Origin of the sequence: Streptomyces sp. NRRL S-37 (assembly GCF_000721605.1) — a bacterium.
Lineage (GTDB): Bacteria > Actinomycetota > Actinomycetes > Streptomycetales > Streptomycetaceae > Streptomyces.
This window is the reverse complement of sequence record NZ_JOIZ01000014.1, coordinates 1-54520: the sequence shown is the minus strand read 5'-3', so window position 1 is coordinate 54520 and position 54520 is coordinate 1. Positions and strand designations below refer to the sequence as shown.

Genomic DNA, 54520 nt, shown 5'->3' with positions numbered 1-54520 from the left:
CTGCTGATCCGGCCGCTCAGCGCGGTCAGGAGCTGCTCCTCCGAGTCGAAACACCGCCGGTCGAACCAGAGCAGACCGGCGCGCGGCTCCCGGCACTTCCATCGTGCCGGCGAGGGCGCCCCCGCCTCGTCGCCCAGGGGGAACACATAGGTCTCGTGGTGATAGCCCTGGAGCGGTCCCTCGACCGCGCCCGGATTCCCGCACGCCTCGATCGCGTACCGCCGGGCAAGGGAAGGTGTGTCGGGTGACATGGGCCCGTTTCTCGCGTGCTGGACCCTCCCGCGGGTCACAGAAGTGGCAGTACGTTACCCCCGCCACCGCCGTGCTTCCCGCCGGACTCGTCCGTCCACCGCACGCGTTCCCTCCGAAGGCGCCCCGGCTCACGGGCGTACGGCGCCACGGCCCGGGACGCGCCCCCCGGGCAGGTCCTCACCGGCGGAGCACCCGGAGGACCGGTTCCAACGAGTCCACGACCGCCGTGGCGCCCGCGTCGCGCAGGAGCCGGCCCTTGCCCTCGTCACGCGCGTAGCCGAGGAAGGGGACGCCGGCCGCCCGGGCGGCGAGGAAGTCCGTCGGGGCGTCACCGATCAGCAGGGCGGTCGCGGGGGCGGCGCCCATGGCGTTCAGGGCCCGGTTGACGCAGTGGGGGTCGGGTTTGAGGAGGCTCAGGTCCTGGGTGCGGCCGTATATGTGGGGGGCGAAGCAGGCGCCGAGGCCGCGGGAGGCGAGGTACTCGCGCACCACGCGCGGGGAGTTGTTGGTGGTGACGGCCAGCCGGGAGCCCACCGCGGTCCAGGTGCGGATCAGCGGATCGGCGTACGGGGTGGGCATCGCCGAGCCGGATGCCCGGAGTTCCTCCTGGGTGAGCCGTTCCTCCAGTTCTGCGACCAGGTCGCTGCCGGGGTGCCGGCGGTCGACGGCGTGCAGGAGCACCTGCGGGTCCAGGGACGTGCGTTCGGTCTCGGTGAACAGGCCGTGCAGCCCCCGGCTCTCCAGCCAGGACGCCAGGTCGTTCGCCACCCGTTCCGCCGAGTGGCCCGCGAACAGGCGGCAGACGGGGCCGTCGAAGTCCCACAGCACCACCCGGGCGCCTTTGACCAGGTGCCGCAGCGCGTTCGGTTCGTCGTCGTTCCGGGTCTCGTTCCGCTTCTCGGCCGTCACCGCGTCGGTCTGCTGCGTCTCAGAAGTCACTAGGAGAGTGTCAGGTCCGTCGTGATGGTTTCCCAGAGGGCGTCGAACCACTTCTGGGATTCCTCCACGAACGCCCGCTCCCGCTGCCCGTCCCGCTTGACGAAGGGGAAGAGGAGGGACTGGGAGCCCAGGGCGTCGTACATCTCCAGGGTGTGGCTCTCCCACTCCTCCTCGCGCCGGGTCAGCATGTAGTAGCCGATCAGTGCCTCCTCCCCGTTGAGCAGGTACAGCTTCACCGGCGGGGTGAAGGGCAGGGCCCGGAAGGAGACGCGCACGTCGACGCCGTGGGTGGCGCGCAGCGCGAGGAGGTTGTGCTGGAGCACGCGGGCCTGGGCGTTGCGCTGGGCCAGCCACCGTTCGTGCACCGGGTCGTCGTTGCCGTCGCGGCCCTCGACCGGGACGGGGAAGGCCAGGTTGATCCGCCGGGAGGGCAGCAGGATGCGGACGTCGACCGACTCGGGGCGGGTGCGGCCCTCGTGGATGTGCCGGACCGGTTCGCTCAGCGCCAGCATCAGGCTCTCGGCGGTCAGGGACACCGCGTCGATCCGTACGTGGGCCGTCGAGAACGCGGCCGTCAGGCGCGGTGCCAGCCCCACCGTCGTCGGCTGGGGCTCCTCCAGGGCGGAGGCGGGTTCGGCGATCCGCGGCGGGCTGCCCTTGCCCTGGTTGGTGAGCAGGCCGTCCTCCCGGAGGGTGTGCAGGGCCTGGCGAACGGTGCCGCGCTCCACGCCGAACTCCTCGGCCAGCTCCGCCTGGGTGGGCAGGCGGTCGCCCGTCCTGAGCTCGCCGGACCGGATGCGTTCCCGCAGGATGTCGGCGATCTCCTGCGGCGAGACTCTGCTGCTGCCGTTCACTGCCACGTTCTCCTGGGCCACGACCAAACGCTACAACTTTGATCCATCTGAAGGGACTTGTTTGAAAGTTGTTTGTGAGTAGGGGCCAAGTGGGGACAACCTCTACAGAGTTGGCAACCAACTTCTTCAAGTTGGCAGCTTCCTGGTTCCGCAGTCCCGGCCCGCACCCCGAAGGAGGAACACGCCATGCCCGTCCTCGCCCTCGTCTCCGCCGTCCTGGTCGTCACCGTCGAGCAGCTCGTCCAGTGGCAGTACGGCGCGGCCGGCATCCTCGGCCTGCTGCTGCTCACCATAGGCATCAGGGCCAACCGGCCGGGGGTCAGCTCCGCCGGAGCGGTCCTGCTCGCGCTGCTGGTGGCGAGGCCGGCCCTGTGAGGGGCCGCGGTGAGGAGCCACCGCCGCCGCATCCGGCCCGTGGGAGACGTCAGCCCGTGAGCACCAGCTCCGAGCTGATCGTCTCCCACAGTGCGTCGAACCACAGGTGCGACTGCTCCACGAACGCGGTGTCCCTCAGGCCGGGCCCCTGCTCGAAGCCGAACAGCAGGGACCGGACGCCCTGCGCGTCGTACGTCTCCAGGTACTCCTGGTCGATCTGCGCCTTGCCGCGCGCCAGCGTGTAGTAGGCGAACAGCGCCTCCTCCCTGTTGAGCAGGTACAGCTTCACCGGCGGGGTGAACGGCAGCGCGCGGAAGGAGACGCGCACGTCGACGCCGTGGGTGGCGCGCAGCGCGAGCAGATTGTGGCGCAGCACCTGACCCTGGGCGTTGCGCTGCGCCAGCCACCGCTCGTGCACCGGGCCCCCGCCGCCGTCGCGCCCCTCGACCGGCACCGGGAAGGCGAGGTCGATGTTCCGGCCGGGCAGCAGCACCCGCAGATCGACCTTGGCCGGTTTCAGCCGTCCGGAGTGGATCCGGCGCAGCGGCTCCCCGAGGGCCAGGGTGAGGGAGACCGAGGTCAGGCAGACGGCGTCGATCTCGACGTGCTCGGCCTCGAAGGCGGCGGCGATCCTGGGCGCGAGGCCCACGGTGGTGGGCAGCGGGGGCACCGAGGGGCCGGTCGGCGGCCTGCCGGGGCCCGCGGCGACGGTCGCCGGGGCACCCTTGGAGACGTTGGTGAGCAGCTGCTCGGACTGCAGGATGCGCAGCGCCTGGCGCACCGCGGGGCGCTCCACGCCGAACTCGGCGGCGAGCTGGGCCTGGGTGGGCATGCGCTGACCCCGCTGCAGCGCCCCGGACCTGATCCGCGCGCGCAGTTCGTCGGCCACCTCGCGGTGTGTCCTCTGTGACCGCTGTGGCTTCTTCCGTCCATTGACGGAGGCGTGTTCCGGGTCCACGACAGAACACTACAACTTCCCGCCATCTTCGGGCAGTTCAGAGAAGGGTGGTTATAAGACTCTTCCAAGTGGCTATAACTAAGACCAAGTTGGCAACCAACTCCTGCAACCTGGTCGACGGCCCTCAAGGGTTGGTCGGCAGGGAGAGGGTCGGGAGCCACGGACACCAAGGGGGACCGCCATGCCGCTCATCGCCATCGCCCTCGCGGCCCTGGCCATCGGGTTCGAGCAACTCGTCCAGTGGAAGTACGGGCCGATGGGAATCATCGCCTTCGTCGCCCTCACCGTGGGCATCAAGGCACGCAACACCACGATCAGCGGTATCGGCGCGGTCATCCTCGTGATGCTGCTCGCCCAGTCCGGCTGACAGCACACCGTACGGACCGCCGGCCGGGCTCCCTTCCGGAGGGGAGCCGGGAGTCCCGCCGACGGGCACCACCCGCACAACAACCACAACCACAACCGAACAGCTCGCTACGGATGAGAACCCACCCGTCGTCGGCGGAAGGAGACAGGCAACGGGAGCGCGACGGCGACAGCGCTCAGCACACGTCCGGGCACCACGGTCGCCCGGACCCACGCAGCAGGGCGTCGGCCTGACGGGCGGCGCCCGCTCGTTCTTCCCGGCCCCGGCCGCCCCGGCGCGGCACGGCGCACCGCGGACCCGTCCCCCGGCCACAGCGTCGAAGAGGTCTCCCCCGGCGAGGTCTCCCCCGCCCCGCTCACACCAGCAGGTCGTCCACCTGCGCCTCCCCGTCCCGGTACCGGCGCGCGATCTCCGCGCTGCACTCGTCGGCCGTGCGCTGCAGCCGCTGCCGCCGCCGGGACACCTGCTGCTCGCAGAGCACGAGCCGTCCCATCGCGGTGTTCAGCTCCCCGTCCGTGCGGGCGCCCAGGTCGGAGAGCTCCACCTCGGCGAGCGTCTCGGCCGCCAGCCGCCGGTACTCCTCCCCCTGCGGCGTCCCCAGCGTCACGTGCCGGGCGGAGGAACGGTGCCGGGCCGGGGTGTCCCGCAGGATTTCCCCCAGCCGCTCGACGACGGACGCCTCCTCCGGCGCGACGACCGAGGGCGCCCCCTCCGGGAGGCGCCGGGCCAGCTCCGCCCGCAGGATGTCGATCCGCCCCTGCAGCAGCCGCCGTACGTAGCTGAGGTCGGCCTCGTCACGCTGCGCGTCGCGCCGCACCGTCCGCAGCTCGGCCAGGCTGAGCACGATCAGATCGCGCACCGCCCGGTCCTCGGGCAGCACCGGGCTGTCCGTGCGCTGTGTGGGCGGCCGGCAGAACTCCCGTTCCCCGATTCCCCCGTGGGCCGACGAGACAGCCCCGAGCGGCTGTCCGATCCCTGGTGTGCTCATATGCCTCAACCGTCCCCTCGACCGGCATGTGCCAGCATCGTGCCACCCCGAGCGGCCACATTGTGAGCGAGTGCCCCCGATCCGCCCCAGATGGGCGTTAAGGAGTAAAAATAGCCCGGCCGGGGTCTCCCGCGGGCCGCCGTCGGCCGCCTGTTCGCCGACCGGCATGATGGTCGTATGCGAGCAGTGGTGCAGAGGGTCGACGGCGCGAGCGTGGTCGTGGACGGCGAGACGGTGGGGGCGATCGAGGGCGAGGGGCTGTGCGTCCTCGTCGGCGTCACCCACGAGGACACCAAGGAGAAGGCGGCGCAACTCGCCCGCAAACTCTGGTCGGTGCGGATGCTCCAGGACGAGAAGTCGTGCAGCGACCTCGGCGCCCCGCTGCTGGTGATCAGCCAGTTCACCCTCTACGGCGACGCCCGCAAGGGCCGCCGCCCCACCTGGAACGCCGCCGCCCCCGGCGACGTCGCCGAGCCGCTGGTCGACGAGGTGGTCGCGCAACTGCGGGCGCTGGGCGCGACGGTGGCGACGGGCCGCTTCGGCGCGAAGATGAGCGTCTCGCTGACCAACGACGGCCCGTTCACCGTCCTGCTGGAGATCTGAGCCGTACGGCTGGGGATCCGAGCCGTACCGGCTGAAGGTCCGAGTCGTACGGCTCGGGGCCGAGCCGTACGGTTCAGGGCTCGACGACGGTCTCCTGCGCGGCGGCCGTGTCCCCCGCGAGCAGCCGCGCGTCCACCGGCACGTTCCGCTTCACCAGCGCCAGCGCGACCGGCCCCAGCTCGTAGTGGCGTACGGACGTGGTGACGAACCCGATCTTCCGCCCGTCGGGGCCGTCGTCCGCGACCCTGATCTCGGTCCCCGCCACCGGCAGGTGCACCTCGCTGCCGTCCAGGTGCAGAAAGACCAGCCGGCGCGGCGGCTTCCCCAGGTTCTGCACCCGGGCGACCGTCTCCTGCCCCCGGTAGCAGCCCTTCTGCAGGTGCACGGCGCTGCCGATCCAGCCCAGCTCGTGCGGGATGGTGCGGTGGTCGGTCTCGAAACCGAGCCGCGGCCGGTGCCGCTCGACCCGCAGCGCCTCGTACGCGAGGATCCCGGCGGCCGGCCCCGCCTTCCGCGCGTACGACTCCAGATCACCGCGCGGCAGGAACAGGTCCCGCCCGTACGGCGTCTCGCGGACGGCGACCCCCTCGGGCACCTCCGCGATGGACCCGGCCGGCAGGTGCACCACCGCGATGTCGGCGGTGCGGTCGGCGACCTCGACCCGGTAGAAGAACTTCATCGACTCCAGGTACGCGATCAGCGCCTCCCGGGTGCCGGGCTCGACGTGCGCCCAGACCGTCTCCCCGTCGTCGACCAGGTAGAGCGCGTGCTCGATGTGGCCGTTGGCGGAAAGTATCAGCGCCTCGGTGGCCTGGTGCGGCGGCAGGTCGCTGACGTGCTGGGTGAGCAGCAGATGCAGCCAGGCCAGCCGCTCCGGACCGGAGACGGTGACGACCCCGCGGTGGGACAGGTCGACGAAACCGGTGCCGTCGGCGAGGGCGCGCTGCTCGCGGAACAGGTCGCCGTAGTGGGCGGCCACGCCTTCGTCCACGCCCTCGGCGGGAACGGCGCCGGGCAGGGTCAGCAGGGGGCTCTTCATGCGCCTAGCCTACGACTCGGTGGCCGGGGCCTTCCGGGAGCAGTCCTCGCACCGGCCGAAGATCGCGAAGTGCTTCATGTCGGTGTCGAAACCGAACTGCTCGCGCAGCTTGGCGGTGAACTCGGCGGCCACCGACAGGTCGGCCTCGATCACGTTCGTGCAGTCCCGGCAGACCAGGTGGATGTGGTGGTGCCGGTCGGCGAGGTGATAGGTCGGCGCCCCGTGCCCGAGGTGGGCATGGCTGACCAGGCCCAGCTCCTCGAGGAGCTCCAGCGTGCGGTACACGGTGGAAATGTTGACCCCCGACGCCGTCTTCCTCACTTCGCCGAGGATGTCGTCGGGGGTCGCGTGTTCCAGGGTGTCCACGGCTTCGAGCACGAGCTGCCGCTGCGGGGTCAGCCGGTAGCCGCGCTGCCTGAGGTCGCTCTTCCAGTCGGTGCTCACCACACCCACGAGTCTAGGACCTCCCGGACGGAGGCCTACTTGAAGAAGGCGATCCCGTCGTCGGGCATGTCGTCGGGCAGGGCCTTGGCCCAGCGCTCGACCTCCTCCGGGGTGACGACCTTCTTCAGGTGCGCCGACATGTAGGGGCGCAGCTCGACCTCGGGGGTCTGCTTCTCGCCGACCCACATCAGGTCGCTCTTGACGTAGCCGTACAGCCGCTTGCCGCCGTTGTAGGGCCCCGAGGCGGCGGTGCGCGCGACCGCGTCCGTCACCAGGTCGATCTGCGGCTTCTGGTGGGCGAGCTCGCCGTACCAGATCTCGATGACGCCGTCGTCGCGGGTCATCGTCACCTCGACCTTGCGGTCCGCGTCGATCCGCCAGAAGCCGTGCTCCGACTCCAGCGGGCGGACCTTGTTGCCGTCGCCGTCCAGCACCCAGGTGTGGGAGCTGTACTCCAGGAAGTTCCGGCCGTCGTGGGTGAACGTGGCCTCCTGGCCGAAGTTGCACTTCTCGGCGCCGGGGAAGTCGTGCACGCCCGCGCCGGCCCAGTTGCCGAGCAGGAAGGCGAGCGGGACGAGGTCCTTGTGCAGGTCGGACGGGATCTCGATCATGAGGGGAACTTCCTGGCGTCGGTGATCAGCGCTGGCCCTGGTACAGCTTCTTCACGGTCAGCCCGGCGAAGGCGAGAACGCCGACGGCGACGAGGACCAGCAGGATTTCGAAGAAGAGGATCACGGGGTGCTCCTTGAGCGGGGGTGCGATGGTGTGCACAGGACCGGACCCCAGCTTACGCGGCCGGGTCCGGCCCCTGTCGTGCGAGGTGGTGCCTGCCGTACCTCAGCCCGTCAGGCCGCGGCGGCGGTCATGATTACGATTCGGGCATGGCGAAGAAGCTTGTGATCAAGGTGACCGCGGGAACCGACGCGCCCGAGCGCTGCTCGCAGGCGTTCACGGTGGCGGCGGTGGCCGCGGCCAGTGGTGTCGAGGTCTCCCTGTGGCTCACCGGCGAGTCCGCGTGGTTCGCCCTGCCGGGCCGCGCGGCCGAGTTCGAGCTGCCGCACGCCGCCCCGCTGCCCGACCTGCTGGACTCGGTCCTGGCCACCGGCCGGGTCACCCTGTGCACCCAGTGCGCGGCCCGCCGCGACATCACCGAGAAGGACGTCGTCGAGGGCGTACGGATCGCCGGTGCGCAGGTCTTCGTGCAGGAGGCGATGGCGGACGGGACGCAGGCGCTCGTCTACTGAGCGGCCCGCCCTACCGGGGCCGCTTCCTGCCGTCCAGCTCGTCCCACCACTCGTCGGACTTCGGGTCGCCGGACGGATCGTCCCACCAGCGGTCCTCCGGCCCCCGCCGGTTGGCGACCATCGCGGCGACCGGCGGAATCACCATGGCCACCACGCACATGCCCACGGCCGCCGGCACCGACCACAGCCGCACCACGCCCCACGCCAGGACGAACAGCCCGACGCAGGTGCCCATCAGGGCGAAGTAGGCGTGCCGCCTGCGCGCGTACATAGGTCCAGCGTAGGTCCGGACACGCCGAAGGGGCCGCACCCCGGGCGTCCAACCCGTGGGGTGCGGCCCCTCGGCCGTCCCGTGTCCTCAGACCGCGATCGCGACCTCGGCCAGACCGCCCTGCTGGGCGACGACCGTGCGGTCGGCGGTGCCGCCGGGCACCAGGGCGCGGACGGTCCAGGTGCCCTCCGCCGCGTAGAAGCGGAACTGTCCGGTGGCGGAGGTCGGGACCTCCGCGGTGAACTCGCCGGTCGAGTCCAGCAGACGGACGTAGCCGGTCACCGGCTCTCCGTCGCGGGTCACCTGACCCTGGATGGTGGTCTCACCGGGCTTGATCGTCGAGGCGTCCGGGCCGCCGGCCTTCGCACCGCACATGTCTTACTCCTGAGGGGGTCTGGAGAGGTCGGTCGGGAGGGATTACTTGCCGGAGCCGAGCTCGATCGGCACGCCGACGAGGGAGCCGTACTCGGTCCAGGAGCCGTCGTAGTTCTTGACGTTCTCCACGCCGAGCAGCTCGTGCAGCACGAACCAGGTCAGCGCGGAGCGCTCACCGATGCGGCAGTAGGCGATGGTGTCCTTGGCCAGGTCGACCTGCTCGGCCTCGTAGAGCGCCTTGAGCTCGTCGTCGGACTTGAAGGTGCCGTCGTCGTTGGCGTTCTTCGACCACGGGATGTTGGCGGCCGACGGGACGTGGCCCGGGCGCTGCGACTGCTCCTGCGGCAGGTGGGCCGGGGCGAGCAGCTTGCCGGAGAACTCGTCGGGCGAGCGCACGTCGACCAGGTTCTGGTTGCCGATGGCGGCCACGACGTCGTCGCGGAAGGCGCGGATGGACGTGTCCTGCGGCTTGGCCTTGTACTCGGTCTTCGGGCGCTCCGGCACCTCGTCGCCGGGGACCAGCTCGCGGGCGTCGAGCTCCCACTTCTTGCGGCCGCCGTCGAGGAGCTTGACGTCCTGGTGGCCGTACAGCTTGAAGTACCAGTAGGCGTACGAGGCGAACCAGTTGTTGTTGCCGCCGTAGAGGACGACCGTGTGGTCGTTGCCGATGCCCTTGTCCGACAGGAGCTTCTCGAAGCCCTCCTGGTCGACGAAGTCACGGCGGACCGGGTCCTGCAGGTCCTTGGTCCAGTCGATCCGGATGGCGTTCTTGATGTGGTTCTTCTCGTAGGCGGACGTGTCCTCGTCCACCTCGACGATGGCGATGGTCGGGTCGTCCAGGTGCTCCTGGACCCAGTCGGCGTCGACCAGGACGTCGCTGCGGCTCATGTTCTTTCTCCTCCGGGGCAGTTGCGGCGGGACGTGCGGGTGAGCGGATGTGCGCGGCCTCACGGGGCCGGCGCACGGATGCCCTCAGCGGGGGCGGGGTGGGAAAGCGGACGTCGACGTCCGCTCAGAAGTCAGAAAGAACGACAGAGCATGGCGGCGACACGGCACAGGTCCACTGCCCGCCGCTTCGTGAGATCCGCCTGTCCCCTCGACCGGAGGACGCTCGTCTGATCCTGCATGGGTCCGATCGTAAGGAGGGACGGGCGGGCATGTCACCGGTGTGTCGCATACTGAGACACGATCGTCCGTCATGCGGGACGACTCATCGCGGGAGCGGGCCCTCCCGCCCCCCGGCTCCTCCCGTTCCCGCCCTCGCATCTGCCCTGCGGACGCCCCCGTCTCGCCTGTCGGACAACTCCCCCCGCCACACCCTTCCCTACCCGACCAGACGGACGTCGGAACCCTTCACCGTGATCTCCACGCCGTCCTCCGCCGCCTCGACCTTGTCCAGCCGGATGCCGCCGGGCAGTCCGTCGATCCTCTGCTCGAAGTCGGTGGTCTTCCGCACGCTGGACTCGACGATCTCCACCCCGCCGAGCTCCGGCACCGCGTCGGCCTTCACGCGCACGGTGTCGCCGTCCACGACCGTCGCGGAGCTGAGCACGGAGACCGGCTCGGGCAGCTCGGCGCCCAGCATGGTGACCTCCAGCGCGACCTTGATCTTCCCGTTGCCCCCGTCGGACAGGCCGACGATCCTGGCCGTGACACCGGGGGCCACCCGGCTGGGCTCGGACTTGCCGGCGGCCTTCAGCAGCTCGTCGTAGGCAATGGTGGCGGTGCCGGTGGCGCTGTCGGCGACGGCGGAGCTGAAGTCGGTGGAGAAGTCGACGCCGTGCATGTCCGCGCGCAGGCCGGCGATACGGATCCGCCGGGCGCCGTCGCCGGTGCCGGCCTCGTAGTCCTGGATCCCCACCTCCACCTCGTCGAGGGTGCCGCCGGCGAGCTGGGTGAGGAAGGGGAAGCCGTTGATCGACACGTCGGGGGTGCTCGCCAGGTTCTCGGTCGCCTTCAGGCGGTCCGCCGCCTCGCCCTCGGCGAAGTGGACGGCCACGCGGTCGACGACGACGAAGATCCCGCCGAGTATCACGATGACGATGAGCAGTATTCGCAGTGCGCGCATGCGGTGTCCCCCACCTGGCGGTTTCGACGAGGCCGTGCCGCGAGGGTAACCCTGGGGCGGGTGGGAGCCGGGGGATTGTCGATCACCTGTGACAAGGGACCGCGCCGCGGGCGTCCCACCCGCCGGCCGTCAGCCGGCCAGCCGCCCCAGGACGTACACCGCGGGGGCCGCCGCGGCCAGCGGCAGGGCCACGCCCGCCGTGAAGTGGACGAAACGGGACGGGTAGTCGTAGGAGGCCACCCGGTGGCCGATCAGCGCGCAGACCGCCGCGCCCGCGCCGAGCGCCGCCCCCGCGGAACCGTCGAGGGCATACCCCGCCCCGGCCGCCGCCAGCAGCGCGGCCACCACGGACACCGGCGTCGGCAACGGCAGTGCCCGTACCACCGCGCCCGCCGCCACGGCCACCGCGCCCGCGGTCACCGCGGACGCGTCCGCCGCCAGGTACCCGCCCGCCGCGATCGCCAGCGCCGCCGCCACGACCGTCGCCATCAGGCCGTACATCCGCTCGTCGGGATCCGCGTGCGACCGCAGTTGCAGCACCAGCGACAGCAGCACCCACACCCCCAGCGTCCCCAGGATCGCCGCGGGCGACCGGTCGGACACCAGCAGCGCCGCGTCCGCGGCCAGCGCGCCGAGGAACCCCAGCGCGATGCCCTGCCGGGCCGGCCACATCCCGTTCAGCCGGAACCAGCCCGCCGCCGTGAGCCCCTGCAGCACCACCAGCGGCACCAGCAGCGCGTACGTCCCCAGCGCCGCCCCGCCCGCCAGCAACAGCCCCAGCAGCGCGGTGAGCACCGCCGGCTGCATCCCGGGCTCGATGATCGGCGACCGCCCCTCGGCCCGCGCCCGCTGCGCGTCGGTGACGCGCGAGTTCCCGCCCAGCGTGGCCGGCCCGTACTCGGGCCCGGCCTCAGGAGCGGCCGGGGGCGCCGGAGCAGCCGGAGTCGGAGCCGGGGCCACCGGAGCCGGGTCCGGGGCCATCGGAGCCGCCGGGGCCGCAGCCGCCACCGGCTGCTGCATCTGCGTCTCCCACGTCTGCCCCTGCCACTGCTGCGTGTACTGCTGGTCCGCGTACGGATCCCCGTACGCCTGCTGCTGCCCCGGCCACACGCCCTGAGCCCGCTGCGGATCCTGGTACGGGTCGTACGCCTCGTACGGCTGGTTCGTCATCGCTCACCCTCCTGCGAACGGCGGAAGCACCTCGACCGTGCCGCCGTCGGCCAGCCGTACCGTCTCATGCGCGCGCTTCCCCACGGGATCACCGTCGACGAGGAACGAGCACCGCAGCAGCACGCGCGCGAGTTCACCGGGGTGCCGCCCGCGCACCGCGTCGAGCGCGCCGGCGAGCGTGGCCGCCTCGTACGCCTCCTCGGCCACCCCGGCCGCGGCCTTGGCTGCGGCCCAGTACCGCACCGTGACCTTTGCCATCTGCTGATCCTCAATCGGTCGACGACGAACACCTCAGGCTAGCCCGCCCTGTCCGCCGCCCAGTCCCCGATCCGCCCCAGCAGCGCCTGGGGTGCCGCGTTCTCCGCGTGCCCCATGCCGGGCTCGACCCACAGCTCCCCGTGCTCCCCGGCGGCGGCCGCCAGCATCCGCGGGTGGTCGAGCGGGAAGTACCCGTCCTGGTCCCCGTGGACGATCAGCAACGGCGTGGGCGCGATCCGCGGCACCGCCTCGACGGGCGACAGCGGCACCGGGTCCCACTGCCGGTGGTGGATCCGGGTCCGCAGCCCGTACCGCCCCACCAGGCGCCCGGACGGCCGGGTCACCAGCCAGTGCAGCCGCCGCATGGGGGCGGTCCCCCGGTAGAACCACCGCGCGGGCGCGCTCACGGAGACGACGGCGCCGACCCCGGCGTCCCGGCCGGCCGCGGCGTGCCGCAGCACCACCGAGCCGCCCATGGAGAACCCGACGGTGACCACCCGCGCGTACCCCAGGTCACGCGCCCACCCCACCGCCGCCGCGAGGTCGAGCACCTCCCGGTCCCCGACGGTCGACCGCCCGCCCGACGCCCCGTGTCCCCGGAAGGAGAACGTCACGACACCGCCGTACCGCGCGAGGGCCCGCGCCGCCCGCCGCACGTGCGGCCGGTCCGCGTGCCCGGTGAACCCGTGCGCGACCACGAACACGAGATCACCCGGAGAGGCGGTCCCCGGTTCGTATACGGAATCGATCGCCACCCCGTCCGCGGTGCGCAGGAATGTCCGCAAAGGCTTACCGCCCCGCGTTACGCCAGCCGTCTCGGAATATGGACGAATGGTGGATCGATCGGTGGATCGCGCCACATGACCTGCCGGACCGGTGTTCATGTCGGCTATTCTGCTGCGAAGAGGACTCGGGCAGCGAAGCCCCCGGGTCCTTTTGTGCTTTCGGGAGCGTTGTATACGAACGCGGGAAACCGCGGGTGTACGGCCGTCGAACGCACACGGCAATGCCGTAAACGTCCTCGCAGGTACCGAGGAGGAACCAGACGTTATGGGCGAGCGAACCGTGCACGAGCGAACGACGACGATGACCCGGGCCGGTGGGGTGCGATGAGCTCTCTGCTGCTCCTGACCAACGCGCTCCAGCCGTCGACGGAGGTGCTCCCCGCTCTCGGCCTGCTGCTGCACAACGTGCGGGTGGCGCCCGCGGAGGGCCCGGCGCTCGTCGACACCCCCGGCGCCGACGTGATCCTGGTCGACGGCCGGCGCGACCTCCCGCAGGTCCGCAGCCTGTGCCAGTTGCTGCGTTCCACCGGCCCCGGCTGTCCCCTCGTCCTGGTGGTGACCGAGGGCGGCCTGGCCGCCGTCACCGCGGACTGGGGCATCGACGACGTCCTCCTGGACACCGCGGGCCCGGCCGAGGTGGAGGCGCGTCTGCGCCTCGCCATGGGCCGCCAGCAGATCGTCAACGACGACTCCCCGATGGAGATCCGCAACGGCGACCTGTCGGTCGACGAGGCGACGTACTCCGCGAAACTCAAGGGCAGGGTCCTCGACCTGACGTTCAAGGAATTCGAACTGCTCAAATACCTCGCGCAGCACCCCGGCCGGGTCTTCACCCGCGCCCAGTTGCTCCAGGAGGTCTGGGGCTACGACTACTTCGGCGGCACCCGCACGGTCGACGTCCACGTACGGCGCCTGCGCGCCAAACTCGGCCCCGAGCACGAATCGCTGATCGGCACGGTCCGCAACGTCGGCTACCGGTTCGTCACCCCCGAGAAGACCGAGAAGCCGGCCCGCGGCTCGAAGGACACCGAGGCCGAGGAGCGGACGGAGACCGCGGAAGCGGCGGAAACCAAGGTGTGATACGCCCTGCCCGTACCGGGTATATCCGCGTAGACTCCGCGCGTGGCCAAGGTAACCAGGGATGATGTGGCGCGGCTGGCGGGGACGTCCACCGCCGTCGTCAGCTATGTCATCAACAACGGACCCCGGCCGGTCGCCCCGGCCACGCGCGAGCGCGTCCTCGCCGCGATCAAGGAGCTGGGGTACCGGCCGGACCGGGTCGCCCAGGCGATGGCCTCACGGCGCACGGACCTCATAGGCCTGATCATCCCCGACGCCCGTCAGCCGTTCTTCGGCGAGATGGCGCACGCGGTCGAGCAGGCCGCCTCCGAGCGCGGGAAGATGGTCCTGGTCGGCAACACGGACTACATCGCCGAGCGCGAGGTCCACTATCTGCGGGCCTTCCTCGGGATGCGGGTCTCCGGCCTGATCCTGGTCAGCCACGCGCTCAACGACCAGGCCGCCGCGGAGATCGACGCGTGGGACGCCCGGGTCGTGCTGCTGCACGAGCGCCCGGAGGCGATCGACGACGTCGCCGTCGTCACCGACGACCTCGGCGGCGCCCAGCTCGCCGTGCGCCACCTGCTGGAGCACGGCAACGAGTACGTGGCCTGCGTCGGCGGCACCGCGGAGACCCCCGCCGTCGGCGACCCGGTCTCCGACCACGTCGAGGGCTGGCGGCGCGCGATGGAGGAGGCCGGGATACCGACCGAGGGCCGCCTCTTCGAGGCCCCGTACAACCGCTACGACGCCTACCGCGTCGGCCTGGACATCCTGTCCGGTCCGGACCGTCCGCCGGCGGTCTTCTGCTCCACCGACGACCAGGCGATCGGCATCCTGCGCGCCGCGCGGGAGCTGCGCATCGACGTGCCGGGGGAGCTGGCGGTCGCCGGGTTCGACGACATCAAGGAGGCGGCGCTCGCGGACCCGCCGCTGACCACGGTCGCCTCCGACCGTTCGGCGATGGCCCGCTCGGCGGTCGACCTCGTCCTGGACGACGGCGTACGGGTGACGGGCTCGCGCCGCGAGCGGCTGAAGGTGTACCCGTCCCGGCTGGTGGTACGCCACTCCTGCGGCTGCAAGTAGGACGCCGCTCCCGCGGCTGCGAGTGAGCGGGTCCCGCCGGCGCGGACCCTGCGGTCGCCACGGCGGACCCGGCGGCCTCCACCGCGGACCCGGCGGCCTTTATATCGGGCATACGAGGTTCTGCCGGGCTTCTCAGCACACGCTCAGCTCGCTCTCATGGTCGGGCGCGAGGCTCGGAGCCATGACCGAGAGCCTCCGCCCCAGCGGCGAGTACGCAAACCCCGCCCCGGTGAACCCCGAGTGGCCGCCCCCGCCGGCGTACGCGCCGCCCCGGCAGCCCGCGTCTCAGCCCGCGACGGCCTTCGCGCAGGAACCCGCGCCTCAGCCCGCGCCGGAGTTCACGCAGGAGTTCGCGCAGGAACCCGCGCCTCAGCCCGCGCCGGAGTTCACGCAGGAGTTCGCGCAGGAGCCCGCCCCGCAGCCCGCGAAGCGGAAGCGCGCCCGCGGCCCGGCGGCCCTGCTCGCCGCCGTGGCGATCGTCGCGGCGGCCGTGGGCGGCGGCACCGCCTACGGCGTGCAGGAGCTGACCGGCAACGACACGGTCGCCGCCGGTTCGACCAGCACCAACGTCGTGCCGTCGAGCCAGAAGGGCACGGTGTCCGGCGTCGCCGAGGCGGTCACCCCGAGCATCGTCGAGATCAACGCGACCTCGAACGCCGGCTCCTCCACCGGCTCCGGCGTGATCATCACGTCCGACGGCGAGATCATCACCAACAACCACGTGGTGTCCGGGGCCTCGTCGATCGAGGTGCGGACCAGCGACGGCACGACGTACGAGGCGGAGACCGTCGGCACCGACAGCGGCAAGGACCTCGCCCTGATCAAGCTGAAGGACGCCTCCGGGCTGCGGGCGGCCACCCTCGGCGACTCCGACGGCGTGCGGGTCGGCGACCAGGTCGTGGCGATCGGCTCCCCCGAGGGCCTGACCGGCACGGTGACCAGCGGCATCGTCTCCGCCCTCGACCGTGACGTGACGGTCTCGACGGACGAGGGCGAGGGTCAGCGACAGCAGCGGCAGGGCGGCGGCTGGCCGTTCGAGTACGGCGGCCAGGAGTTCAACGGCGACACGGGCAGCTCCACGACCACGTACAAGGCGATCCAGACCGACGCGTCCCTGAACCCGGGCAACTCCGGCGGCGCCCTGATCGACATGAACGGCAACATCATCGGCATCAACTCCGCGATGTACTCGGCGAGCGGCAGCGGCTCGTCCTCGGCCGACGCGGGCAGCGTGGGCCTGGGCTTCGCCATCCCGGTCAACACGGTCAAGTCGGACCTGTCGGCGCTGCGCTCCGGCTCGACGACCTGACGCGCCGCCCGCGTGACGTGCGACGCTGAAGGCCTGACACCGTAGAGAGCCGTGAGGAACCCCGAGCCCATGAGCCCCGCAGAAGGCGACCGTGACCCCCAGCGCATCCTGATCGTCGACGACGAGCCGGCGGTGCGCGAAGCGCTCCAGCGCAGCCTGGCCTTCGAGGGGTACGGCACCGAGGTCGCCGTCGACGGCGCGGACGCCCTGGAGAAGGCGGCGGCCTACCGGCCGGACCTGCTGGTCCTGGACATCCAGATGCCCCGGATGGACGGTCTGACCGCCGCCCGCCGCATCCGCGCCACCGGCGACACCACGCCCATCCTGATGCTGACCGCCCGGGACACCGTCGGTGACCGGGTGACCGGCCTGGACGCGGGGGCGGACGACTACCTGGTCAAGCCGTTCGAGCTGGACGAGCTGTTCGCCCGGATCCGCGCGCTGCTGCGCCGCAGCTCGTACGCGGCGGCGCTGGCCGCCTCCGCCGAGTCGGACGACGTCCTCGCCTTCGCCGACCTGCGCATGGACCTGTCGACCCGCGAGGTCACGCGCGGCGTCCGGCGGGTGGAGCTGACCCGTACGGAGTTCACCCTCCTGGAGATGTTCATGGCGCACCCGCGCCAGGTGCTCACCCGTGAGCAGATCCTGAAGGCGGTCTGGGGCTTCGACTTCGAGCCGTCGTCCAACTCGCTCGACGTGTACGTCATGTACCTGCGCCGCAAGACCGAGGCCGGCGGCGAGCCGCGCCTGGTGCACACGGTGCGGGGGGTGGGGTACGTACTGCGGCAGGGCGGCGCGGAGTGAGCGGGCTGGTCCGCCGCGTCCGCGCGCTGCCCATCCGGGCCCGGCTGTCGCTGCTGGTGGCGGCGGCGGTGGCGTTCGCGGTGGCGGTGGTGGCGGTGGCCTGCTGGTTCGTGGTGAAGAGCGTGCTGGTGAGCTCGCTGGACGAGGCCCTGAGGGCGAACCGCATGAACGGGCAGCAGGTGAGCAAGTACCTCGACCTGCGCACCGGTCTGTGCGCCCACGACCCCGTCACCCACGAGCAGAACCCCTTCGGCTCGTCCGTGCAGCTCGTGGACACCAAGGGCGGGAGCTGCCTCATCATCGGCACGGAGGAGGTCCCGCTCACCGGCGCCGACCGCGCCGTCGCCGAGGGCACGTCCACCGACGCGCTGCACCAGGCGACGGGGGCCGACGGCGGGCAGTACCGGGTCTTCACCTATACCGTGCCCGGTCTGCGGGACGTCGCCGTCTCCGCCGCCCGGCCGCTGAACGAGGTGAACGACTCCCTCGGCAACCTCGCGCTGGTGCTGGTCTTCGTCGCGGGCGCGGGGGTCGTGGGCGCCGCCGCCGCCGGTCTCTGGGTGGCCCGGACCGCCCTGCGTCCCGTGGACGAGCTGACCAGCGCCGTCGAACACGTCGCCCGCACCGAGGACCTCACCGTCCGCATCCCCGTGGAGGACGACTCGGAGGACGAGATCGCCCGTCTCTCCCGCTCCTTCAACTCCATGACGTCCGCGCTGGCCAGCTCCCGCGACCTCCAGCAGCAGCTCATCGCGGACGCCGGCCACGAGCTGCGCACCCCGCTCACCTCGCTGCGCACCAACATCGAGCTCCTCACCCGCAGCGAGGAGACGGGCCGCCCGATCCCGGAGGCCGACCGCAAGGCCCTGCTCGCCTCCGTGAAGGCGCAGATGACGGAGCTGGCCGCGCTTATCGGCGACCTTCAGGAGCTGTCCCGCCCGGACACCGGCCAGCACGCGGGCCGTGCGCAGATCGTCGCCTGGCAGGACGTCGTCGAGTCGGCCCTGCGCCGCGCCCGGCTGCGCGGCCCGGAGCTGACCATCACGGCGGACATCCACCCCTGGTACGTACGGGCGGAGCCGTCGGCGCTGGAGCGGGCGGTGGTCAACATCCTGGACAACGCGGTGAAGTTCAGCCCGGAGGGCGGCACGGTCGACGTACGCCTGACCGACGGCGTGCTCACCGTCCGCGACCACGGCCCCGGCATCCCCGCCGATGAACTCCCGCACGTCTTCGACCGATTCTGGCGTTCCCCGAGCGCCCGCGCCCTCCCGGGCTCCGGCCTTGGCCTGTCCATCGTGGCCCGCACGGTCCAGCAGGCGGGCGGCGAGGTGTCCTTGACCCGTGCGGACGGCGGCGGCACGACGGCCACGGTCCGCCTGCCGGGCGCCCCGACCCCGCCGCCCGAGGTGCCGTAGGCGGGGGGCGGCAACCTTTTCGTGCCGGGCGGCGACCGATCGGCGTCCCCTCCCCCACACGGAACGGATCGCCGCATGAGTGAGCACCGCAGCACGGCCCGGCACCGCAGGTCCAAAACGTTCCTGGCCGTCGGCCTCCCCCTGGCCCTGACCACCGCCGGGGCCCTGGTGCACGGCACCGGCTTCGTCCCCCAGCGGGCGTCCGCCGCGACGACGGCCGCCGCCGCACCCGCCTGGGCCACCGCCGTCGCCGACGGCTTCGCCTCCGTCGACGCGCTCGGCCAGAACGGCACGTACGGCGGCCGGGACGGCAGGACCGTCACCGTGCGCACGCAGGCGGACCTGGAGAAGTACGCCACGGCCGCCGAGCCGTACGTCATCGTCGTGGCCGGGACGATCACGATGAACCCGGTCGGCAAGGAGATCAAGGTCGCCTCCGACAAGACGATCGTGGGCTCCGGCACGTCCGGGCACATCGTCGGCGGGGGCTTCTTCCTCGGCCAGGGCGTACACAACGTGATCATCCGCAACCTGACGATCCGGGACGCCTACCAGGGCGTCTGGAACGACAAGGAGCACGACTTCGACGCGGTCCAGATGGACGGCGCGCACCACATCTGGATCGACCACAACGACCTGCGGAACATGGCGGACGGACTGATCGACGTCCGCAAGGACAGCACGTACGTGACGGTCTCCTGGAACCGGCTCAGCCAGAACAACAAGACCTTCGGCATCGGCTGGACCGAGAACGTCACGACGGACATCACGATCCACCACAACTGGTTCCGCGAGACCGAGCAGCGCAACCCCTCCACGGACAACGCCGCCCACGCGCACCTCTACAACAACTACCTCGAGGACGTCGCCGGCACGAGCATCAACTCCTCGTACGGCAACTACTCGCGCGGCGGCACCCGGATGGTCCTGGAGAACAGCTACTTCCAGGGTATGAGGAACCCGGTCATCAAGGACGCGACGGCGACGATCGTGCAGCGCGGCAACGTCTTCTCGGGCACGTCGGGCCGCAACGAGAGCGGCGGTACGGCGTTCGACCCGAAGGCGTACTACTCCTACACCCTCGACAGCGCGGCGAACGTACCGTCCCTGCTGAAGTCGGGCACGGGCCCGCGCTCGACCATCGGCACGACGGCGTCGGCGGCGGCGGAGGCATCGACGAAGGCCGCGGCGGCCACCACGCTCACCGTCGCCCAGGACGGCACCGGCCAGTACAGGACGGTCCAGGCCGCGGTGAACGCCGTCCCCGCGAACAACTCCTCCCGCGTCGTCGTCTCCATCAAGCCGGGCACGTACCGCGAGACGGTCAAGGTCCCGTCGAACAAGCCGCACGTCACCTTCCAGGGCACCGGCGGCAGCCGCAAGGACACGGTGATCGTCTACAACAACGCGTCGGGCACGAAGAAGCCGGACGGCTCGGGCACCTACGGCACCTCGGGCAGCGCCACGGTCGCCGTCGAGGCGGACGACTTCCAGGCCCGCAACCTCACCATCTCCAACGACTTCGACGAGGGCGCCAACCAGTCCCTCTCCGGTCACCAGGCGGTCGCCCTGCGCACGGCGGCCGACAAGGTCTTCCTCGACGGCGTGATCGTCGAGGGCGACCAGGACACGCTCCTGCTGGACACGGCCGCGAAGGACAGGCTGGGCCGGGTCTACGTCACCAACTCCTACGTCATCGGGAACGTCGACTTCATCTTCGGCCGGGCGACCGCGGTGATCGACCGCTCGGTCATCACCCTGAAGAAGCGCTGGGACGGTTCTTCCGCCGGTTACGTCACGGCCCCGAGCACGGCGGCGAACCGCAAGGGCATCCTCATCGCCAACTCGACGGTGAACGGCGGCGTCTCCGACCGCACCTTCTACCTCGGCCGCCCCTGGCACGCCGGCGGTGACGCCTCCCTGGACCCGCAGACCACGGTCCGCAACACCAGCCTCAGCGCGGCGATCCGCACCACGCCCTGGACCGACATGAGCGGCTTCTCCTGGAAGGACGACCGTTTCGCCGAGTACAAGAACACGGGTTCCGGCTCGGGCGCGGCGAGCTCCAGCCGCCCCCACCTGACCGACGCCCAGGCGGCCGACCAGGAGGTCGCGGACTGGCTGGCGGGCTGGACCCCCTCGGCGTCCTGAACCCGCCTCCCGCACCAGGTCCCACGCCGTCCTCCCGGCGTGGGACCGGACGCCTCAGTGGAAGCCGAGCATGCCGGGGGAGTCGATGTCGACCGTGAGGACGCCGGGCGGATAGTCGTCCTCCCGGCCGGTCAGGATGATCGACATGCCCCCGGTCTCCATGTGCGGGGTGGCGATGTAGAGGGCGTGGCAGGTGTCGGTGCCGCCCCAGCCCTCCCTGTGCATACTGCCGACCGTCGCCGCCGCTGTCTGGTGAAGCGCGTCGACCATGACGCCCGGCAGTGCGAGCACATCACCGGCGACGCCCTTCTCCAGTGACTCGGCGTACATCAGGCACAGTGCCGGGACGTGCAGCCAGTCACCGGGCGTGTGGGCCACGTTGTCGGCGAGGTGATGCAGGGCGCGGTGCCCCTGGGCGAGGGCGACGACGGCGCTGGTGTCGAGAATGATCACGCGGCTCGGCCCCTCTGTGCGTGCATCTTCTCGGCGGCCATCGCATAGATGTTGGCCAGTACGTCCGGGCCCTGATCGAACTCCTCGTCGGTCAGTGTGCATCCCATCCGCTCCCGCAACACCGCGCGCGTGGCGGCCACGCGTTCCGCGATCTGCTCGGCGGTGAGCTCCTGTGTCGCCAGCTGCTCGACCAGTTGCCCGAGCGTCATGCCCCGCTCCTTCGCCACCTGGGCGAGGTGGTCGCGGGTCTGCCGGGACACCTGGATGGTGGTGTGGTCTGCCATAGTTTCACCATAGGCATACGTCAGCGGCGTGCGCAGGCCCATACGATCGGATCACCCGAAAGAGGGGTTTGTGGCACGCTTCCCCCATGTCGACACCGCCCGACGGGCTGCCCGTCTACCGCGTACTGACCGGACCCGATGACGCCGCGTTCTGCCGTCGGGTGAGCGAGGCGCTCGCGAAGGGGTACCGCCTGCACGAAGGGCCGGCCCTGACGTTCGACGGGGAGCGGGTGATCGTCGCCCAGGCGGTGGTGTGGGGCGGCAGGGAGGGCTGAGACACACGTCGGGGCCGGTACGAGGCGGTGAACACGTCCCGTACCGGCCCCGTCCGTGCTTATCGCACGATCGTGATGCGGTCCGCCGCCGGCGGGGCGAGCGGGCTCGACGCCGTCGAGTGGGCGGTCAGGTAGCGCTCGAGCGCCGCCAGGTCGTCCTCGCCGACCAGGTCGTTCGTGCCCTGGCCCAGGGTCGGGAAGCCGTCGCCGCCGCCCGCGAGGAAGCTGTTCGTCGCGACACGGTAGGTGGCGTCCGGGTCGATCGCGGAACCGTCGAGCTTGATGGAGTCCGTGACCACGCGGTCCGCGCCGGACTTCGTCAGGTCCAGGGTGTAGGTCAGGCCGGAGGAGATCTGGAGGATCTTCGGGGCGGCCTCGTTCGGTCCGCTGACCTGCTCCTTCAGGGCCTGGATGACCTGTGCGCCGGTGAAGTCCTGGAGGTTGACCGTGTTGGCGAACGGCTGGACGGTGAAGGCCTCGGCGAAGGTCACCACGCCGTCGCCCTCCGCACCGCCGGCCGCGTGGGTGAGGGACGCGCGGATGCCGCCGGGGTTCATCAGCGCCAGGTCGGTCTCCGCGTCCAGCGTGCGGCCGTACTCCAGCTGCGCGTCGGCGATCAGGTCGCCGAGCGGAGACTCGGTGCCGTCCTTCACGATGTCACCGGAGATGTAGCCGATCGGGCGGTTGCCGATGGGGGCGGCGAGGGTGTTCCACTTGCCGATCAGCGCGGTCATGTCGGGCGCCTTGGGGACGTCCCGGGTCACCACGTGGTTCGCGGACTTCACGGCCGTACGGGCGATGTCACCCGTCGCGCGGTCGTAGGTCAGCGTGGTGTCGGTGTAGAGGCGGCCGAAGGACGCGGCCGAGGTGACCATGCGGGGCTTGCCCGCCGGGTCGGGGATGGTGCACACGTACGCGTTGTGGGTGTGGCCGGTGACCAGCGCGTCCACCTGCGGCGTGATGTTCTTCGCGATGTCCGCGATCGGGCCGGAGATGCCGTCGCCGGCGCCCGGGGAGTCGCAGTCGTAGTTGTAGGAGGAGGAGGCCGGGAAGCCGCCCTCGTGGATGAGCGCCACGATCGACTTCACGCCCTGGCGCTGGAGCTCCTTGGCGTACTTGTCGATCGTCTCGACCTCGTCCTTGAAGGCGAGGCCCTTGACGCCCTCCGCGGAGACGATGTCCGGGGTGCCCTCCAGGGTCACGCCGATGAAGCCGACCTTGACGCCCTGCTTCTTCCACACCCAGTACGGCTTGAGGACCGGCTTCTTCGTCTTCTCGTCCAGGACGTTCGCCGCCAGGTACGGGAAGTCGGCGCCCTTGAACCTCTTGTCGGTGTAGCAGCCCTCGTCCGGGTGGCAGCCGCCGTTCTGGAGGCGGGCCAGTTCCTTCGCACCCTCGTCGAACTCGTGGTTGCCGACGCTCGTCACGTCGAGGTCGAGCTTGTTCAGCGCCTCGATGGTGGGCTCGTCGTGGAAGAGGCCCGAGAGGAGCGGGGAGGCGCCGACCATGTCGCCGCCGGCGGCGGTGATGGAGTAGCGGTTGCCCTCGCGCGCCTGGCGCAGGTGGGTGGCGAGGTACTCCACCCCGCCCGCGTCGACGGTCTTCGTCGTGCCGTCGGGCTGGAGTTCGGTGACCCGGCCCGAGGAGCCGGACGGCGGCTCCAGGTTGCCGTGCAGGTCGTTGAAGGACAGCAGCTGCACGTCCTGGTAGCGACCGGGGTGGGACTTGCCCTTGTTCCCGTGGTTCTCGCCCGCCGTCGCCGACCCGGGCAGGGCGGCCGCGGCCAGCGCGCCGGCGGTGAGCACACCGGCGGCGGTCGCGAGGAGACGGTTCGTACGGCGTCTGCGGCGCTGGTGGTGCGCCGGGGATGTGGCTGGCATGCGCCCCCCTGAGGGTCCGAGTGGGTACCGGCGCAGCCTAGAGTCAACGCGCGTAGCGCGACAGGGTCTTCGAGGTTACGGCCTGGTTTAACTTTCCCCGTCACCGTTGCCGTCCGTTTTGCGGCCGCCTCCCTTTAATCTCGTACGCATGACCAGCGACGACTTCGCACGGCCCGGCCGCCCCCGCTCGCTCCAGACGTATGCCGCGCTCGGCCCCGGGCAGACCGAGGCGGTGCTCGCCCTGCTCGCCGAGGCCGCCCGCGTCGACGGACAGCAGGCGGTGTCCGAGCAGGGGAGGTTGCAGCTGCGCGGCGGGGAGCGGGACGGGGTCTCGCACCTGCTGCTCTCCGTCGACGACGAACTCGTCGGATACGCCCAGCTGGAGGACACCGATCCAGTGGAACCGCCCGCCGCCGAGCTGGTCGTGCACCCCTCGTACCGGGGCCACGGGCACGGGCGGGCGCTCGGTTCGGCGCTGCTCGCCGCCTCCGGGAAGCGGCTGCGGGTGTGGGCGCACGGCGGCCACTCCGCCGCCCGGCACCTCGCGCAGGTCCTCGGGCTGACGCTGTTCCGGGAACTGCGGCAGATGCGGCGGCCGTTGGCCGGCCTCGACCTGCCCGACCCGGTGCTGCCGGACGGCGTGACCGTGCGCACCTTCGTGCCGGGCCGGGACGACGCCGCCTGGCTCGCGGTGAACGCCGCCGCGTTCGCCCACCACCCCGAGCAGGGCGCCCTCACCCAGCGCGACCTCGACGACCGCAAGGCCGAGGCGTGGTTCGACCCCGAGGGGTTCTTCCTGGCGGAGAGGGACGGCCGGCTCGTCGGCTTCCACTGGACCAAGACGCACGCGGCGGAGCGCCTCGGTGAGGTGTACGTCCTCGGGGTGAGCCCCGACGCCCAGGGCGGCGGCCTCGGCAAGTCACTGACCACGATCGGGCTGCGGCACCTGGCGGACCGGGGCCTGCCGACGGCCATGCTCTACGTCGACGCCGACAACAAGGCCGCGGTGTCGGTCTACGAGCGGCTGGGCTTCGTCACGCACGAGACGGACCTGATGTACCGGACGGAGACCTGAGCCGGCGGAAGGTGACGCGGCGCCCCGGTTCCGTCGCGCACACCGCGCCCACCAGCAGCGCCGCGCACAGCAGTACCGCCCAGCGGTCGTGGCCCGCCGCCCACCCCGGGTCGTCCGGGGTCGTGAACAGCGCCCAGTTCCCGGGCGTCAGCAGCGGGCCCAGGACCGACCCGGTGAGCAGGAACGCGGCGACCGCCTGACCCGGCCGGGCGCCGTCCCCGCGGCGGACCGCGAACGCCGACCCGGCCAGGGCGAGGGCGAGGGCCGTCGCCGCCTCCAGGGTGATCGCGGCGGCCGGGGGGCGTACGGGCACGGGCACCAGGAGCAGCGCGGCGGTCCACCACACGGCGGCGACCGGGGCCACGAGGAGGACGCGCAGTCCGTGGCGGACGGCCCGCCGGGTGGGAACGGCGGCGGTGGTGTGCCGGGCCGGGTCGTCCAGCACGAAGGCCGCTCCCAGCGCGAAGGCCACGGCGGACGCCCGCAGGGCGTTCAGCGCCGGCCGGCCGTCCGCCTGATTGCCCATCAGCCTCGGCACGGCGGCGAGCAGCAGGCCCAGGGAGCCGGCCGCTCCGATCGCCACGGCGCGTACCGCCGGTACAGCTCCTCGAAGGCGCGCCGGTCGCCGTCCGCCGCGACGGCGCGCAACAGCTCCCCGTCGCTTCTCGTTTCGCTCACATCCCCTCATCGGACGACCCCCACCGACCGGTTCACGGGAGCGCGATTGACTTTTCCGTCACCTTGCACCACCCTTTCACTACTCAATTAGTGAAAGGGTGGTTGTCGAGTGATCGACTACCGCATCGACCGGCACAGCGGCGTGGCCACCTATGTCCAGATCGTGCAGCAGACCAAACAGGCCCTGCGCCTGGGCCTGCTGGCACCCGGCGACAAGCTGCCCACGGCCCGCGAGGTCGTCGAGGCCACCGCCGTCAACCCCAACACCGTGCTGAAGGCCTACCGCGAGCTGGAACGCGAGGGCCTGGTGGAGGCCCGGCGCGGCCTCGGCACCTTCGTACGGCGCTCCCTGGGCGCCGCCCCCGCCGACTCCCCGCTCCGCACGGAGCTGGAGGACTGGGCGGGGCGGGCCCGTGCGGCCGGCCTGGAGCGGGAGGACGTGGCCGCGCTCTTCACCGCCGTGCTCGAAACCCACTACCCGGTACGAACGCCGGACCCCGCACCTCCGAAGACCTCTCAGGGAGACCCTTCATGACCGTCCCGGCCATCGAGGCGGACGCGCTCGGCAAGCGCTTCGGCCGACGCGCCGCATGGGCGCTGCGCGACTGTTCCTTCCGGCTGCCCGCCGGCCGCGTCTGCGCCGTCGTCGGCCCCAACGGCGCGGGCAAGTCCACACTGCTCGCGATCGCCGCCGGGCTGCTCGCCCCCACCGACGGCACGATCACCGTCCTCGGCACCGACCCGGCGACGGCCCGCCCCCGGGTGGGCTTCGTCGACCAGGACAAGCCGCTGTACCCGCAGCTCACGGTCGACGAGACGCTGCGCATGGGCGCCGATCTGAACCCCGGCCGCTGGGACGCGGACACCGCGCGGCGGATCGTGGCCGGCGGCGACCTGGACCCGGACAAGCGCATCCGCTCCCTCTCCGGCGGCCAGCGCACCCGCGTGGCCCTCGCCCTGGCCCTGGGCAAGCGGCCCGAACTGCTGCTCCTGGACGAGCCGATGGCCGACCTCGACCCGCTGGCCCGCCACGAGCTGATGGGCGTACTGATGGGTCAGGCCGCCGTGCACGGCACGACGATCGTGATGTCCTCGCACGTCGTCGCCGAGCTGGAGGACTCCTGCGACCACCTGCTGCTGATCGGCGGCGGCCGGGTCCGTCTGGCCGGCGGGATCGACGACCTGCTGGCCGCCCACGCCCGCGTCTCCGCCCCGGCGGCGACCGCCCTGGCCCCGCACGACGTCGTGGAGTCCCGCGCCACCGGTCGCCAGGTCAGCGCGCTGATCCGCCCGTCCGGCCCGCTGCCCGGCGACTGGCGTACCGGCACGCCGTCCCTGGAGGAGCTCGTCCTGTCCTACCTGCGCAACCCCGAGGCCCCCACCCCGGCCGACCCCATGGAGGCCGCCGCATGACCGCCACCCTGACCGCCCCGGCCACCACCGGTCTCCCCGCTCCCGCACCCCGGCAGCTGCGCTGGCTGTACCGGCTGCACCGCCCGGCCCTCCTCACCGGTGCGGCGACCGTGCTGCTGCTCGGCGCGGCCCTGCTCTGGCTCGGCGGCCCGCTCACCGACGCCTCGGCGGCGGCCTGGAAGCAGTACAACAGCTGCGGCATCACCGGGAGATGCAGCTACGACCAGAACTCGGTCACGCTCTACGAGGACGTCTACACCTACACGACCTTCGCCGTGCTCGCCGTGCCGTTCCTGGTCGCCGCCTGGGCCGGAGGCTCGCTGACCGGCCGAGAGATGGAGTCCGGCACGGTCCGCCTCGCCTGGACCCAGAGTGTCTCCCCGGCCCGCTGGCTGGCCTCCCGGCTCGCCTTCCCGGCCGTGCTGACCGCCGCCGCGACCGGTCTGCTGGTCTGCCTGCACCGTCTGGCCTGGACGGCGGCCGACGGCCGCATCGACACCGCCCTGTCGTGGGACCACTACCCCACGTTCTACGCCGACGGCACCGTCCCGGTGGCCCTGGCCCTGGCCGGGCTGGCCGTGGGCGTCCTCGCGGGGCTGCTGCTGCGCCGCGCCCTGGCCGCGCTCGCCGCGGCCGCCGTCGTGCTCGGGGCGCTGTGGGCGGCCGTCCACGCCGCCCTGCCGCATCTGTGGCCCGCGGTCACCAGGGTCACCAGCCTGCGGGACGGCCCGGCCGGGGAGGGCCTCTGGATCGGCCAGGGCGTCCTGACCGCCGACGGCGACCGGCTGGCCGTTCCCTGCCACAGCAGCATGACGCCCGAGTGCGAGGCGGCGCTGGCGGACCTCGACGCCGTCAGCTTCTACCGCGACTTCCACCCCGGCGCCCACTACTGGCCGCTCCACCTGGTCGCCTCCGGCATCCTGCTCGCCGTCGCCGCACTCCTGGTCTACGCGGCCTTCCGGCTGCTGCGCCGCCGCACGGCCTGACGCCCGCGCCCGTACGTCCCTCCCCGCGGGGAGGGACGTACGGCCCCTCGCGCCGGGCCCCGCACCCCCGCGGGCCGCCGCCCGATATCCCGGACGTCATGTCTCCGTAACCGTCGATTCAGACAGGCTTGCGACGCTCGGCCAATGAATCCCGCTGTGCCAGAGGCTTCGCCGCCCCGGAGGGTGAACGGGGGGAACGGGAACGCCCCAGGGCCCCCACCGCTCCCACCCGCGTTTTCCGACGCGCCCGTGACGACGGTGGCGCGGAACAATGGGGTCATGAGCCAGCCCAGCACCCAGGCACAGGTACAGCACCCGCAGCCCTCCGTGGGCTCCATCGCCGCCCACCGTCCGCACACCGTGGCCGGAACGGTCTCCGACCTGGAGCCCGACATCGACGCGGACCTCGACGGTTACGAGGAGTCGGTGGCCGACGGCGCCACCCCGCTCCCGCAGGGCCGTTTCCTCGACCGGGAACGGAGCTGGCTCGCGTTCAACGAACGCGTCCTCGAGCTCGCCGAGGATCCGGACACCCCGCTGCTGGAGCGCGCCAACTTCCTCGCGATCTTCGCCAGCAACCTGGACGAGTTCTTCATGGTCCGCGTGGCCGGACTGAAGCGCCGCATCGCCACCGGTGTCGCCACCCGCTCCGCCTCCGGCCTCCAGCCGCGCGAGGTGCTGGAGATGATCTGGGCCCGCTCCCGCGAGCTGATGGCCCGCCACGCCGCCTGCTACCACGAGGACGTCGCCCCCGCGCTCGCGGAGGAGGGCATCCACCTGGTCCGCTGGAACGAGCTGACGGAGAAGGAGCAGGCCCGCCTGTTCACCCTCTTCCGGCACCAGATCTTCCCGGTCCTCACCCCGCTCGCGGTCGACCCCGCGCACCCCTTCCCGTACATCTCGGGCCTGTCGCTGAACCTGGCCGTGGTCGTACGCAACCCGGTCACCGGCCACCGGCACTTCGCGCGGGTCAAGGTGCCGCCGCTGCTGTCCCGCTTCCTGGAGAGCTCCCCTGGCCGGTACGTCCCCATCGAGGACGTCATCGCCGCGCACCTGGAGGAGCTGTTCCCGGGCATGGAGGTGCTGCAGCACCACGCCTTCCGGCTCACCCGCAACGAGGACCTGGAGGTCGAGGAGGACGACGCGGAGAACCTGCTCCAGGCGCTGGAGAAGGAGCTCATGCGGCGCCGCTTCGGACCGCCGGTGCGCCTGGAGGTCGAGGAGTCCATCGACCGCGAGGTGCTGGACCTGCTGGTGCGCGAGCTGAAGGTCGGCGAGGCGGAGGTGTACCCGCTGCCGGGCCCGCTCGACCTCACCGGCCTGTTCCGCATCCACGGCCTGGACCGGCCCGAGCTGAAGTACCCGAAGTTCATCGCCGGCACCCACCGCGACCTCGCGGAGGTCGAGTCGGCGTCCCAGCCCGACATCTTCGCCGCCCTGCGCAGCCGGGACGTGCTGCTGCACCACCCGTACGACTCGTTCTCCACCTCCGTGCAGGCGTTCCTGCAGCAGGCCGCCGAGGACCCCGACGTCCTGGCCATCAAGCAGACCCTGTACCGCACGTCGGGCGACTCCCCCATAGTCGACGCGCTGATCGACGCCGCCGAGGCCGGCAAGCAGGTGCTGGTCCTGGTCGAGATCAAGGCGCGTTTCGACGAGCACGCGAACATCAAGTGGGCGCGCAAGCTGGAGGAGGCCGGCTGCCACGTCGTGTACGGCCTGGTCGGCCTGAAGACCCACTGCAAGCTGTCCCTGGTGGTCCGTCAGGAGGGCGAGACGCTCCGGCGGTACAGCCACGTCGGCACCGGCAACTACCACCCGAAGACGGCCCGCCTCTACGAGGACCTCGGGCTGCTCACCGCCGATCCGCAGGTCGGCGCGGACCTCTCCGACCTGTTCAACCGGCTCTCCGGCTACTCCCGCCGCGAGACCTACCGGCGCCTGCTGGTCGCCCCCAAGTCCCTGCGGGACGGCCTGGTCTCCCGCATCGACAAGGAGGCCCAGCACCACCGCGCCGGGCGGCCCGCCTACGTCCGCATCAAGGTCAACTCGATGGTCGACGAGGCCGTCATCGACGCCTGCTACCGGGCGTCGCAGGCGGGCGTGCCGGTGGACATCTGGGTGCGCGGCATCTGCGCGATCCGGCCGGGCGTGGCGGGCCTGTCGGAGAACGTGCGGGTACGGTCCGTCCTCGGCCGCTTCCTCGAACACTCCCGTGTGTTCGCCTTCGGCAACGGCGGCGAGCCCGAGGTGTGGTTCGGCAGCGCGGACATGATGCACCGCAACCTCGACCGCCGTATAGAGGCGCTGGTCCGGGTCACCGACCCCGCGCACCGGGCGGCTCTGAACCGGCTGCTGGAGACCGGCATGTCGGACACCACCCAGTCCTGGCACCTCGCCGCGGACGGCGAGTGGACCCGGCACGCGACGGACGCGGACGGCCAGCCCCTGCGCAACGTCCAGGAGATGCTCATAGACGCCCGGAGGCGCCGGCGTGGCACAGCTACACCCTGACCCGACGGACCCCACGGCCCTGGCCGGCTATCTGCGGGCCCAGGCGACCGAATTCCTCCGCGCGCTGCGCCTCCACCGGGAGACCGGTGCGGGCGCGGCGGCGTCGGAGGGTTCCGTCGAGGCGGCCCGCGCGCTGCGCCGCGCGGCCCGCCGCGTCAGCGCGAGCCTGCACACCTTCCAGCCGGTCCTGGACCCCGACTGGTCGGAGGCGATGCGTCCCGAACTGGCCTGGGTCTCCGGCACCCTGGCCCTGGAACACGCCTACGCCTCCCGCCTGGACCAGCTCCTCCTCGCCCTCCACCGCCTGTCGGGGGCAGCGCCCCGCACACCGGTCCCGGCCGGCAGGACGCTCGCCGCGGCCGCCGGCGGCGAGACGTCCCCGCAGGGGCCGGCCGCACCCGGCCACGAGGCCCGCACGGGTGGTGCGGGCCGGAACGGCTTCCCGGCCGAAGGCGAAGCCGAGCCCGACCACCGCACCACCGCCCCCGGCGGGCCCCGCACCGCCACGGCGACCGCCCCCGGCGGGCCCCGCACCGCGACGGCCACCGCCGACCGCAAGGTAGTCACCCCCGACCGGGGAAACCTGACCGTCGGCGCCGCCAAGGCCGGCGCGCTGCTGGACCGCCAGCTGACCCTGGCGAGGACCCGGGCGCACTCCACCGCCCTGCAGGCCCTCGGCTCCTCCCGCTTCCACGCGATCGCCGACAAGGTCGCCGTACTCGCCAGCGAGGTCCCCCTCTCCCCGGCGGCGACGGCGCCCGGCGCCGACCTCCGCCCGCTCGCCGACGCCGCGCGCGAACGCCTCACCGACGCCGTCGCCGCGCTGCCCCTGCTCACCGCGGGCAGCCCGTACAACGCCGAGGCGCTGATCCACGGGCTCTCCCCGGACCCCGCCCCGCATCCGCAGGACGCACCCTGGCACCAGGTCCGGCTCCTTCTGCGCCTGCACCGCTACGCCCTGGAGGTCCTCCACACCGCCCCGGACCCGGCCCTCCTCGCCGCCGGCGAGGCACTGGACCGGCACCGTGACGCCTCCGAGGCCGCGGCCGCCGCCGCGCAGGCGGCCCGCACCCCGCGGATCGCCCCGGCCACGGCGTACGCGCTGGGCGTGCTCCACGCCGACCAGCGGCATGAGGTGGAGGCGGCGCGGTACGCGTTCCAGCGGGCCTGGCGGAAGGAAGCCGCCGGCACGTGAGAGGGAGGCACCCGGTGAGCACCCCGCACTCCGCGCACGCGCATACGCACGCACCGCACCGCACCCTCATCGTCCAGGCCGCCGGCTGCGTCCTGTGGCGCCGCTCCCCCGTGACCGGCGAGCTCGAGCTCTGTCTCGTGCACCGGCCGAAGTACGACGACTGGTCCTGGCCCAAGGGCAAGCTCAAGCCCGGCGAGGACCCGCTGGCCGGCGCCCTGCGCGAGGTCGCCGAGGAGACGGGCCACACCGCCGTCCCGGCCGCCGAGCTCCCCAGCGCGCACTACCTGGCGAACGGCCGCCCCAAGCGGGTCCGCTACTGGGCGGCCGAGGCCGTCTCCGGCGCGTTCACCCCGAACGACGAGGTCGACCGCATCCTGTGGCTCTCCCCCGACGAGGCCCGGCGGCACCTCACCGAGGCCCGTGACCGGGCCCTCGTCGACGCGCTGATGCGGTCGTTCGCACCCATGGAGTGACATGGCGAGCGCCGGGCGGCGGGGAAGCGGAAGAAGGCCGTCGCACCGGAGACGGAGCGCGGGGCCGCGACGGTCCGGCGGGCGCTCGATGTCCTGGGCCTCACGGAGGGCGCGACGCGGCACGACAGGCCGCGTACGCCATAGGCTCCGGGACGGGACCGGCCCGTGTCCTCGACGTAAGCGTTCCGTGACCTCACCGCACCGTCCGCAGGGGTTCACCCCCCGTTCACTTACGCCCATCGGCAGCTTCACCTGATCTGCCTAATTTCGGCCTTACCGATACGGAGCACAGCTCGCAAGGGCGTCCGTATCACCCAGCCTTGTTCGTCCTCAACGCCACTCCTCGCACGCCGCCGAATTCAGGACGGCGGCTCCTGGAAGGAACTCCCTTAAGTGAAGCTTCAGCGCAAGAACCGGCGGGCCCTCGCTCTCGGTGCTCTCGCCGTCTCCGGCGCCCTGGCCCTCACGGCGTGCGGCTCCGACGACACTGGTGACAGCGGCAGCGGCGACGCCACCACGAGCACGCAGGCCGGCAACATCAAGTGCGACGGCGCCAGTGGCCAGCTCCTCGCCGACGGCTCGTCCGCGCAGAAGAACGCGATCGACGCGTGGGTGAAGCAGTTCGCCGCCGCGTGCAAGGGCGTTCAGATCAACTACAAGGGTGGCGGCTCCGGCGCCGGCATCACCGCGTTCACCCAGGGCACGGTCGGCTTCGCCGGCTCGGACTCCGCGATGGACGCCGAGGAGATCGCCGCCACCAAGGAGGTCTGCTCCGGCGGCCAGGGCATCGACCTGCCGATGGTCGGCGGCCCGATCGCCGTGGCGTACAACGTCGAGGGTGTCGACAACCTCGTCCTGGACGCGCCGACCCTGGCGAAGATCTTCAGCGACAAGATCAAGAACTGGAACGACCCGGCGATCGCGAAGCTGAACCCCGACGCCAAGCTCCCCGACCTGAAGATCCAGGCGTTCCACCGCTCCGAGGACTCCGGCACCACGGACAACTTCACCAAGTACCTGATCGAGACCACCCCGGAGAACTGGAAGTACGAGGGCGGCAAGGCCTGGACGGCCCCCGGCGGCCAGTCCGCGTCCGGCTCCTCCGGTGTCGCCCAGCAGGTCAAGCAGACCAACGGCGCGATCAGCTACATGGAGCTCTCCTACGCCAAGGGCTCCTCCGTGGTCGCCATCGACACGGGCGCCTCCGAGCCGGTCCCGGCCTCGGTCGAGGGTGCCACCAAGGCCATCGCGGACGCCAAGGTCGTCGGCACCGGCAAGGACCTGGCCCTGGAGCTGAACTACGCCACCAAGGCCGAGGGCGCCTACCCGATCACCCTGGTCACCTACGAGATCGTCTGCGACAAGGGCAACAAGGCGGAGACCCTGCCGACCGTCAAGTCCTTCCTGAACTACATCGCCAGCGAGGACGGCCAGCAGGTCCTCGCCGACAACGACTACGCCCCCATGCCCGAAGAGATCATCACCAAGGTCCGCAGCACCATCGCCGGCCTGAGCTGACCCGAGTGTGCGGCCCGGTCCCCCCGCGGGGCCGGGCCGCACCGTCCGGTGCACCGCCGCCAGGAGCCCCGCGCACAGCGGGGCGCCGCAGACCGGAGAACCCGATGGACATAACCACGAAGACACCTCCTCTCCCACCCCAGCCGACCGTGGCCGAGCAGAAGCGCACCGTCCGCGGCGCCACCCGTCCCGGCGACCGCGTCTTCCTCGGTCTCGCCCGCGGCTCGGGCATCTTCCTGCTGGTGATCATGGCCGCCATCGCGGTCTTCCTCACCTGGCGTGCCGCCGTCGCCATCAGCAAGAACGAGGGCGACTTCCTCACGACCTTCGAGTGGAACACCGGCGGCACCGAGCCGGTCTTCGGCATCGCGGTCCTGGCCTACGGCACAGTCGTCTCCTCGATCATCGCCATGGTCATCGCGGTCCCGATCGCCGTCGCCATCGCGCTGTTCCTCACCCACTACGCCCCGCGCAGGCTGAGCGGCCCGATCGCCTACGTGATCGACCTGCTCGCCGCCGTGCCGTCCATCGTGTACGGCCTGTGGGGCGCCCTGATCCTCGTCCCGCACATGAACGGCCTCTTCGGCTGGCTGAACGACTACTTCCGCTGGACCGGCATCTTCTCGTGGGAGGAAGGGCCGGCCCGCTCGATGCTCACCGTCGGCATCCTGCTCGCGATCATGATCCTGCCGATCATCACCAACGTGAGCCGCGAGGTGTTCCGGCAGGTCCCGCGGATGAACGAGGAGGCCGCCCTGGCCCTCGGCGCCACGCGCTGGGAGGTCATCCGGATGTCGGTGCTGCCCTTCGGCCGCTCCGGTGTGATCTCCGCCTCGATGCTCGGCCTCGGCCGCGCGCTCGGCGAGACGATGGCCGTCGCCACCGTGCTCTCCCCGGACTTCCTGATCCACGGCAGCCTGCTCAACGCGGGCGGCGGCACCTTCGCCCAGAACATCGCCAGCAAGTTCGGCGAGGCGGACGAGTTCGGCCGTGACGCGCTGATCGCCTCCGGTCTCGTCCTGTTCGTCATCACCCTGCTGGTCAACGGCGCGGCCCGCATGATCATCGCCCGCCGCAAGGAGTACTCGGGGGCCAACGCATGAGCACCACGACCGTCCAGCGCCCGAGCACGCTCCAGGGCGCCCGGCTGCCGAAGTGGTCCCCCTGGGCCATCGCCGCGGGTTCGCTCGCCGTCTCCATCGGCCTCGGCACGGCCGTCGGCATCGACAGCGAGGTCCAGTGGGGCCTGATCGCCGCGCTGCTCTTCGTCCTCGGTACGTACGTCATCGCCACCCGCGTCGAGGGCAGGCGCCAGGCCAAGGACCGCGTCGCGACCTCGCTGGTCTGGGTCGCCTTCCTGCTCGCCGTGGTGCCGCTGGTCTCCCTGGTGTGGACGACCCTCTCCCGCGGTGTGAAGGTCCTCGACGGCTACTTCCTGAGCCACTCCATGGGCGTCGTCGCCGACACCGAGCCCGGCGGCGGCATCTACCACGCCATCATCGGCACCGTGGAGCAGGTCGGCATCGCCACCCTGATCGCCGCGCCGATCGGCGTGCTCACCGCGATCTACCTGGTCGAGTACGGCCGCGGTCACCTGGCCCGCGCCGTCACCTTCTTCGTCGACGTGATGACCGGCATCCCGTCGATCGTCGCCGGTCTGTTCATCCTCAGCCTCCTGCTCATCTTCGACCTGGGCTTCTCCGGCTTCGCGGGCGCCCTCGCCCTCGCGATCCTGATGATGCCGGTCGTGGTCCGTTCCACGGAGGAGATGCTCAAGCTCGTCCCGAACGAGCTGCGTGAGGCGTCCCTGGCGCTGGGCGTGCCCAAGTGGCGCACCATCCTGAAGGTGGTCCTGCCGACGGCGGTCGGCGGTATCACCACCGGTGTGATGCTGGCGGTCGCCCGTATCGCCGGTGAGACCGCACCCGTCCTGCTGCTGGTGTTCGGCAACCCGTTCATCAACAACAACCCCTTCGACGGGGCGCAGGCGTCGCTGCCGCTGTACGTCTACCAGCAGTACGCGAACAGCGCCGGCTCGGAAGCGGCGTACGACCGCGCCTGGGCCGCGGCTCTCACCCTGATCGCCTTCGTGATGATCCTCAACCTCGCGGCCCGCGGCATCGCCCGCTGGAAGGCCCCGAAGACCGGTCGCTGAAGCGTCCATATGCGGCTACCGCCGCGTGGGGCCATACAACGACCGATCTCCGAAGACTTTTCCCGAAAGAAGCAGTGATTTCCATGGCCAAGCGCATCGATGTCAGCGGCCTCAACGCCTACTACGGCTCCTTCCTGGCCATCGAGGACATCTCGATGACCGTCGAGCCCCGCTCCGTGACGGCCTTCATCGGCCCGTCCGGCTGCGGCAAGTCCACCTTCCTGCGCACGCTCAACCGCATGCACGAGGTCACCCCCGGCGGCCGGGTGGACGGCAAGGTCATGCTGGACGACGAGAACCTCTACGGCGCCGGCATCGACCCGGTGTCCGTGCGCCGCGAGGTCGGCATGGTCTTCCAGCGCCCGAACCCGTTCCCGACGATGTCGGTCTACGACAACGTGGCGGCGGGCCTGCGCCTGAACGGAAAGTACAAGAAGTCCCAGCTGGACGACATCGTCGAGAAGTCCCTCAAGGGCGCCAACCTCTGGAACGAGGTCAAGGACCGCCTGAACAAGCCGGGCTCCGGCCTCTCCGGCGGCCAGCAGCAGCGTCTGTGCATCGCGCGGGCGATCGCGGTGGAGCCGAAGGTCCTGCTCATGGACGAGCCCTGCTCCGCCCTGGACCCGATCTCCACCCTCGCCATCGAGGACCTGATCGGCGAGCTGAAGGAGCAGTTCACGATCGTCATCGTGACGCACAACATGCAGCAGGCGGCGCGTGTCTCCGACCGCACCGCCTTCTTCAACCTGGCGGCCGTCGGCCAGCCCGGCAAGCTGATCGAGATCGACGACACGGAGCGCATCTTCTCCAACCCGTCGGTCCAGGCGACGGAGGACTACATCTCCGGCCGCTTCGGCTGAGCCGCGGAACTCCTCGCGGTGCTGCATGGCGGTGCCACCGCGAGGCACAAAGGGCCCGCCCCCGACTCCCGGGGGCGGGCCCTTTCACATACCTGCCTGCGCGTAACCGCGGGCAATCGTGCCGCGTAGCCGCGGGCACGGCTACAGCACAGCCAGATTCACCAGCCCGAACGACAGCGCAGCGACCACCGCCGCCGCCGGCATGGTGATGAACCATCCGAGGACGATGTTCTTGGCCACCCCCCACCGCACGGCGTTGACCCGCTTCGTCGCCCCCACACCCATGATCGCCGAAGTGATCACATGCGTCGTGGAGATCGGCGCGTGGAACAGGAACGCCGACCCGAACATGATCGACGCACCCGTCGTCTCCGCGGCGAACCCCTGAGGCGGATCAAGCTCGATGATCTTCCGCCCCAGCGTCCGCATGATGCGCCACCCGCCCGCGTACGTCCCCGCGGACAGCATCAACGCACAAGCGATCTTCACCCACACCGGAATCGGATCGCCGTAGTCCTCGACATCCGCGATGACCAGCGCCATCACCACGATGCCCATCGTCTTCTGCGCGTCCTGCAGACCGTGTCCCAGCGCCATCCCCGCCGCGGAGACGGTCTGCGCGATCCGGAACCCCCGCTTGGCCTTGTGCGGATTGGCCCGCCGGAACATCCACAGAATCGCGGTCATCACCAGATAACCGGCCAGCAGACCGACGACCGGCGACACGAACATCGGAATGACGATCTTGTCGACCACCCCGTCCCAGTAGACGGTCGTCCCCCCGGCCAGCGCGGCCCCGACCATGCCCCCGAACAGCGCGTGCGACGACGACGACGGCAGCCCGAAGTACCAGGTGATCAGGTTCCAGACGATCGCCCCGACCAGCGCGGCGAAGAGGATCCCCATCCCCTTCGACCCCTCGGGTGTCTGGATCACACCCTCACTGACGGTCTTGGCGACCCCGGAGCCCATGAACGCGCCGGCGAGGTTCATCACGGCCGCCATCGCCAGCGCCGCCCGGGGCGTCAGCGCCCGCGTCGACACGGACGTGGCGATCGCGTTCGCCGAGTCGTGGAAGCCGTTGGTGTAGGTGAAGAAGAGCGCGACGCCGATGGTCACGACCAGAGCGAAGGTGTCCATGAAGTGCTCAGGACTCCTTGACGGCGATGGTCTCCACCGTGTTCGCCACGTGCTCGAAGGCGTCGGCCGCTTCCTCCAGTACGTCCACGATCTGCTTGAGCTTCAGCACCTCGATCGCGTCGTACTTGCCGTTGAAGAGGTGGGCCAGCAGCTTGCGGTGGATCTGGTCGGCCTGGTTCTCCAGCCGGTTGACCTCGATCCAGTACTCGGTGAGGTTCTCCATGGTGCGCAGGTGCGGCATGGCCTCCGCGGTCAGCTCCGCCGCCCGCGCCAGGACCTCGATCTGCTGCTCGACGCCCTTGGGCAGTTCCTCGATGTTGTAGAGGACGACCAGGTCGACGGCCTCCTCCATGAAGTCCATGATGTCGTCGAGGGAGGACGCCAGGGCGTAGATGTCCTCACGGTCGAACGGCGTGATGAACGAGGAGTTCAGCTGGTGGAAGATCGCATGCGTGGCGTCATCACCTGCGTGTTCCGCGGCCCGCATACGCTCTGCGATCTCGGCCCGGGCGGAGGGGTCCGCCCCGAGCAGTTCCATCAGGAGTTTCGAGCCCGTGACGATGTTGTCCGCGGACGCGGCGAACATGTCGTAGAAGCTCGTCTCCCTGGGGGTCAGACGAAAGCGCACGTGGGGTCCTCAGTGAGCATCGGTTTCGGTCAGGCTGATGCTAGGCGCATCATCCGGCCACGACGAGCGGGCCGCCCACCAGTGTCGCCCATCGGGCAGAGTGATGAGTACGAGGGCGGTCCGAGGTCCGTTTCCGGCCGCTGCGCACGTCATCGGCCAAGAGGCCTATACCCAGTGAAGTTCGCTACCATATACCCACCAGGGGTATGTGTCGCCCGTCAGTGCACCAGGAGGACGCGATGACGACCACCGAGACCGGCGCGGACGCGCCCTCCACTCCGGATGTGACGGACGTAACGGATGTGACGGACGCGACGGACATCGTGACCGATCACGACCGCGGCATCCACGGCTACCACAAGCAGAAGCAGGAGCACCTCAAACGCCTGCGCCGCATCGAGGGCCAGATCCGCGGCCTGCAGCGCATGGTCGACGAGGACGTCTACTGCATCGACATACTCACCCAGGTGTCCGCCTCCACCAAGGCGCTGCAGTCGTTCGCGCTGCAACTGCTGGAGGAACACCTGCGCCACTGCGTCGCGGACGCGGCCGTCAAGGGCGGCGACGAGATCGACGCGAAGGTCAAGGAGGCGACGCAGGCCATCGCCCGCATGCTCCGGACCTGACCGGCCGCGTCAGGGACGGTCCGGTTCCGTCCGCGCCTCGGCCACCCTCAGCACCTCGTCGATGCTCTCCAGGCTGAGCCGCTCCTCGGCGTTGGAGGCGGCGATGATCAGCTCCCCGCAGAGTTCGATCTCGGCGAGCGCCACGTGGTCCTGCACCGGAACCGTCCCACCGCCGAGCGGTGCCACGCGCCTCACCTCACCTCTGTCGTCACCGACTTCCTAGAGTAGGGAGCGCCCTACGCGCCGCGCATGGCACGGAAGGGCTAGTTCAGGCCGGTCACTCCCGTCCTTTCCCCCGGCTCACTCCGCGGCGATCCGGCCCGCGTAGATGTCCTCGCCCCCGGGAAGCCGTACGTCGGCCGGGGCCCCGAAGTCGTACAGCAGCGTGGTCGAGGCGACCGCGACGGGCTCGTCCTGCCGGCCGTTGACGAAGCTGAACCGGTGCCGGAGCTTGCGGATCCGCCCCTCGTCGTCGAGGTAGACGTCGAATGGCACCCGCGCGGTGGCGAACCCTTTCGCCGCCGCGCCGAGCGCCTCCCGGTTCGCGCCCGAGGCGTCCCGCGAGGCGTGCCGCAGGTCGGCGGTCCCCCGGTAGTGGCGCACTTTCGCCCCCGCGACCTCGGTCCGCTCGACGAACGTCGCCGACCGTGTCCCGCGCAGCACCTCGGCGGCGGCGAACGGATCGGTCGCCCCGCCGGTGACGAGGTTCCCGTCGGACAGCGTCCCGGTGTCCACCCGCACCCATTTGTCGGCGGGCACCCCGGCCCCCCGGTTCTTCATGAAGAGCGCGCCGGGGGCGAGCAGTTCGGTGATGGGCCGCCGGACGACCTTCCCGGCCGGATCCCGCGGCAGCAGCACCTTCAGCCGCCCGAGCCGCTTGCGGTAGTCGTACACGCCCTCGCCCCGGATGGTGACCCGGGTCCCGCCGGCCGCCATCTCCAGGGAGGTGGTCGCCCTGGAACTCCCGGCTTTCACGAGCGCGTCGGCGGCCTCCCTCACCACGCGCACCGGATCCCCGACGGGAGCCCCCTGACTCAAGGCGTCGCTTCTCGCACAGCCCACGCCACCGAGCCCCAGACAGCACACCACCCCGATCCCAGCCACCACGCCGCGCATCCGAGCCATGCCCGGTTAACGACCGATAAATGACCCCGTCACGCCGGCGATCAGGGCGCTACCGTGGTCGACGTGCCGCACCAGGACGACGCCCCGCCCCCCGCTTCCCACACCACGACCACCACCGAACAGGGCCCCTTCTGCACAGCCCACTGCACCTGCGGCTGGCGAGGCCCGGCCAGAAGAGCCAGAAGCCAGGCAAGAAAAGACGCCCAGAACCACACAGGCGAGTGACACAACTGCGGGCACCCTTGCCGCGTCACTGCGGGCAATCGTGCCTCCCCCAGTGCCTTAAGGGCCTGGGAGGTACCCCCAGGGCGGCACGGGTGGGCGCAGCAGCACCCCGTAAGCGCCGGGCTGCGAAACGACCCCCCGGCCCAGCGGCAGAAGCCGGCTCAGGCCGCCAGGTCCCGCTGCTCCGCCCCCGGCGCCCCACTCCGCGAGCCCCCCGGAGCAACCCGTCGCTCGACCTTCCGCCGAGCGGAAACCAGCCACCCACCCCGAGGCGACCGCTCGACCGCCCGCATCAGCGGCGTCAGCAACGCCATGGCAACGGGCGACAACAGCAACGCGACAGCTGTACCGAGCGCGAGCCCACCCACGACGTCCGTCGGATAGTGCACACCCATGTAGACCCGGATGAACCCGCCCAGCAGCCCCAGCACCAGCCCGACGATCCCGAGCCGCCGGTTGACCAGGAACAGCCCCACCGCCAACGCCATGCAGAGCGTCGCGTGGTCGCTCACGAACGAGAAGTCGTCCTTGCCGTCGACCAGGACCTCGAGCCCCTCGTGGTCGAGGAACGGCCGCCGCCTCTCCACGAACCCACGGATCGGCACGTTCACCAGCACGGCGATGCCCGCCGCGAGCGGGGCCCACACCAGGCCCGCCACGGCCGGAGCCGCGTCCTCGCCGCCCCGCCGCCTGACACCCCACCAGCACCACACCAGCAGCCCGACCAGGGCGAAGAGCAGGCCGAACTCGCCCACGAACTCCATCACATGGTCGAACCACGTCGGTGCGGCCTTCGCCAGGCCATTGATGTCATACAGCAGGTCGACGTCGGGGTTCGACCCGGAATCGGCGAGTCCAGCCATAGTGCTGCGGCCCCTTCGTCATGTCTTCCGGCGCACAGTTCGCACGCCGCTCCCGCCACCCCCGTGGTTTGTAGATCCGCTCGTCCGATCGGCTACGACAACAGGAACGCACGGCCCCCGTTGATACGTTCCACACTCCACCGAATGATCACGCAGACGTTATCGAAGAGAGATACGTCTCCGCAGCTCAGGGGGCGGGTTGACGCTCCGCTCACACCGCGGTGGGCAGTGCTTTCGCGCCATCCTCGGTGACCCGGGTGGCACCAAAGTAGTCAGGAGTGTCGATCGGGTCGAATCGGATCACTGCCCCGGTCCGGGGCGCGTCGATCATGTACCCGCCGCCGACATAAATACCCACATGCCGGATGGCCCGGGAATTGCTGAGGTCGTCCGAGAAGAACACCAGATCGCCCGGCAGCAGTTCGTCCCGTTTCGGATGCGGCCCCGCGTTGTACTGGTCGTTGGCCACCCGCGGCAGCGTGATCCCCACGCTCTCGTACGCCGCCTTGGTCAGCCCCGAGCAGTCGAACCGTCCTCCCTGCTCAGGCGTGCCGTTACCGCCCCACAGGTACAGCGTCCCGAGCTTCTTCTGCGCGTACGCGATGGCCCCGGCTGCCTGCTTCGACGGATCGACCCGCCCCACCGGCGCGGCGAAGCTCTCCTCCAGCGCCCGGATCCGCTTGACGTAGTTCTGCGTCTCCTTGTACGGCGGAACACCCCCGTACTTGATCACCGCGTACGCCCCCGCGTTGTACGAGGCGAGCATGTTTTCGGTCAGATTCCCGCCGACGTCCTTCACATAGGACGCGAGCGAGCAGTCGTACGTCGCCGCCGACGGGATCGCGTCCTTCGGGTCCCACACGTCACGGTCCCCGTCCCCGTCCCCGTCGATCCCGTGCGTGGCCCACGTACCGGGGATGAACTGGGCGATGCCCTGCGCCGCAGCGTGGCTCTGCGCCCTCGGGTTGAATCCGCTCTCCTGGTAGAGCTGGGCGGCGAGCAACGCGGGATTGATGGCTGGGCAGAGATTGCCCCACTTCTGTACGAGCGCCTGGTACGCGGCCGGCACGCTCCCCTTGGCGAGGGTCTTGGCCGCCCCGCCGCCCGCTCCGTTGACGAGGTTCCCGGCGATGACGTAGACCCCGACGACGAGCAGCATCACGAAGGCGAGTGCGGAACTGACGGCGATCCCCGCCGCGATCCATGCCTTACGCACTGTCAACCGCCCCTCGCCGTCCGGCAGTCCACTGCCGCACGTCAGTGTAGAGGCGGCACCCTTCCTTCGGAATGATCACAGAGGACTTTGGCGCGGTTGTTACGACGGTCCGCTCCAGCCGCATTCCGCCCACAGCACCTTCCCGCCGCAGGGTCCTCCCGGTTCGCCCAGCAGCGAGGCGCCCCAGGCGTCGGCACACGCCCGGACGAGGGCCAGACCCCGTCCGCTCTCCGAGGCTTCGTGCGGCATGGCGCCGTGGGCGAAGCCGGCGCCGAGACCGGACGGGATGGTCGGGTCCCTGTCCCACACGCCGAGCCGGAGCTGGCCGGACTCCAGCGGACGGATGTGCAGCGCGTACGGGCCGCCGGTGTGCAGATGGGCGTTGGTCAGCAGCTCCGAGGCGAGCAGTTCGGCCGTGGGGGCGAGTTCGCCGAGCTCGTAGGCGGCCAGTACGGACCGCAGGGTCGAGCGGGCGAGCCCCGGTGAGCGTGGATCGCGCGAGAGGTGAAGGGTGTAGGACCAGGGCGGGGCTACGGTGGGCATGGAAGTCTCCGATCAGTGAGGTCTGTTGGGTGAGTGCGAACGGTTGCCCAGTGGCATGCCGACCCGTCGATCGGTGCGCTTCTGAGCGAGGCGCCTGCAACTAAGCTAGCCGGAAACGTAAAACCCTTTACACGATTACAGCGAAACCCCACATACTGCACTCGTGTGAGTGACATGCACGGCAAGGAGGCGGACCAGCCCGTGAGAAGCAATCCGACGGGTCGCCAGCTCCGCTTGGGCACTGAACTGCGGAAACTCCGGGAGCGCGCGGGCCTGACGGCCGTCGAGGCCGGTCAACTCCTCGGCGTCAAGCCGAACCAGATCAGCAACATAGAGGCGGGACGAGCGGGCGTGAGCCCCGAGCGCGTCCGTGCCATGGCCTGCCACTACGACTGTGCCGACAAGGCCCTCGTCGAAGCCATCGCCGGCATGACGGGCGAGCGCAGGCGCGGCTGGTGGGAGGAGTACCGCGACCTCCTGTCGCCCGCGCTGCTCGACCTGGCCGAGCTCGAGCACCACGCCATCCGCCTGCGCGGCTCCGTGACCGTCCACATCCCCGGGCTGCTCCAGACCACCGATCACGCCCGTTCGCTGTTCCGCCAGGTCGTGCCCGAACTCGCGCCGCCCGACATCGAGCACCGCGTCTCGTTCCGCATCAAGCGCCAGACCGTGATCTACCGGGAGAACCCGACGCCGTACCTGGCGCTCATTCACGAGGCCGCGCTGCGGATGCAGTTCGGGGGCCCTTCCACCGCCAAGGCACAACTGCGGCACCTGCTGGACATGGGTGAGCGGGAACACATCACCATCAAGGTGATCCCGTTCGCCGCCGAAGGCTTCCCGGGGTCGGGGCAGTCGATCTTCTACTCGTGCGGGCCCGTCCCCCAGCTCGACACGGTCCACCTCGACCAGTCACACGGCCCCACCTTCCTCGACGCCGAGGCCCAGCTCGACAAGTACCGCGCCGTCCTGGAGCGAGTGGAGACCCGATCCCTCACCCCCGAGAAATCACGGGACCTCATCCACACCATCGCCCAAGACCTCTGAAGGGACCAGAGATGCCCCAGCTCACCTGGCAGAAGTCGTCGTACTGCGGCGAGGGCGACTCCTGCGTGCACGTGGCCTCCACCCCCGCCGGAATCCACATAACCGAGTCCGCCGACCCCGGCGGAGCGATCCTCACCACCACCCCCGACGCCTTTCGCACCCTTCTCCGCTCCCTCAAGGGAGAACCCCACCTGGCCACCCAGGCCCCCGCCCTCGAAGTGACCACCGCCGGCGACGACGACCGCACCGTCCGCCTCCACGCTCCCGGCGTCCCCGGTTCCCCCACCGTCACCACCGACCGCCGCCGCTGGGACGCCTTCGTGCGGGGCGTGCGCGCGGGCGAGTTCGACCACTTCACGGCATAGCTCGATCAGGGCGCTCCGATGCCGGAACGAATATCGTCACGGTTCGTTATGATGAATCACCCAACGTGATACACAGAGTGACGATACGACTCTTCACCCATCGGAACGCGCCCCTACCGGAGTACGGCGCGCGCCGGTGGCAAGCTATTCGTACGAAACCCGCCAACAGATGACGCCAAGTAGACATGCGACAGCCTCATCGTCGGCGACAATGAGGTCTGTCCCCTGCACCAACGCAGGGGGTACAGAACTACCCATACAGGGGCGGTGACTTACATGTTCTTCGCGGCCGACGAGGGAGACATCAACACCATTATCGGCGGGATCGCTCCGGATTGGGGCCCCTTCGGCAGCCTGGGCAACGAAGCCAAGATCATGATCGAAGTGGTCATGGCGGTCGCCATCCTCATCTGCCTGGGCATCGCCATCTGGGGGGCGGCCAAACAGCGCATCGGCGCCACCGCGTTGAGGGACACCTTCAGTGCCGAACAGGGCAAGGGCCTCATCATCGCGGGGCTCACGGGCGTCTTCATCATCGGCTCGCTCGGCACGCTGTTCACCATCGTGTACGGAATGGCCGTGTAGCCCCGCTTCATCGCTCCCGGCCGGGCACGCCCGGCGCCCCCTCCATCCCACCCGCCCGTCGTGCCCACCGGCTGAGGTTGCGTTTCCCTGATGTTCAGTCACCACACCGCGCTCGCGCGGAGACCAGCACGGCTACCGTCGTACATGGAGTACGCGGAGTACGAGGTGTTTCCGCACGACGCTGAGGGGGCGTACGCGGTATGAGTCTCGGAGACGACACGGGCCAGACCCGCACCCGGCTGCCGGAGCGGGACGGCGATCCGTACGGCGGTGCGCGCAGAGGCGGCCGTTCGTCGTCGCGCAGCCTGGTGACGGTGGTCGGCGTGGTGGTCCTCCTGATCGCGGCGATCGCCTTCGCGAACCGTGGAGGTGGCGATTCCGCCACGGAGGAGGGCGACGGCTCCGGCGACTCCCCCAAGTCGGCGGCGACGGCCCCGTCGGGCGAGAAGCCGGTGGACACGAAGGCGTCCGGCATCCCGTCGGGCTTCGCCCACGACCGGCAGGGGGCGGAGAGCGCGGCGGCCAATTACGCCGTGGCGCTGGGTTCTGACGGCATGTTCAACACCGCCCGGCGGCATGAGATCGTGCAGGCCGTGGCGGATGCCGAATCAGTGGGCAGCCTCCAGTCCGGTTTCGACGCAGACTACTCTGCGGACTTCCTGAAAGCGGTCGGGCTCGACGAGAACGGCGCAGCTCCCACCGGCAGCACGTTCGTCAACCGCACGCTTCCGGCAGGAACCAAGGTCACGGCATACAACGAGAACGCCGCAACCGTCGAGGTCTGGTGCAACGGCCTCTTCGGGCTCGCCGGTGACAAGTCGACCACTCCCGTAACCAACAGCTGGTTCACAGTGACCATGAAGCTGAACTGGAGCGGTGACGACTGGAAGGTCCTTGAGACCACCCAGAAGACCGGCCCCACTCCCGTACCCGGAGACAACCCGGTTACCGGCGCTGATGAGATCAGCAAGGCGGTCCAGGAGTTCGGAGGCTTCACCTATGCCCGGTAGCCGACACCGCGTACTCAAGCTCACCGGCCTCGTCGCCATCGTTCAAGCGACCGCCGTCCTGCTGGCCGCGCGTGCCTTCGCAGCACCCACTCCTTCCCCGTCACCGACAGAGAGCGACGACCCCTGCTCTCTGATCGCTGGCCCTGCCAAGAAGTACTGCGAACGAGGCAAAGAGGGTGAAGGCCCCTCGGGATCGAGCACCCTCAACGACCCCACCACCGCCCTCGACCCCCTCGCCTCCCTCGCCCAGGGCTGCGCCGACGCCGCCTCCTGGACCATCAAGCAGCTCAGCAAAGCCGTCGACGAGACCGCGAACGTCGACTTCACGAACGCCCAGTTCCGTCAGCAGTACGCCATCGTCTTCGCGGCGTCGGCGATCCTCACCCTCGTGCTCTGGCTGCTCGCGGTCACCAAGCGGGCGGTGCGCGGTGTCCCCTTCACCACCGCCCTCTCCGAAGCCATCGGCTTCCTCTGGCTGACCGTGCTCGCCTCCGCCTTCACCCCGCTGATCCTCTACACCGTCGTGTCGGCGACCGACGGCGTCTCCGATGTCCTGGCCAAGGCGACCGGCGCCCAGCAGGACACGTTCTTCGGCACGTTCGCCGGCGCCCTCGAGAAGGGCGACGACATCGGCGGCGGACCGATCATGCTGATCGTCGTCTCGCTCGTGTCGATCCTCGCCGCCGGCGTCCTCTGGCTGGAGCTCGTCATCCGCGCCGCCCTGCTCTACGTCGGCGCCCTCCTCGGCACCGTCGTCTACGCCGGCCTCGTGGACAAGAACCTGTGGGGCCACGTCCGCCGCTGGGCGGGCATCATGATCGCCGTGATCCTCGTGAAGCCCGTCATCGTGATCGTGCTCGGCCTCGCCGGGGCACTGTCCGCCGAGGACGGGCCCGGCGCCTTCTCCGCCGTGGTCTCCGGACTGGCGATCATCCTGCTCGCCATCTTCGCCTCCGCGATGATCTACCGCTTCGTCCCCGGCTTCGGCGACGAACTGGCCAACTCCCGCAACAACCGCCTCATGCAGGGTGCCGAAAGCAAGGCCGCCGCGGTCATGAGCTCCCCGGCGAGCCTGGTCTCCCAGGGCATCAAGACCCACAGCACCCGCGCCGACAACCACCACGGAGGCGGCGGCCAGTCCACCGGCCCCCGCCCCTCCAACCCCGCCTCCGGCGGAGTCGCCGCGCACAGCTCACGCCCGTCGAACAGCGGCGCGGCCACCGCACCCGCACCCCGCTCCAGCAGCCCGGTGAACACCCCTCACGCCGGAAACACCCGCAACAGCAGCACCAACAGCACGGGAGGTGAAGGGCGTTGACGACCGAGTCCCACCTGTCCCATCCGGTCACGCCCCGCCGTACGTATCTGATCGGCCGGGCCCGGCCGAACGCGATCGTCGGCCGCAATCGCGAGACCGGTGAGATCGCGCTGATCGTCCTGGGCGCGTTCCTCGGCATGATGTGCGGGCTTCTCGTCCCCGTCCTGTCCGTGCGGATCGTGCTGCTCGCGGGCTTCCCGATGCTGGCGCTGGCCGCGGTGTACGTGCCCTACCGGGGCCGCACCTTCTACAAGTGGTTCGAGATCAACCGCAGCTACAAGCGGACCGTGCGCCGCGGCACCACCTACCGCTCCGGCGCCGTCGAGGCGGGCACCCGCCTGGACGGCCGCGAGGTGGAGATCGGGACGCCGCCCGGGATCGGCAGGATCACCTGGCTCGCCGCCCCGTTCGGCCCGGACGAGATCGCCGTCCTGCTGCACGCGGACCGCAAGACCGTCACCGCCGCCATCGAGATCGAGGGACCGGGCGTCGGCCTGCGCGACTCCGAGGACCAGGAAGCCCTCGTCGACCGCTTCGGCACCCTGCTCAAGCACGTCGCCAACGGCGACGGCTTCGTCACCCGCATCCAGATGCTGGCCCGCACCCTGCCCGCCGACCCCGACGCCCACGCCAAGGACGTCGCCGTCCGCGGCGACACCACGTCACCGGCGTGGCTGCAGCAGTCGTACGACCAGCTCCAGTCGATGGTGTCGACCAGCAGCGAGCAGCACCGCGCCTACCTCGTCGCCTGCATGCACTACACGCGCGAACTGGCCGCCGAGGCCAACGCCATGGCGCGGGCGATGCGCCGCCAGGGCGGCGGCAAGGTGGACCGGGACGCGGGGCTCGCCGTCGTCATGGCCCGTGAGCTGACCGACATCTGCTCCCGGCTCCAGGAGGCCGACATCCGCGTACGGCAGCCGCTCGGCCAGAGCAGGCTGTCCTCGCTGATCCACGGCATGTACGACCCGGACCACCCGATCGACCACATCCAGGCGATGACGCAGCGCAACGCCTGGCCGGCCGAGCTGGACGCCATGGAGCCCACCTACCTCCAGGCCAAGACCCGCGAGTCCTCCACCCGCGCCCCCTGGTGCCACGCCACGGCCTGGATCAAGGAGTGGCCGATGACCCCGGTGGGCGTCAACTTCCTGGCGCCCCTCCTCGTCCACACCCCGGACGTGATCCGCACGGTCGCCGTCACCATGGACCTCGAACCCACCGAGGTCGCCATCGAGCGGATGCTGACCGAGAAGACCAACGACGTGGCGGAGGCGTCCCGCGCCGCCAAGATGAACCGCACCGTCGACCCGCGCGACATGGCCGCCCACAGCCGCCTGGACCAGCGCGGCGAGGACCTCGCCAGCGGCGCGGCCGGCGTCAACCTGGTCGGCTACATCACCGTCTCCTCCCGCAACCCCGAGGCCCTGGCCCGCGACAAGCGGACCATACGGGCGTCGGCCGGAAAGTCGTACCTGAAGCTGGAGTGGTGCGACCGCGAGCACCACCGCGCCTTCGTGAACACACTTCCGTTCGCCACCGGCATCCGAAGGTAGGGGCTGAGCCGATATGCGGGATCCGCTGTCCGTCGTCACCGACGCCTTCACGTCCTTCCTGTTCGGGAAGGTCGAGACGACACGGCTGCCGGTACGCACGTCCACCGGCCAGGCGCAGGCGGTCTACCTCCCGACCGCCGCCCCCGGCCTCGGCGACTCCGGCGTCATCATCGGCCGCGAGGTCTACTCCGGCAAGGGCTACATCTACGACCCCTTCCAGCTCTACGGCCAGCAGCTCCCCGCCCCGCACTGGCTGGTCCTCGGCGAGTCCGGCAACGGCAAGTCGGCCCTGGAGAAGACGTACGTCCTGCGGCAGCTGCGCTTCCGCGACCGCCAGGTCGTCGTCCTGGACGCGCAGGGCGAGGACGGCGTCGGCGAGTGGAACCTCGTCGCGCAGGAGATGGGCATCACCCCCATCCGCCTCGACCCGATGGCCGCCCTGGACCACGGCATCCGGCTCAACCCGCTCGACCCGTCGATCACGACGACCGGGCAGCTCGCCCTGCTGCGGACCATCATCGAGGTCGCGATGGGGCACGGCCTCGACGAGCGGTCCGGCTTCGCCCTCAAGGTCGCACACGCCTACGTCAACGAGACCATCGTCGAACGCCAGCCGGTCCTCTCCGACATCGTCGAGCGGCTGCGCCACCCCGAACCGGAGTCGGCGGAGGCGATGAACGTCGCCATAGACGACGTACGGGCCTGGGGCCTGGACGTCGCCCTGGTCCTGGACCGCCTCGTCGACGGTGACCTGCGCGGCATGTTCGACGGCCCGACGACCGTCGGCATCGACCTCGACGCGCCGCTCATCGTCTTCGACCTGTCCCACATCGACCGCAACTCCATCGCCATGCCGATCCTCATGGCGATCGTCGGCGTGTGGCTGGAGCACACCTGGATCCGCCCCGACCGGAAGAAGCGCATCTTCCTGGTCGAGGAGGCCTGGCACATCATCAACAGCCCGTTCGTGGCGCAGTTGTTCCAGCGGCTGCTGAAGTTCGGGCGGCGGCTCGGCCTGTCGTTCGTCGCGGTCGTCCACCACCTGTCCGACGTGGTGGACGGGGCGGCGGCGAAGGAGGCGGCGGCCATCCTGAAGATGGCGTCGACCCGGACCATCTACGCCCAGAAGGCGGACGAGGCGAGGGCGACGGGCCGGGTGCTGGGCCTGCCCAGGTGGGCCGTGGAGATCATTCCGACGCTCACCCCCGGCATCGCGGTCTGGGACGTCAACGGCAACGTCCAGGTGGTCAAACACCTGGTCACCGAGACCGAACGCCCGCTGGTCTTCACCGACCGCGCGATGACCGAGTCCTCCGCCGACTTCGCCGACGACGCCCTGCGCGCCGCCGAACGGGAGGCGGAGGAGCGGGCGGCGGCCTTCGTGGAACAGCACGTCGGCGACTCCGAATCGACGGTGGCGTAGAGGGAGCACGCGTGAGACCGGACGATCACCGTGAGCACGGCCGGGCCGGCGGCCGGGGCGGCGGCATCCCCGACGGGCTGCTGATCGGCATCCTCGCGTTCCTCATCGGCGTGACCGCCATGGTGTGGACGGCCACCGGCCTCGCGGGCCTCTTCGCCCACGGCCACTGGCCGTCCGGCGTCACCTTCGCCCGCACCCCGGTGGCCATGCGCCACCTCGTCGCCGACCCGCAAAACCTCCCCGCCGCCTGGCCGGACACCCCGGAGGCCGCCCTGTCGGGGTACGGCCTCTTCTGGGGCCTGCTCATCGGCCAGCTGATGATCCTGGCCGTCCTGACGGTGTTCACCGTGGGCACGGTGGCCCGCTGGAGAGCCGTACGGGCACGACGCCGGGTGGAACGGGCGACGGGGGGCGCGCCGCGGCGGCCGGAGCCGGCGCGGCCACCCGCACAGGAGCCGCAGCCGCAGCCGGCGCCGAAGCAGCTGCACGAGGTACCGACCCCGAGGGAGCCCGAGGAGAAGCCTCCGGCACGGGAAGAACCCGCGGCCGCGCTCACGACCGACGACGGACGGGCGAGCGGGTGGGAAACCCCCCGCACCGAGGGCGCGGGACTGCTCTACGGCCCCCCGGCCACCCGCCACACCACCGCGGCCCAGGCCGTACGCGACGCGGAGGGCCCCGCCCTCGTCCTCACCTCCAACCCCACCCTCTGGCACGAGACCAAGGACGCCCGCGCCAAACTCGGCCCCACCCACCTCTACGACCCCACCCACCTCTGCGACACCCCGGCCCGCCTCCACTGGTCCCCCACCGCCGGCTGCGAGGACAAGGAAACAGCCACCGCCCGCGCGGCGGCCCTCCTCGCCCCCGTCCGCCCCACCTCCCGCCTCGACCAGGCGGTCGGCGACACCGCGGAGACCCTGCTCCGCAGCTACGTCCACGCCGCCGCCGTGGACGGCCGTACGATCCGCCACGTCCACCGCTGGTCCCAGGGCCTCCAGGTCCACGACGCCGTACGCATCCTCCGTACCAGCCCCAAGGCCGCCCCCGGCGCCGCCGGCGAACTCGAGGCGGCCCTCACGGCACACCCCGAACGCCGGGACATGGCCCAGCAGCTGACCACCCGCGCCCTGGCCGCGCTCTCCACGGTCAACGTCCGCGAGGCCTGCACTCCCAACCGAACCGATGCCCTCGCCTTGGATTCCTTTGTGCATGAAGGGGGCACGCTTTATGTCGTGGGTGAATCCATCGAGGACCCCCGGAGCAGTCCGGGCGCGATGCCCCTGCTGACGGCCCTCGCCTCACACGTGGTCGAGCACGGCCGGCGCATGGCCGAACGGTCATCCTCCGGTCGGCTCGACCCACCACTCACCCTCGTCCTGGACGACGTGGCGGCCGTGGCCCCGCTCCCCCAGCTCCCGGACCTGCTCGCCACCGGCACGGACCTCGGCCTGCCCACGCTGGCCCTGCTCCGCTCCCGCGAACAGGCCAGATCCCGCTGGCCCCACACCGAACTACCGGTCTGACCCTCCGGCTACGGCCGCCCGACCACCATCTCCAGCTCCCGCTCCCCCGGCTTGTCCGCCAACGGCACGGTCACCCCGCTCTCCACGAACCCGGCCTTGCGGTAGAAACCCAGCGCCCGCGCGTTCTCCGGGTGCACGATGAGCCGCACCCGCTCCGCGCCACGCTCCCACGCCCACTCCACCGCGGCGTCGAACAGCGCCTTGGTCAGCCCGCTCCCCCGGTACCCCGGCGCCACGTACACCCCCACCAGATGCCCCTGCCGCCGCTCCACGGGGAACCCGGCCCAGTCCGTCGACCCGGCCTTCTCGATCAGCGTGACGACGTTGCCGACCCACTTCCCGTCCTTCGTCTCGGCGATGAACTGCCGCGCCCCGTCGGCGTCCTCCGCGACCCTCACCGTCCGCTCCTGCCAGAACGAGTCCGGCCGGGCCATGGCCTCCTCGTAGGTCTCCAGGTAGGCGAGGTCCGCGACCGGGTCCCGCAGCGCGGTGAGCCGCAGCTCCCGCGCCGCGGCCCACTCCTCCGCGCGCACCGGCCGGATCACACAGTCGTCGACGGGCTTGGCACTGGTACTCATGCCCGCCACCGTAGTACCGGGGTACCACGGCCTTCACCCGGAATACGATCCCCGGTACGACGACCCCCACCCCCACACGGACGATCATCGACGCAGGAAAGACGGCTCGGCCCGACCGGCGGACGGACCCACCACCATGGACCTCGTGACGAACGACCGGGAGACCCCACCGACGGGAGTGCGGGCGGTGGAGCCCCTCACCCAGTACCTGCAACGCGTCAATCAGCGGATGCGTACCTTCGACCGGCGCCACCCGCTGCTGTGGGACATGACCTTCGCCGGCTTCTGGGTGACGGCCGCGCTCATCGACTACACCGGTGACGGCTGGCGCAGCGTCACCCATAACCCGGACGCCCCCGGTCCTCTCCTCCTCGTCCTGAGCCTCGGCCTGTCCGTTCCCCTCCTGTGGCGCCGCGCCCATCCCGCGGCGGTCCTGCTGACCATGACCCCGTTCGCCCTGGTCAACGCCTGGTCCGGCGCCACACTCCAGGCGGCGCTCCTCCAGCTCGTCGTCGTCTACCACATCACCCTGCGCCTCCCCCTGCGCCATCTGTGGTGGGCCCCGGCCCTGTTCCTCACACCCGTGGTGGTCTCCGCGGCCCGCTACGGCGAGGGCGAGTGGAGCCAGCAGATCGGCTCCCAGCTGACGTCCGTCCTCGTGGCCGTCCTCATCGGCATCACGGTCCGCACCCGGCAGAACTACACCGAGGCCCTGGAGGACCGCGCCCGCCGCCTGGAGACCGAACGCGACCAGCAGGCCCAGCTCGCCGCCGCCGCCGAACGCGCCCGTATCGCCCGCGAGATGCACGACATCATCGGCCACAACCTGTCCGTCATCACGGGCCTCGCGGACGGCGGCAGGTACGCGGCCGGCAAGTCCCCGGCACGCGCCGCCCAGGCCCTGGACGCCATCGCCACCACCAGCCGCCAGGCCCTCGGCGAACTCCGCCGCCTCCTGGACGTCCTCCGCGACGACGACACCGCCCACCCCGCCGAGCGGACCCCCCAGCCCGGCCTCACCGACCTGGACCAGCTCATCGACGGCGTCCGCAGCGCGGGCCTGACCGTCCGCACCCGCGTCGAGGGCCGGGCGACCCTCCCTCCGGGCCGCCAGCTCACCGTGTTCCGGGTCGTCCAGGAGGCCCTCACCAACACCCTCAAGCACGCCGGCCCCGAAACGACCTCCGAGGTCTCCCTCGTCCACGGGGACAGGGGCGCCGTCACGGTCACCATCACCGACACCGGGAAGGGCACAACACCGCCCTCCGCCCCGTCCGACGGCCGTGGCATCCCCGGAATGCGCGAGCGAACGGCCCTGTACGGCGGCACACTTGAGGCCGGCCCACGCCCGCACCCCGAGCAGGGCTGGCGCGTCCGTCTCCACCTTCCGGAGGAAACCCCGCAGTGACCACCGTCCTCATCGCCGACGACCAGCCCCTCCAGCGCTTCGGCTTCCGCATGCTCCTGGAGAGCCAGGACGACATGACGGTCCTGGGCGAGGCGTCGAACGGCAGCGAAGCGATCCGCATGACGTCGGAACTGCACCCCGACGTGGTCCTGATGGACATCCGCATGCCCGGCCTGGACGGCATCGAGGCGACCCGCCGCATTGCCGCCACCGGCGACCGCACCCGCGTCCTCATCCTGACGACGTTCGACCTGGACGAGTACGCCTACGCCGGCCTCCGCGCGGGCGCCTCCGGTTTCCTCGTCAAGGACGCCCGGCCGGAGGAACTCCTCTCCGGCATCCGCTCCGTGGCGTCCGGGGACGCGGTCGTCGCCCCCAGCCTGACCCGCCGTCTCCTCGACGCCTACGCCCGGCATCTGCCGGCCGGCGAGGGCACCGCGGACGTCTCCCGCCCCGACGCACGTCTGTCCACGCTCACGGAGCGGGAACGGGAGATCCTCACGGTCATCGGAAAGGGCTGGACGAACACCGAGATCGCCACCCGCCTCCACCTGGCCGAGTCCACGGTGAAGACCCATGTGGGCCGAATCCTCGCGAAGACCGGCTCACGGGACCGCATCCAGGCGGTGATCCTGGCGTACGACACGAAACTGGTGGAGCCGTCCTGAAACGCAGAAAACCCCCGTGCCGAAGGGCACGGGGGTTTTCTCACTATTTGTTCGGCGGCGTCCTACTCTCCCACAGGGTCCCCCCTGCAGTACC

General features: G+C 70.9%; 61 protein-coding genes and 2 pseudogenes (1 of these 63 cut by a window edge). 33 read left to right on the top strand and 30 right to left on the bottom strand.

Annotated features, from left to right (window positions below; translation table 11 throughout):
* The 3 genes from IH50_RS0120800 to IH50_RS0120790 form a co-directional block, all read right to left on the bottom strand.
* Positions 1–251 carry the beginning of a phosphotransferase gene (locus IH50_RS0120800; RefSeq protein ID WP_030864224.1) on the bottom strand. Its footprint begins 853 nt before the window's first position, so only the first 251 of its 1104 coding nucleotides appear in the window; it begins with the start codon at positions 249–251; its stop codon lies off the left edge, out of view.
* Positions 252–429: 178 nt separating this feature from the next.
* Positions 430–1191: an HAD family hydrolase gene (locus IH50_RS0120795; protein WP_420709087.1), complete on the bottom strand. Its 762-nt coding sequence runs from the start codon at positions 1189–1191 to the stop codon at positions 430–432.
* A complete protein-coding gene (locus IH50_RS0120790) occupies positions 1191–2072 on the bottom strand; it encodes a winged helix-turn-helix domain-containing protein (RefSeq protein ID WP_030864217.1) in 882 nt (293 codons plus the stop codon). Before IH50_RS0120790 ends, IH50_RS0120795 begins: the two co-directional genes overlap by 1 nt.
* 159 nt (positions 2073–2231) lie before the next feature.
* Between IH50_RS0120790 and IH50_RS0120785 the strand changes: the two genes are divergently transcribed.
* Positions 2232–2420 (top strand): hypothetical protein, encoded by a 189-nt coding sequence (locus IH50_RS0120785; protein WP_030864214.1) that lies wholly within the window; start codon positions 2232–2234, stop codon positions 2418–2420.
* A gap of 49 nt (positions 2421–2469) precedes the next feature.
* On the opposite strand, the gene IH50_RS0120780 is transcribed toward IH50_RS0120785, so the two are convergent.
* Positions 2470–3378 (bottom strand): FadR/GntR family transcriptional regulator, encoded by a 909-nt coding sequence (locus IH50_RS0120780; protein WP_078914049.1) that lies wholly within the window; start codon positions 3376–3378, stop codon positions 2470–2472.
* A gap of 181 nt (positions 3379–3559) precedes the next feature.
* On the opposite strand from IH50_RS0120780, the gene IH50_RS0120775 reads away from it, so the two are divergent.
* Positions 3560–3745: a hypothetical protein gene (locus IH50_RS0120775; protein ID WP_030864209.1), complete on the top strand. Its 186-nt coding sequence runs from the start codon at positions 3560–3562 to the stop codon at positions 3743–3745.
* 175 nt (positions 3746–3920) lie between these two features.
* Here IH50_RS0120775 and IH50_RS42700 read toward each other — a convergent pair.
* Positions 3921–4065 (bottom strand): annotated as a pseudogene (locus IH50_RS42700) (GNAT family N-acetyltransferase); the annotation flags it as partial.
* Between the two features lie 35 nt (positions 4066–4100).
* On the bottom strand, positions 4101–4733 hold the full coding sequence (locus IH50_RS0120770; protein WP_030864206.1) for a hypothetical protein: 633 nt from the start codon (positions 4731–4733) through the stop codon (positions 4101–4103).
* 177 nt (positions 4734–4910) lie between these two features.
* Here IH50_RS0120770 and dtd point away from each other — a divergent pair, with 177 nt between their 5' ends.
* Positions 4911–5336 (top strand): D-aminoacyl-tRNA deacylase, encoded by a 426-nt coding sequence (dtd, locus tag IH50_RS0120765; protein WP_030864202.1) that lies wholly within the window; start codon positions 4911–4913, stop codon positions 5334–5336.
* 73 nt (positions 5337–5409) lie between these two features.
* On the opposite strand, the gene IH50_RS0120760 is transcribed toward dtd, so the two are convergent.
* Genes IH50_RS0120760 through IH50_RS0120750 form a run of 3 tightly spaced genes read right to left on the bottom strand, consistent with a single transcriptional unit; the run spans position 5410 to position 7430 of the window.
* Positions 5410–6375, bottom strand: coding sequence for a YgfZ/GcvT domain-containing protein (locus IH50_RS0120760; protein ID WP_030864197.1), 966 nt, complete (start codon positions 6373–6375; stop codon positions 5410–5412).
* A 9-nt stretch (positions 6376–6384) separates the two neighbouring features.
* Positions 6385–6822, bottom strand: coding sequence for a Fur family transcriptional regulator (locus IH50_RS0120755; protein WP_030864194.1), 438 nt, complete (start codon positions 6820–6822; stop codon positions 6385–6387).
* 32 nt (positions 6823–6854) lie between these two features.
* Positions 6855–7430 carry an FABP family protein gene (locus IH50_RS0120750; RefSeq protein ID WP_030864192.1) on the bottom strand — a complete coding sequence of 192 codons (576 nt, stop codon included), beginning with the start codon at positions 7428–7430 and terminating at the stop codon, positions 6855–6857.
* 270 nt (positions 7431–7700) lie between these two features.
* On the opposite strand from IH50_RS0120750, the gene IH50_RS0120740 reads away from it, so the two are divergent.
* The gene (locus IH50_RS0120740) at positions 7701–8063 is read left to right on the top strand and encodes a DsrE family protein (protein ID WP_030864188.1); all 363 of its coding nucleotides are present in this window, start codon (positions 7701–7703) and stop codon (positions 8061–8063) included.
* Positions 8064–8073: 10 nt separating this feature from the next.
* Here the strand turns inward: IH50_RS0120740 and IH50_RS0120735 are convergent, their stop codons facing one another.
* From IH50_RS0120735 to IH50_RS0120705, 8 genes are all read right to left on the bottom strand, one after another.
* Positions 8074–8334, bottom strand: coding sequence for a DUF3099 domain-containing protein (locus tag IH50_RS0120735; RefSeq protein WP_030864186.1), 261 nt, complete (start codon positions 8332–8334; stop codon positions 8074–8076).
* An 87-nt stretch (positions 8335–8421) separates the two neighbouring features.
* A complete protein-coding gene (locus tag IH50_RS0120730) occupies positions 8422–8709 on the bottom strand; it encodes a DUF1416 domain-containing protein (RefSeq protein ID WP_004986406.1) in 288 nt (95 codons plus the stop codon).
* Between the two features lie 42 nt (positions 8710–8751).
* On the bottom strand, positions 8752–9597 hold the full coding sequence (locus IH50_RS0120725) for a sulfurtransferase (protein WP_030864184.1): 846 nt from the start codon (positions 9595–9597) through the stop codon (positions 8752–8754).
* A gap of 131 nt (positions 9598–9728) precedes the next feature.
* Positions 9729–9836: a putative leader peptide gene (locus IH50_RS43575; protein WP_382052532.1), complete on the bottom strand. Its 108-nt coding sequence runs from the start codon at positions 9834–9836 to the stop codon at positions 9729–9731.
* A 197-nt stretch (positions 9837–10033) separates the two neighbouring features.
* Positions 10034–10777 carry a DUF2993 domain-containing protein gene (locus tag IH50_RS0120720; protein ID WP_030864183.1) on the bottom strand — a complete coding sequence of 248 codons (744 nt, stop codon included), beginning with the start codon at positions 10775–10777 and terminating at the stop codon, positions 10034–10036.
* A gap of 129 nt (positions 10778–10906) precedes the next feature.
* Entirely contained in the window at positions 10907–11947 is a 1041-nt protein-coding gene (locus IH50_RS0120715; protein ID WP_030864181.1) for a hypothetical protein, read from the bottom strand.
* A 3-nt stretch (positions 11948–11950) separates the two neighbouring features.
* Positions 11951–12205, bottom strand: coding sequence for a MoaD/ThiS family protein (locus IH50_RS0120710; protein WP_030864179.1), 255 nt, complete (start codon positions 12203–12205; stop codon positions 11951–11953).
* Positions 12206–12243: 38 nt separating this feature from the next.
* Positions 12244–13089, bottom strand: coding sequence for an alpha/beta hydrolase (locus tag IH50_RS0120705; RefSeq protein WP_030864174.1), 846 nt, complete (start codon positions 13087–13089; stop codon positions 12244–12246).
* Positions 13090–13314: 225 nt separating this feature from the next.
* Between IH50_RS0120705 and IH50_RS0120700 the strand changes: the two genes are divergently transcribed.
* From IH50_RS0120700 to IH50_RS0120675, 6 genes are all read left to right on the top strand, one after another.
* Positions 13315–14070 carry a response regulator transcription factor gene (locus IH50_RS0120700; RefSeq protein WP_030864172.1) on the top strand — a complete coding sequence of 252 codons (756 nt, stop codon included), beginning with the start codon at positions 13315–13317 and terminating at the stop codon, positions 14068–14070.
* A 42-nt stretch (positions 14071–14112) separates the two neighbouring features.
* The gene (locus tag IH50_RS0120695; protein ID WP_078914048.1) at positions 14113–15135 is read left to right on the top strand and encodes a LacI family DNA-binding transcriptional regulator; all 1023 of its coding nucleotides are present in this window, start codon (positions 14113–14115) and stop codon (positions 15133–15135) included.
* A gap of 181 nt (positions 15136–15316) precedes the next feature.
* Complete coding sequence (locus IH50_RS0120690) at positions 15317–16444, top strand: trypsin-like peptidase domain-containing protein (protein ID WP_030864165.1); 1128 nt, start codon at positions 15317–15319, stop codon at positions 16442–16444.
* 69 nt (positions 16445–16513) lie between these two features.
* A complete protein-coding gene (locus IH50_RS0120685) occupies positions 16514–17248 on the top strand; it encodes a response regulator transcription factor (protein ID WP_030864162.1) in 735 nt (244 codons plus the stop codon).
* Positions 17245–18666: a sensor histidine kinase gene (locus IH50_RS0120680; RefSeq protein WP_030864160.1), complete on the top strand. Its 1422-nt coding sequence runs from the start codon at positions 17245–17247 to the stop codon at positions 18664–18666. The genes IH50_RS0120685 and IH50_RS0120680 overlap by 4 nt, the downstream gene beginning before the upstream one ends.
* 75 nt (positions 18667–18741) lie before the next feature.
* Positions 18742–20817, top strand: a complete 2076-nt coding sequence (locus IH50_RS0120675) for a pectinesterase family protein (RefSeq protein ID WP_030864159.1) — start codon at positions 18742–18744, stop codon at positions 20815–20817.
* A gap of 54 nt (positions 20818–20871) precedes the next feature.
* On the opposite strand, the gene IH50_RS0120670 is transcribed toward IH50_RS0120675, so the two are convergent.
* Complete coding sequence (locus IH50_RS0120670; RefSeq protein WP_030864156.1) at positions 20872–21270, bottom strand: hypothetical protein; 399 nt, start codon at positions 21268–21270, stop codon at positions 20872–20874.
* Positions 21267–21554, bottom strand: coding sequence for a hypothetical protein (locus tag IH50_RS0120665; RefSeq protein WP_030864153.1), 288 nt, complete (start codon positions 21552–21554; stop codon positions 21267–21269). The genes IH50_RS0120670 and IH50_RS0120665 overlap by 4 nt, the downstream gene beginning before the upstream one ends.
* Before the next feature lie 86 nt (positions 21555–21640).
* Here IH50_RS0120665 and IH50_RS0120660 point away from each other — a divergent pair, with 86 nt between their 5' ends.
* Positions 21641–21829: a DUF1737 domain-containing protein gene (locus IH50_RS0120660; RefSeq protein ID WP_030864149.1), complete on the top strand. Its 189-nt coding sequence runs from the start codon at positions 21641–21643 to the stop codon at positions 21827–21829.
* Between the two features lie 59 nt (positions 21830–21888).
* Here the strand turns inward: IH50_RS0120660 and IH50_RS0120655 are convergent, their stop codons facing one another.
* Positions 21889–23709: a bifunctional metallophosphatase/5'-nucleotidase gene (locus IH50_RS0120655; protein WP_030864148.1), complete on the bottom strand. Its 1821-nt coding sequence runs from the start codon at positions 23707–23709 to the stop codon at positions 21889–21891.
* 148 nt (positions 23710–23857) lie between these two features.
* Between IH50_RS0120655 and mshD the strand changes: the two genes are divergently transcribed.
* Positions 23858–24784, top strand: coding sequence for a mycothiol synthase (mshD, locus tag IH50_RS0120650; protein WP_030864145.1), 927 nt, complete (start codon positions 23858–23860; stop codon positions 24782–24784).
* Here the strand turns inward: mshD and IH50_RS0120645 are convergent.
* Both IH50_RS0120645 and IH50_RS39965 read right to left on the bottom strand, forming a co-directional pair.
* A complete protein-coding gene (locus IH50_RS0120645; protein WP_037872635.1) occupies positions 24744–25367 on the bottom strand; it encodes a hypothetical protein in 624 nt (207 codons plus the stop codon). The genes mshD and IH50_RS0120645 overlap by 41 nt on opposite strands.
* Positions 25352–25462, bottom strand: a pseudogene (locus tag IH50_RS39965) (RNA polymerase subunit sigma-24); the annotation flags it as partial. The pseudogene IH50_RS39965 and the gene IH50_RS0120645, both read right to left, overlap by 16 nt.
* Positions 25463–25571: 109 nt before the next feature.
* Here IH50_RS39965 and IH50_RS0120640 point away from each other — a divergent pair.
* From IH50_RS0120640 to pstB, 10 genes are all read left to right on the top strand, one after another.
* The gene (locus tag IH50_RS0120640; protein ID WP_030864140.1) at positions 25572–25997 is read left to right on the top strand and encodes a GntR family transcriptional regulator; all 426 of its coding nucleotides are present in this window, start codon (positions 25572–25574) and stop codon (positions 25995–25997) included.
* Positions 25994–26875: an ABC transporter ATP-binding protein gene (locus IH50_RS0120635; protein WP_030864137.1), complete on the top strand. Its 882-nt coding sequence runs from the start codon at positions 25994–25996 to the stop codon at positions 26873–26875. The genes IH50_RS0120640 and IH50_RS0120635 overlap by 4 nt, the downstream gene beginning before the upstream one ends.
* Positions 26872–27861 carry a hypothetical protein gene (locus IH50_RS0120630; protein ID WP_030864135.1) on the top strand — a complete coding sequence of 330 codons (990 nt, stop codon included), beginning with the start codon at positions 26872–26874 and terminating at the stop codon, positions 27859–27861. The genes IH50_RS0120635 and IH50_RS0120630 overlap by 4 nt, the downstream gene beginning before the upstream one ends.
* 279 nt (positions 27862–28140) lie before the next feature.
* Positions 28141–30375 (top strand): RNA degradosome polyphosphate kinase, encoded by a 2235-nt coding sequence (locus tag IH50_RS0120625; protein ID WP_030864132.1) that lies wholly within the window; start codon positions 28141–28143, stop codon positions 30373–30375.
* The gene (locus IH50_RS0120620) at positions 30356–31570 is read left to right on the top strand and encodes a CHAD domain-containing protein (RefSeq protein WP_030864130.1); all 1215 of its coding nucleotides are present in this window, start codon (positions 30356–30358) and stop codon (positions 31568–31570) included. Before IH50_RS0120625 ends, IH50_RS0120620 begins: the two co-directional genes overlap by 20 nt.
* 14 nt (positions 31571–31584) lie before the next feature.
* Positions 31585–32043: an NUDIX hydrolase gene (locus IH50_RS0120615; RefSeq protein ID WP_199822111.1), complete on the top strand. Its 459-nt coding sequence runs from the start codon at positions 31585–31587 to the stop codon at positions 32041–32043.
* A gap of 393 nt (positions 32044–32436) precedes the next feature.
* Positions 32437–33561, top strand: coding sequence for a phosphate ABC transporter substrate-binding protein PstS (gene pstS / locus IH50_RS0120610; RefSeq protein WP_030864122.1), 1125 nt, complete (start codon positions 32437–32439; stop codon positions 33559–33561).
* 104 nt (positions 33562–33665) lie between these two features.
* The gene (pstC, locus tag IH50_RS0120605; protein ID WP_030864117.1) at positions 33666–34664 is read left to right on the top strand and encodes a phosphate ABC transporter permease subunit PstC; all 999 of its coding nucleotides are present in this window, start codon (positions 33666–33668) and stop codon (positions 34662–34664) included.
* Positions 34661–35716 carry a phosphate ABC transporter permease PstA gene (gene pstA / locus IH50_RS0120600; RefSeq protein ID WP_030864112.1) on the top strand — a complete coding sequence of 352 codons (1056 nt, stop codon included), beginning with the start codon at positions 34661–34663 and terminating at the stop codon, positions 35714–35716. The genes pstC and pstA overlap by 4 nt, the downstream gene beginning before the upstream one ends.
* Positions 35717–35799: 83 nt before the next feature.
* Entirely contained in the window at positions 35800–36576 is a 777-nt protein-coding gene (pstB, locus tag IH50_RS0120595; RefSeq protein ID WP_030864109.1) for a phosphate ABC transporter ATP-binding protein PstB, read from the top strand.
* A gap of 141 nt (positions 36577–36717) precedes the next feature.
* On the opposite strand, the gene pitH is transcribed toward pstB, so the two are convergent.
* Together pitH and IH50_RS0120585 are read right to left on the bottom strand one after the other, a co-directional pair.
* On the bottom strand, positions 36718–37716 hold the full coding sequence (gene pitH / locus IH50_RS0120590) for a low-affinity phosphate transporter PitH (RefSeq protein WP_030864107.1): 999 nt from the start codon (positions 37714–37716) through the stop codon (positions 36718–36720).
* Between the two features lie 7 nt (positions 37717–37723).
* The gene (locus IH50_RS0120585) at positions 37724–38344 is read right to left on the bottom strand and encodes a DUF47 domain-containing protein (RefSeq protein ID WP_030864104.1); all 621 of its coding nucleotides are present in this window, start codon (positions 38342–38344) and stop codon (positions 37724–37726) included.
* Between the two features lie 239 nt (positions 38345–38583).
* Between IH50_RS0120585 and IH50_RS0120580 the strand changes: the two genes are divergently transcribed.
* A complete protein-coding gene (locus IH50_RS0120580; protein WP_030864100.1) occupies positions 38584–38970 on the top strand; it encodes a metal-sensitive transcriptional regulator in 387 nt (128 codons plus the stop codon).
* 9 nt (positions 38971–38979) lie between these two features.
* Here IH50_RS0120580 and IH50_RS39960 read toward each other — a convergent pair whose 3' ends face one another.
* From IH50_RS39960 to IH50_RS0120555, 5 genes are all read right to left on the bottom strand, one after another.
* Positions 38980–39165, bottom strand: a complete 186-nt coding sequence (locus tag IH50_RS39960) for a hypothetical protein (RefSeq protein ID WP_078914047.1) — start codon at positions 39163–39165, stop codon at positions 38980–38982.
* A gap of 105 nt (positions 39166–39270) precedes the next feature.
* Complete coding sequence (locus IH50_RS0120570) at positions 39271–40086, bottom strand: hypothetical protein (protein WP_420709092.1); 816 nt, start codon at positions 40084–40086, stop codon at positions 39271–39273.
* Between the two features lie 395 nt (positions 40087–40481).
* Positions 40482–41183: a phosphatase PAP2 family protein gene (locus IH50_RS0120565; protein ID WP_030864092.1), complete on the bottom strand. Its 702-nt coding sequence runs from the start codon at positions 41181–41183 to the stop codon at positions 40482–40484.
* 211 nt (positions 41184–41394) lie between these two features.
* Positions 41395–42342, bottom strand: coding sequence for an NlpC/P60 family protein (locus tag IH50_RS0120560; RefSeq protein ID WP_420709091.1), 948 nt, complete (start codon positions 42340–42342; stop codon positions 41395–41397).
* A 156-nt stretch (positions 42343–42498) separates the two neighbouring features.
* Positions 42499–42942 carry an ATP-binding protein gene (locus IH50_RS0120555; protein WP_030864087.1) on the bottom strand — a complete coding sequence of 148 codons (444 nt, stop codon included), beginning with the start codon at positions 42940–42942 and terminating at the stop codon, positions 42499–42501.
* Positions 42943–43143: 201 nt separating this feature from the next.
* Between IH50_RS0120555 and IH50_RS0120550 the strand changes: the two genes are divergently transcribed.
* The 8 genes from IH50_RS0120550 (at position 43144) to IH50_RS0120515 (ending at position 51772) form a co-directional block, all read left to right on the top strand.
* On the top strand, positions 43144–43989 hold the full coding sequence (locus IH50_RS0120550) for a helix-turn-helix domain-containing protein (protein ID WP_234328211.1): 846 nt from the start codon (positions 43144–43146) through the stop codon (positions 43987–43989).
* 11 nt (positions 43990–44000) lie between these two features.
* A complete protein-coding gene (locus IH50_RS0120545) occupies positions 44001–44354 on the top strand; it encodes a DUF397 domain-containing protein (RefSeq protein WP_030864081.1) in 354 nt (117 codons plus the stop codon).
* A 276-nt stretch (positions 44355–44630) separates the two neighbouring features.
* The gene (locus IH50_RS0120540; RefSeq protein ID WP_030829533.1) at positions 44631–44939 is read left to right on the top strand and encodes a hypothetical protein; all 309 of its coding nucleotides are present in this window, start codon (positions 44631–44633) and stop codon (positions 44937–44939) included.
* A 200-nt stretch (positions 44940–45139) separates the two neighbouring features.
* Positions 45140–45949 carry a hypothetical protein gene (locus IH50_RS0120535; protein ID WP_030864077.1) on the top strand — a complete coding sequence of 270 codons (810 nt, stop codon included), beginning with the start codon at positions 45140–45142 and terminating at the stop codon, positions 45947–45949.
* Positions 45939–47267, top strand: coding sequence for a hypothetical protein (locus IH50_RS0120530; RefSeq protein WP_030864073.1), 1329 nt, complete (start codon positions 45939–45941; stop codon positions 47265–47267). The genes IH50_RS0120535 and IH50_RS0120530 overlap by 11 nt, the downstream gene beginning before the upstream one ends.
* Positions 47264–48823 (top strand): SCO6880 family protein, encoded by a 1560-nt coding sequence (locus IH50_RS0120525; RefSeq protein WP_030864070.1) that lies wholly within the window; start codon positions 47264–47266, stop codon positions 48821–48823. Before IH50_RS0120530 ends, IH50_RS0120525 begins: the two co-directional genes overlap by 4 nt.
* Before the next feature lie 13 nt (positions 48824–48836).
* A complete protein-coding gene (locus IH50_RS0120520; protein WP_030864068.1) occupies positions 48837–50246 on the top strand; it encodes an ATP-binding protein in 1410 nt (469 codons plus the stop codon).
* A gap of 11 nt (positions 50247–50257) precedes the next feature.
* Entirely contained in the window at positions 50258–51772 is a 1515-nt protein-coding gene (locus IH50_RS0120515; RefSeq protein WP_030864064.1) for a type IV secretory system conjugative DNA transfer family protein, read from the top strand.
* 8 nt (positions 51773–51780) lie between these two features.
* Here the strand turns inward: IH50_RS0120515 and IH50_RS0120510 are convergent, their stop codons facing one another.
* On the bottom strand, positions 51781–52350 hold the full coding sequence (locus IH50_RS0120510; RefSeq protein WP_107062099.1) for a GNAT family N-acetyltransferase: 570 nt from the start codon (positions 52348–52350) through the stop codon (positions 51781–51783).
* A gap of 136 nt (positions 52351–52486) precedes the next feature.
* Between IH50_RS0120510 and IH50_RS0120505 the strand changes: the two genes are divergently transcribed.
* The gene (locus IH50_RS0120505; protein WP_030864057.1) at positions 52487–53758 is read left to right on the top strand and encodes a sensor histidine kinase; all 1272 of its coding nucleotides are present in this window, start codon (positions 52487–52489) and stop codon (positions 53756–53758) included.
* Positions 53755–54426, top strand: a complete 672-nt coding sequence (locus tag IH50_RS0120500) for a response regulator (RefSeq protein ID WP_030864056.1) — start codon at positions 53755–53757, stop codon at positions 54424–54426. Before IH50_RS0120505 ends, IH50_RS0120500 begins: the two co-directional genes overlap by 4 nt.
* The last annotated feature ends 94 nt before the right edge of the window (positions 54427–54520 follow it).

Bases quoted from the DNA above. Each gene is read 5' to 3' on its own strand.
- IH50_RS0120785 (WP_030864214.1), top strand. From the start codon at position 2,232: ATGCCCGTCCTCGCCCTCGTCTCCGCCGTCCTGGTCGTCACCGTCGAG.
- IH50_RS0120775 (WP_030864209.1), top strand. From the start codon at position 3,560: ATGCCGCTCATCGCCATCGCCCTCGCGGCCCTGGCCATCGGGTTCGAG.
- IH50_RS0120770 (WP_030864206.1), bottom strand. From the start codon at position 4,733: ATGAGCACACCAGGGATCGGACAGCCGCTCGGGGCTGTCTCGTCGGCC.
- dtd (WP_030864202.1), top strand. From the start codon at position 4,911: ATGCGAGCAGTGGTGCAGAGGGTCGACGGCGCGAGCGTGGTCGTGGAC.
- IH50_RS0120760 (WP_030864197.1), bottom strand. From the start codon at position 6,375: ATGAAGAGCCCCCTGCTGACCCTGCCCGGCGCCGTTCCCGCCGAGGGC.
- IH50_RS0120750 (WP_030864192.1), bottom strand. From the start codon at position 7,430: ATGATCGAGATCCCGTCCGACCTGCACAAGGACCTCGTCCCGCTCGCC.
- IH50_RS0120740 (WP_030864188.1), top strand. From the start codon at position 7,701: ATGGCGAAGAAGCTTGTGATCAAGGTGACCGCGGGAACCGACGCGCCC.
- IH50_RS0120735 (WP_030864186.1), bottom strand. From the start codon at position 8,334: ATGTACGCGCGCAGGCGGCACGCCTACTTCGCCCTGATGGGCACCTGC.
- IH50_RS0120730 (WP_004986406.1), bottom strand. From the start codon at position 8,709: ATGTGCGGTGCGAAGGCCGGCGGCCCGGACGCCTCGACGATCAAGCCC.
- IH50_RS0120725 (WP_030864184.1), bottom strand. From the start codon at position 9,597: ATGAGCCGCAGCGACGTCCTGGTCGACGCCGACTGGGTCCAGGAGCAC.
- IH50_RS43575 (WP_382052532.1), bottom strand. From the start codon at position 9,836: ATGCAGGATCAGACGAGCGTCCTCCGGTCGAGGGGACAGGCGGATCTC.
- IH50_RS0120720 (WP_030864183.1), bottom strand. From the start codon at position 10,777: ATGCGCGCACTGCGAATACTGCTCATCGTCATCGTGATACTCGGCGGG.
- IH50_RS0120715 (WP_030864181.1), bottom strand. From the start codon at position 11,947: ATGACGAACCAGCCGTACGAGGCGTACGACCCGTACCAGGATCCGCAG.
- IH50_RS0120710 (WP_030864179.1), bottom strand. From the start codon at position 12,205: ATGGCAAAGGTCACGGTGCGGTACTGGGCCGCAGCCAAGGCCGCGGCC.
- IH50_RS0120705 (WP_030864174.1), bottom strand. From the start codon at position 13,089: ATGAACACCGGTCCGGCAGGTCATGTGGCGCGATCCACCGATCGATCC.
- IH50_RS0120700 (WP_030864172.1), top strand. From the start codon at position 13,315: ATGAGCTCTCTGCTGCTCCTGACCAACGCGCTCCAGCCGTCGACGGAG.
- IH50_RS0120690 (WP_030864165.1), top strand. From the start codon at position 15,317: ATGACCGAGAGCCTCCGCCCCAGCGGCGAGTACGCAAACCCCGCCCCG.
- IH50_RS0120685 (WP_030864162.1), top strand. From the start codon at position 16,514: ATGAGCCCCGCAGAAGGCGACCGTGACCCCCAGCGCATCCTGATCGTC.
- IH50_RS0120675 (WP_030864159.1), top strand. From the start codon at position 18,742: ATGAGTGAGCACCGCAGCACGGCCCGGCACCGCAGGTCCAAAACGTTC.
- IH50_RS0120665 (WP_030864153.1), bottom strand. From the start codon at position 21,554: ATGGCAGACCACACCACCATCCAGGTGTCCCGGCAGACCCGCGACCAC.
- IH50_RS0120660 (WP_030864149.1), top strand. From the start codon at position 21,641: ATGTCGACACCGCCCGACGGGCTGCCCGTCTACCGCGTACTGACCGGA.
- IH50_RS0120655 (WP_030864148.1), bottom strand. From the start codon at position 23,709: ATGCCAGCCACATCCCCGGCGCACCACCAGCGCCGCAGACGCCGTACG.
- mshD (WP_030864145.1), top strand. From the start codon at position 23,858: ATGACCAGCGACGACTTCGCACGGCCCGGCCGCCCCCGCTCGCTCCAG.
- IH50_RS0120635 (WP_030864137.1), top strand. From the start codon at position 25,994: ATGACCGTCCCGGCCATCGAGGCGGACGCGCTCGGCAAGCGCTTCGGC.
- IH50_RS0120630 (WP_030864135.1), top strand. From the start codon at position 26,872: ATGACCGCCACCCTGACCGCCCCGGCCACCACCGGTCTCCCCGCTCCC.
- IH50_RS0120625 (WP_030864132.1), top strand. From the start codon at position 28,141: ATGAGCCAGCCCAGCACCCAGGCACAGGTACAGCACCCGCAGCCCTCC.
- pstC (WP_030864117.1), top strand. From the start codon at position 33,666: ATGGACATAACCACGAAGACACCTCCTCTCCCACCCCAGCCGACCGTG.
- pstA (WP_030864112.1), top strand. From the start codon at position 34,661: ATGAGCACCACGACCGTCCAGCGCCCGAGCACGCTCCAGGGCGCCCGG.
- pstB (WP_030864109.1), top strand. From the start codon at position 35,800: ATGGCCAAGCGCATCGATGTCAGCGGCCTCAACGCCTACTACGGCTCC.
- pitH (WP_030864107.1), bottom strand. From the start codon at position 37,716: ATGGACACCTTCGCTCTGGTCGTGACCATCGGCGTCGCGCTCTTCTTC.
- IH50_RS0120580 (WP_030864100.1), top strand. From the start codon at position 38,584: ATGACGACCACCGAGACCGGCGCGGACGCGCCCTCCACTCCGGATGTG.
- IH50_RS0120570 (WP_420709092.1), bottom strand. From the start codon at position 40,086: ATGCGCGGCGTGGTGGCTGGGATCGGGGTGGTGTGCTGTCTGGGGCTC.
- IH50_RS0120565 (WP_030864092.1), bottom strand. From the start codon at position 41,183: ATGGCTGGACTCGCCGATTCCGGGTCGAACCCCGACGTCGACCTGCTG.
- IH50_RS0120560 (WP_420709091.1), bottom strand. From the start codon at position 42,342: ATGCTGCTCGTCGTCGGGGTCTACGTCATCGCCGGGAACCTCGTCAAC.
- IH50_RS0120555 (WP_030864087.1), bottom strand. From the start codon at position 42,942: ATGCCCACCGTAGCCCCGCCCTGGTCCTACACCCTTCACCTCTCGCGC.
- IH50_RS0120545 (WP_030864081.1), top strand. From the start codon at position 44,001: ATGCCCCAGCTCACCTGGCAGAAGTCGTCGTACTGCGGCGAGGGCGAC.
- IH50_RS0120540 (WP_030829533.1), top strand. From the start codon at position 44,631: ATGTTCTTCGCGGCCGACGAGGGAGACATCAACACCATTATCGGCGGG.
- IH50_RS0120535 (WP_030864077.1), top strand. From the start codon at position 45,140: ATGAGTCTCGGAGACGACACGGGCCAGACCCGCACCCGGCTGCCGGAG.
- IH50_RS0120530 (WP_030864073.1), top strand. From the start codon at position 45,939: ATGCCCGGTAGCCGACACCGCGTACTCAAGCTCACCGGCCTCGTCGCC.
- IH50_RS0120520 (WP_030864068.1), top strand. From the start codon at position 48,837: ATGCGGGATCCGCTGTCCGTCGTCACCGACGCCTTCACGTCCTTCCTG.
- IH50_RS0120510 (WP_107062099.1), bottom strand. From the start codon at position 52,350: ATGAGTACCAGTGCCAAGCCCGTCGACGACTGTGTGATCCGGCCGGTG.
- IH50_RS0120505 (WP_030864057.1), top strand. From the start codon at position 52,487: ATGGACCTCGTGACGAACGACCGGGAGACCCCACCGACGGGAGTGCGG.